The organism is Mycobacterium bourgelatii (assembly GCF_010723575.1).
Taxonomy (GTDB): domain Bacteria; phylum Actinomycetota; class Actinomycetes; order Mycobacteriales; family Mycobacteriaceae; genus Mycobacterium; species Mycobacterium bourgelatii.
Genome location: NZ_BLKZ01000001.1, coordinates 4,601,240 through 4,658,910, shown reverse-complemented (window position 1 = coordinate 4,658,910; position 57,671 = coordinate 4,601,240). Strand labels below are relative to the sequence as shown.

At 64.4% G+C, this 57,671-nt stretch carries 45 protein-coding genes, 1 tRNA gene, 3 rRNA genes and 2 pseudogenes (2 of these 51 running past the window's edge); 31 read left to right on the top strand and 20 right to left on the bottom strand.

Annotated features, from left to right (window positions below):
- The 5 genes in view from atpA to G6N68_RS19980 are tightly spaced (at most 45 nt apart) and all read left to right on the top strand, a layout consistent with a single transcriptional unit that may run on beyond the window.
- Positions 1-124, top strand: the 3' end of a protein-coding gene (atpA, locus tag G6N68_RS20000; RefSeq protein ID WP_163716044.1) for a F0F1 ATP synthase subunit alpha. The gene continues 1,541 nt to the left of window position 1, outside the view; the window shows 124 of its 1,665 coding nt (coding positions 1,542-1,665); its start codon lies beyond the left edge, outside the window; the stop codon is at positions 122-124.
- A gap of 6 nt (positions 125-130) precedes the next feature.
- Positions 131-1,051, top strand: coding sequence for a F0F1 ATP synthase subunit gamma (locus tag G6N68_RS19995; protein ID WP_163716041.1), 921 nt, complete (start codon positions 131-133; stop codon positions 1,049-1,051).
- 24 nt (positions 1,052-1,075) lie between these two features.
- Entirely contained in the window at positions 1,076-2,530 is a 1,455-nt protein-coding gene (gene atpD / locus G6N68_RS19990; RefSeq protein WP_163716039.1) for a F0F1 ATP synthase subunit beta, read from the top strand.
- Between the two features lie 45 nt (positions 2,531-2,575).
- Positions 2,576-2,941, top strand: coding sequence for a F0F1 ATP synthase subunit epsilon (locus G6N68_RS19985; RefSeq protein ID WP_163716036.1), 366 nt, complete (start codon positions 2,576-2,578; stop codon positions 2,939-2,941).
- 7 nt (positions 2,942-2,948) lie between these two features.
- A complete protein-coding gene (locus G6N68_RS19980) occupies positions 2,949-3,392 on the top strand; it encodes a DUF2550 domain-containing protein (RefSeq protein ID WP_163716033.1) in 444 nt (147 codons plus the stop codon).
- A 14-nt stretch (positions 3,393-3,406) separates the two neighbouring features.
- Here the strand turns inward: G6N68_RS19980 and G6N68_RS19975 are convergent, their stop codons facing one another.
- A complete protein-coding gene (locus G6N68_RS19975) occupies positions 3,407-3,988 on the bottom strand; it encodes a cob(I)yrinic acid a,c-diamide adenosyltransferase (protein ID WP_163716030.1) in 582 nt (193 codons plus the stop codon).
- 72 nt (positions 3,989-4,060) lie between these two features.
- Here G6N68_RS19975 and murA point away from each other — a divergent pair, with 72 nt between their 5' ends.
- From murA to rrf, 4 genes are all read left to right on the top strand, one after another.
- A complete protein-coding gene (gene murA / locus G6N68_RS19970) occupies positions 4,061-5,314 on the top strand; it encodes a UDP-N-acetylglucosamine 1-carboxyvinyltransferase (RefSeq protein ID WP_163716027.1) in 1,254 nt (417 codons plus the stop codon).
- Positions 5,315-5,602: 288 nt separating this feature from the next.
- Positions 5,603-7,135, top strand: a 16S ribosomal RNA gene (locus G6N68_RS19965).
- Positions 7,136-7,417: 282 nt separating this feature from the next.
- A 23S ribosomal RNA gene (locus tag G6N68_RS19960) occupies positions 7,418-10,528 on the top strand.
- Positions 10,529-10,625: 97 nt separating this feature from the next.
- Positions 10,626-10,739: ribosomal RNA gene (rrf, locus tag G6N68_RS19955) — 5S ribosomal RNA — on the top strand.
- The 16S, 23S and 5S rRNA genes sit together here, the layout of an rRNA operon.
- A gap of 223 nt (positions 10,740-10,962) precedes the next feature.
- Here rrf and G6N68_RS19950 read toward each other — a convergent pair.
- The 6 genes and pseudogenes from G6N68_RS19950 to G6N68_RS19930 all read right to left on the bottom strand — a co-directional run bounded on the left by G6N68_RS19950 (position 10,963) and on the right by G6N68_RS19930 (position 17,579).
- Positions 10,963-11,985 carry a PE family protein gene (locus tag G6N68_RS19950; RefSeq protein ID WP_163716024.1) on the bottom strand — a complete coding sequence of 341 codons (1,023 nt, stop codon included), beginning with the start codon at positions 11,983-11,985 and terminating at the stop codon, positions 10,963-10,965.
- 334 nt (positions 11,986-12,319) lie between these two features.
- Positions 12,320-12,517 (bottom strand): annotated as a pseudogene (locus G6N68_RS32370) (IS1634 family transposase); the annotation flags it as partial.
- A 112-nt stretch (positions 12,518-12,629) separates the two neighbouring features.
- Complete coding sequence (locus tag G6N68_RS31560; RefSeq protein ID WP_163716021.1) at positions 12,630-13,616, bottom strand: PE family protein; 987 nt, start codon at positions 13,614-13,616, stop codon at positions 12,630-12,632.
- A 189-nt stretch (positions 13,617-13,805) separates the two neighbouring features.
- Positions 13,806-14,303 (bottom strand): methylated-DNA--[protein]-cysteine S-methyltransferase, encoded by a 498-nt coding sequence (locus tag G6N68_RS19940; protein WP_163716018.1) that lies wholly within the window; start codon positions 14,301-14,303, stop codon positions 13,806-13,808.
- Positions 14,300-15,787 carry a DNA-3-methyladenine glycosylase 2 family protein gene (locus G6N68_RS19935; RefSeq protein WP_163716015.1) on the bottom strand — a complete coding sequence of 496 codons (1,488 nt, stop codon included), beginning with the start codon at positions 15,785-15,787 and terminating at the stop codon, positions 14,300-14,302. The genes G6N68_RS19940 and G6N68_RS19935 overlap by 4 nt, the downstream gene beginning before the upstream one ends.
- Before the next feature lie 148 nt (positions 15,788-15,935).
- Positions 15,936-17,579 carry an adenylate/guanylate cyclase domain-containing protein gene (locus G6N68_RS19930; protein ID WP_163716012.1) on the bottom strand — a complete coding sequence of 548 codons (1,644 nt, stop codon included), beginning with the start codon at positions 17,577-17,579 and terminating at the stop codon, positions 15,936-15,938.
- 45 nt (positions 17,580-17,624) lie between these two features.
- Here G6N68_RS19930 and nucS point away from each other — a divergent pair, with 45 nt between their 5' ends.
- Together nucS and G6N68_RS30990 are read left to right on the top strand one after the other, a co-directional pair.
- Positions 17,625-18,296 carry an endonuclease NucS gene (gene nucS, locus G6N68_RS19925; protein WP_163716009.1) on the top strand — a complete coding sequence of 224 codons (672 nt, stop codon included), beginning with the start codon at positions 17,625-17,627 and terminating at the stop codon, positions 18,294-18,296.
- Positions 18,296-18,595, top strand: coding sequence for an Rv1322 family protein (locus G6N68_RS30990; protein ID WP_163716006.1), 300 nt, complete (start codon positions 18,296-18,298; stop codon positions 18,593-18,595). Before nucS ends, G6N68_RS30990 begins: the two co-directional genes overlap by 1 nt.
- A gap of 20 nt (positions 18,596-18,615) precedes the next feature.
- On the opposite strand, the gene mce is transcribed toward G6N68_RS30990, so the two are convergent.
- Positions 18,616-19,071 carry a methylmalonyl-CoA epimerase gene (gene mce, locus G6N68_RS19915; RefSeq protein ID WP_163716001.1) on the bottom strand — a complete coding sequence of 152 codons (456 nt, stop codon included), beginning with the start codon at positions 19,069-19,071 and terminating at the stop codon, positions 18,616-18,618.
- An 83-nt stretch (positions 19,072-19,154) separates the two neighbouring features.
- Between mce and G6N68_RS19910 the strand changes: the two genes are divergently transcribed.
- Both G6N68_RS19910 and G6N68_RS19905 read left to right on the top strand, forming a co-directional pair.
- Positions 19,155-20,336, top strand: a complete 1,182-nt coding sequence (locus tag G6N68_RS19910; RefSeq protein WP_163715998.1) for an acetyl-CoA C-acetyltransferase — start codon at positions 19,155-19,157, stop codon at positions 20,334-20,336.
- A 133-nt stretch (positions 20,337-20,469) separates the two neighbouring features.
- Positions 20,470-21,411, top strand: a complete 942-nt coding sequence (locus G6N68_RS19905) for a tetratricopeptide repeat protein (RefSeq protein ID WP_163715995.1) — start codon at positions 20,470-20,472, stop codon at positions 21,409-21,411.
- A 109-nt stretch (positions 21,412-21,520) separates the two neighbouring features.
- Here the strand turns inward: G6N68_RS19905 and G6N68_RS19895 are convergent.
- From G6N68_RS19895 to G6N68_RS19885, 3 genes and pseudogenes are all read right to left on the bottom strand, one after another.
- Positions 21,521-23,429 (bottom strand): annotated as a pseudogene (locus tag G6N68_RS19895) (PE family protein); the annotation flags it as partial.
- A gap of 109 nt (positions 23,430-23,538) precedes the next feature.
- Positions 23,539-25,746 (bottom strand): 1,4-alpha-glucan branching protein GlgB, encoded by a 2,208-nt coding sequence (gene glgB / locus G6N68_RS19890; protein ID WP_163715986.1) that lies wholly within the window; start codon positions 25,744-25,746, stop codon positions 23,539-23,541.
- 8 nt (positions 25,747-25,754) lie between these two features.
- The gene (locus tag G6N68_RS19885) at positions 25,755-27,839 is read right to left on the bottom strand and encodes an alpha-1,4-glucan--maltose-1-phosphate maltosyltransferase (RefSeq protein ID WP_205351395.1); all 2,085 of its coding nucleotides are present in this window, start codon (positions 27,837-27,839) and stop codon (positions 25,755-25,757) included.
- 234 nt (positions 27,840-28,073) lie between these two features.
- Here G6N68_RS19885 and glgP point away from each other — a divergent pair, with 234 nt between their 5' ends.
- Complete coding sequence (gene glgP, locus G6N68_RS19880) at positions 28,074-30,659, top strand: alpha-glucan family phosphorylase (protein ID WP_163715980.1); 2,586 nt, start codon at positions 28,074-28,076, stop codon at positions 30,657-30,659.
- Here the strand turns inward: glgP and G6N68_RS19875 are convergent.
- Together G6N68_RS19875 and G6N68_RS19870 are read right to left on the bottom strand one after the other, a co-directional pair.
- Entirely contained in the window at positions 30,646-32,646 is a 2,001-nt protein-coding gene (locus tag G6N68_RS19875; RefSeq protein ID WP_163718822.1) for an ATP-dependent DNA helicase, read from the bottom strand. The two genes, glgP and G6N68_RS19875, sit on opposite strands and share 14 nt — an antisense overlap.
- Before the next feature lie 13 nt (positions 32,647-32,659).
- Positions 32,660-34,039: a nicotinate phosphoribosyltransferase gene (locus tag G6N68_RS19870; RefSeq protein ID WP_163715977.1), complete on the bottom strand. Its 1,380-nt coding sequence runs from the start codon at positions 34,037-34,039 to the stop codon at positions 32,660-32,662.
- On the opposite strand from G6N68_RS19870, the gene clpS reads away from it, so the two are divergent.
- From clpS to rph, 7 genes are all read left to right on the top strand, one after another.
- Positions 34,038-34,343 (top strand): ATP-dependent Clp protease adapter ClpS, encoded by a 306-nt coding sequence (gene clpS / locus G6N68_RS19865; RefSeq protein ID WP_069418777.1) that lies wholly within the window; start codon positions 34,038-34,040, stop codon positions 34,341-34,343. The two genes, G6N68_RS19870 and clpS, sit on opposite strands and share 2 nt — an antisense overlap.
- A gap of 24 nt (positions 34,344-34,367) precedes the next feature.
- Positions 34,368-34,955: an oxidative stress transcriptional regulator AosR gene (gene aosR / locus G6N68_RS19860; protein WP_163715974.1), complete on the top strand. Its 588-nt coding sequence runs from the start codon at positions 34,368-34,370 to the stop codon at positions 34,953-34,955.
- Positions 34,952-35,992 carry a P1 family peptidase gene (locus tag G6N68_RS19855; RefSeq protein ID WP_163715971.1) on the top strand — a complete coding sequence of 347 codons (1,041 nt, stop codon included), beginning with the start codon at positions 34,952-34,954 and terminating at the stop codon, positions 35,990-35,992. The genes aosR and G6N68_RS19855 overlap by 4 nt, the downstream gene beginning before the upstream one ends.
- Positions 35,993-36,085: 93 nt before the next feature.
- The gene (locus G6N68_RS19850; protein ID WP_163715969.1) at positions 36,086-36,760 is read left to right on the top strand and encodes a rhomboid family intramembrane serine protease; all 675 of its coding nucleotides are present in this window, start codon (positions 36,086-36,088) and stop codon (positions 36,758-36,760) included.
- A gap of 20 nt (positions 36,761-36,780) precedes the next feature.
- Complete coding sequence (gene murI / locus G6N68_RS19845; protein ID WP_371871709.1) at positions 36,781-37,581, top strand: glutamate racemase; 801 nt, start codon at positions 36,781-36,783, stop codon at positions 37,579-37,581.
- Positions 37,582-37,653: 72 nt separating this feature from the next.
- Positions 37,654-38,430: a cyclic nucleotide-degrading phosphodiesterase gene (locus G6N68_RS19840; protein WP_205351394.1), complete on the top strand. Its 777-nt coding sequence runs from the start codon at positions 37,654-37,656 to the stop codon at positions 38,428-38,430.
- Between the two features lie 32 nt (positions 38,431-38,462).
- Positions 38,463-39,242 (top strand): ribonuclease PH, encoded by a 780-nt coding sequence (gene rph / locus G6N68_RS19835; protein WP_163715959.1) that lies wholly within the window; start codon positions 38,463-38,465, stop codon positions 39,240-39,242.
- A 64-nt stretch (positions 39,243-39,306) separates the two neighbouring features.
- Here rph and G6N68_RS19830 read toward each other — a convergent pair whose 3' ends face one another.
- Together G6N68_RS19830 and G6N68_RS19825 are read right to left on the bottom strand one after the other, a co-directional pair.
- Positions 39,307-39,498 (bottom strand): hypothetical protein, encoded by a 192-nt coding sequence (locus G6N68_RS19830; RefSeq protein WP_163715956.1) that lies wholly within the window; start codon positions 39,496-39,498, stop codon positions 39,307-39,309.
- A 748-nt stretch (positions 39,499-40,246) separates the two neighbouring features.
- Positions 40,247-40,642, bottom strand: a complete 396-nt coding sequence (locus G6N68_RS19825; protein WP_163715953.1) for a DUF2510 domain-containing protein — start codon at positions 40,640-40,642, stop codon at positions 40,247-40,249.
- Positions 40,643-40,805: 163 nt separating this feature from the next.
- On the opposite strand from G6N68_RS19825, the gene rdgB reads away from it, so the two are divergent.
- Complete coding sequence (gene rdgB / locus G6N68_RS19820) at positions 40,806-41,420, top strand: RdgB/HAM1 family non-canonical purine NTP pyrophosphatase (protein WP_163715950.1); 615 nt, start codon at positions 40,806-40,808, stop codon at positions 41,418-41,420.
- A gap of 55 nt (positions 41,421-41,475) precedes the next feature.
- Here the strand turns inward: rdgB and G6N68_RS19815 are convergent, their stop codons facing one another.
- The 3 genes from G6N68_RS19815 to G6N68_RS19800 all read right to left on the bottom strand — a co-directional run bounded on the left by G6N68_RS19815 (position 41,476) and on the right by G6N68_RS19800 (position 43,818).
- A complete protein-coding gene (locus G6N68_RS19815) occupies positions 41,476-41,832 on the bottom strand; it encodes a DUF3817 domain-containing protein (RefSeq protein WP_163715948.1) in 357 nt (118 codons plus the stop codon).
- Positions 41,829-42,206 (bottom strand): hypothetical protein, encoded by a 378-nt coding sequence (locus tag G6N68_RS19810; RefSeq protein ID WP_163715946.1) that lies wholly within the window; start codon positions 42,204-42,206, stop codon positions 41,829-41,831. The genes G6N68_RS19815 and G6N68_RS19810 overlap by 4 nt, the downstream gene beginning before the upstream one ends.
- 256 nt (positions 42,207-42,462) lie before the next feature.
- A complete protein-coding gene (locus tag G6N68_RS19800) occupies positions 42,463-43,818 on the bottom strand; it encodes an IS256 family transposase (protein ID WP_163715944.1) in 1,356 nt (451 codons plus the stop codon).
- Between the two features lie 714 nt (positions 43,819-44,532).
- Between G6N68_RS19800 and G6N68_RS19795 the strand changes: the two genes are divergently transcribed.
- Positions 44,533-44,616 (top strand) — tRNA-Leu (locus tag G6N68_RS19795).
- 40 nt (positions 44,617-44,656) lie between these two features.
- Here G6N68_RS19795 and G6N68_RS19790 read toward each other — a convergent pair.
- Positions 44,657-45,889, bottom strand: a complete 1,233-nt coding sequence (locus G6N68_RS19790; protein ID WP_163715941.1) for a protein kinase domain-containing protein — start codon at positions 45,887-45,889, stop codon at positions 44,657-44,659.
- A 303-nt stretch (positions 45,890-46,192) separates the two neighbouring features.
- Between G6N68_RS19790 and G6N68_RS19785 the strand changes: the two genes are divergently transcribed.
- The 4 genes from G6N68_RS19785 to G6N68_RS19770 are packed head-to-tail and all read left to right on the top strand — an operon-like array spanning position 46,193 to position 52,420.
- Complete coding sequence (locus G6N68_RS19785) at positions 46,193-46,906, top strand: TetR/AcrR family transcriptional regulator (protein WP_163715937.1); 714 nt, start codon at positions 46,193-46,195, stop codon at positions 46,904-46,906.
- Positions 46,906-49,551: an ABC transporter ATP-binding protein/permease gene (locus tag G6N68_RS19780; RefSeq protein ID WP_163715934.1), complete on the top strand. Its 2,646-nt coding sequence runs from the start codon at positions 46,906-46,908 to the stop codon at positions 49,549-49,551. The genes G6N68_RS19785 and G6N68_RS19780 overlap by 1 nt, the downstream gene beginning before the upstream one ends.
- On the top strand, positions 49,548-51,287 hold the full coding sequence (locus G6N68_RS19775) for an ABC transporter ATP-binding protein (RefSeq protein WP_163715931.1): 1,740 nt from the start codon (positions 49,548-49,550) through the stop codon (positions 51,285-51,287). The genes G6N68_RS19780 and G6N68_RS19775 overlap by 4 nt, the downstream gene beginning before the upstream one ends.
- A gap of 56 nt (positions 51,288-51,343) precedes the next feature.
- Positions 51,344-52,420, top strand: a complete 1,077-nt coding sequence (locus G6N68_RS19770; protein ID WP_163715928.1) for a phosphotransferase family protein — start codon at positions 51,344-51,346, stop codon at positions 52,418-52,420.
- Here G6N68_RS19770 and G6N68_RS19765 read toward each other — a convergent pair whose 3' ends face one another.
- Positions 52,421-53,587, bottom strand: coding sequence for an acyl-CoA dehydrogenase family protein (locus G6N68_RS19765; RefSeq protein WP_163715925.1), 1,167 nt, complete (start codon positions 53,585-53,587; stop codon positions 52,421-52,423).
- Positions 53,588-53,682: 95 nt separating this feature from the next.
- Between G6N68_RS19765 and fabG the strand changes: the two genes are divergently transcribed.
- The 4 genes in view from fabG to G6N68_RS19745 are tightly spaced (each overlapping or abutting the next) and all read left to right on the top strand, a layout consistent with a single transcriptional unit that may run on beyond the window.
- Complete coding sequence (fabG, locus tag G6N68_RS19760; protein ID WP_163715922.1) at positions 53,683-54,444, top strand: 3-oxoacyl-ACP reductase FabG; 762 nt, start codon at positions 53,683-53,685, stop codon at positions 54,442-54,444.
- Positions 54,441-55,685: an acetyl-CoA C-acetyltransferase gene (locus G6N68_RS19755; protein WP_163715920.1), complete on the top strand. Its 1,245-nt coding sequence runs from the start codon at positions 54,441-54,443 to the stop codon at positions 55,683-55,685. Before fabG ends, G6N68_RS19755 begins: the two co-directional genes overlap by 4 nt.
- The gene (locus G6N68_RS19750; RefSeq protein WP_163715917.1) at positions 55,682-56,890 is read left to right on the top strand and encodes a CoA transferase; all 1,209 of its coding nucleotides are present in this window, start codon (positions 55,682-55,684) and stop codon (positions 56,888-56,890) included. The genes G6N68_RS19755 and G6N68_RS19750 overlap by 4 nt, the downstream gene beginning before the upstream one ends.
- A protein-coding gene (locus G6N68_RS19745) for an acyl-CoA dehydrogenase family protein (protein ID WP_163715914.1) crosses the window boundary here: on the top strand, positions 56,887-57,671 show its 5' portion. Its footprint extends 409 nt past the window's final position; 785 of the gene's 1,194 nt are visible here — the first part of the coding sequence; its start codon is at positions 56,887-56,889; the stop codon falls past the right edge of the window. Before G6N68_RS19750 ends, G6N68_RS19745 begins: the two co-directional genes overlap by 4 nt.

The following is a 57,671-nucleotide window of genomic DNA, read 5'->3' as shown; positions in this document are numbered from 1 at the left end:
CAGCGGCGAGTCGGTGGTGCGTGACGAGCACGTCGAAGCTCTCGACGAAGAGGAGCTCGAGAAGGAGTCCGTGAAGGTCAAGAAGGAAAAGCCGAAGCCCAAGGACAAGAAGGGCAAGAAGTAGCTAAAAATGGCTGCCACACTTCGTGAACTTCGTGGCCGGATTCGGTCGGCGGGCTCGATCAAGAAGATCACCAAGGCCCAGGAACTGATCGCGACCTCGCGCATCGGCAAAGCTCAGGCTCGGCTGGAAGCCGCACGGCCCTACAACTTCCTGCTCACCTCGACGTTGCTGACCCTGTCCGCAGAGGCGGCGCTGGACCATCCATTGCTCGTCGAACGCGAAAACCCGACGCGGGCGGGCGTTCTGGTGGTGTCCTCGGACCGCGGTCTGTGCGGCGCCTACAACTCCAGCATCTTCCGCCGGTCGGAGGAGTTGTTCTCCCTGCTGCGGGAGGAAGGCAAGGAGCCGGTTCTGTACACGGTCGGCCGCAAGGCCCAGAACTACTTCTCATTCCGGCACTGGGACATCAAGCAGGCTTGGACGGGTTTCTCCGAGCAACCCCAGCCCGAGAACGCGTCGGAAATCGCCGACACTCTGGTCACCACCTTCATGGCGGGCCGAGATGACGACGACGACAACGCCGACGGGGTAGAGGGCGTCGACGAATTGCACATTGTCTACTCGGAATTCAAGTCGATGATGTCGCAGCAAGCCGTGGCGCACCGGATCGCGCCGTTGGTCGTGGAGTACGTCGAGGAAGAAGAAACCGGTCCGCATACCCTGTACTCCTTTGAGCCGGACGCGACGACGTTGTTCGAGGCCTTGTTGCCGCGCTACCTGACGACGCGGGTGTACGCCGCACTGCTGGAATCTGCGGCATCAGAACTGGCCTCGCGCCAACGCGCCATGAAGTCGGCGACCGATAACGCCGACGATTTGATCAAGGACCTGACGCTGCAAGCGAACCGCGAGCGGCAGGCCCAGATCACCCAAGAGATCAGCGAAATCGTCGGTGGCGCAAACGCGCTCGCCGACGCCTCCAAATAGGCCCGACGAGGAAGCGAAAGAACTATGACTGCCACTTCAGAAACGACTGACAAGAAGTCGGGCGGCTCCGACACCAACGGTCGCGTGGTTCGGATCACGGGTCCCGTTGTCGACGTTGAATTTCCGCGCGGCTCCGTACCGGGACTGTTCAACGCGTTGCATGCCGACATCCCTTTCGAGTCGCTGAAGAAGACGCTCACGCTGGAGGTGGCGCAGCACCTGGGCGACAACTTGGTGCGCACCATCTCGATGCAGCCCACCGACGGCTTGGTGCGCGGCGTCGAGGTCACCGACACGGGTCGTTCGATCTCGGTGCCGGTGGGCGAAAAGGTCAAGGGCCACGTCTTCAACGCGTTGGGCCGCTGCCTGGACGAGGAGGGGTACGGCGAGGACTTCGACCACTGGTCGATCCACCGCAAGCCGCCGGCCTTCGAGGACCTGGAGCCCCGCACCGAGATGCTCGAGACGGGCCTGAAGGTCGTCGACCTGCTGACCCCGTACGTGCGTGGCGGCAAGATCGCGCTGTTCGGCGGTGCCGGCGTGGGTAAGACGGTGCTGATTCAGGAGATGATCAACCGTATTGCCCGTAACTTCGGTGGCACTTCGGTTTTCGCCGGCGTGGGGGAGCGGACCCGTGAGGGCAACGACCTCTGGGTCGAGCTGAAGGAAGCCGACGTCCTCAAGGACACCGCGCTGGTGTTCGGTCAGATGGACGAGCCGCCCGGCACCCGTATGCGGGTGGCCCTGTCCGCGCTGACCATGGCGGAATGGTTCCGTGACGAAGCCGGCCAGGACGTGCTGCTGTTCATCGACAACATCTTCCGGTTCACCCAGGCCGGCTCGGAGGTGTCGACGCTGCTCGGTCGTATGCCGTCCGCGGTGGGTTACCAGCCGACGCTGGCGGACGAGATGGGCGAGCTGCAGGAGCGCATCACCTCGACCCGAGGCAAGTCGATTACGTCCATGCAGGCCGTGTATGTGCCCGCCGACGACTACACCGACCCGGCGCCGGCAACCACCTTCGCCCACCTGGACGCCACCACCGAGCTGTCGCGTTCGGTGTTCTCCAAGGGCATCTTCCCCGCGGTGGACCCGCTCGCATCCAGCTCAACGATCCTGGACCCCGGCGTCGTCGGCGAAGAGCACTACCGGGTTGCGCAGGAAGTCATCCGAATCCTGCAGCGCTACAAGGACCTCCAGGACATCATCGCCATTCTGGGTATCGACGAGCTGTCCGAAGAAGACAAGCAGTTGGTCAACCGGGCGCGGCGCATCGAGCGATTCTTGTCGCAGAACATGATGGCCGCCGAGCAGTTCACCGGCCAGCCAGGTTCCACGGTGCCGGTGAAGGAGACCATCGAAGCGTTCGACAAGCTGACCAAGGGCGACTTCGACCACGTACCCGAGCAGGCCTTCTTCCTGATCGGCGGCCTTGAGGACCTGGCTAAGAAGGCCGAGACCTACGACGTCAAGCTGTGATCGGGCACGGCTACCTGACCCGGCGCGCAGCGGAGGTGTTGTGACATGGCCGTATTGAACGTTCAGATCGTCGCGGTCGACCGCCAGATTTGGTCGGGCGAGGCGACGTTCCTGTTCACTCGCACCACCGTTGGTGAGATCGGCATCCTCCCCAACCACATTCCGTTGGTGGCGCAGTTGGTCGACGACGCCATGGTGCGCGTCGAACGGGAAGACGGAGAGGACCTGCGCATCGCGGTCGATGGTGGCTTCTTGACGGTCACCGAAGACGGCATCAGCGTGCTTGCTGAGTCAGCCGAGTTCGAGAAGGACATCGACGAGAGCGCAGCCAGGCAGGATGCCGAGTCCGACGACCCGAAGACGGCCGCTCGGGGGCGCGCGAGATTGCGCGCTCTCGGCGTGATCGACTAACAGTCCGATGAGCGCGCCCATTATCGCTATGGCCGTGCTCGTCATGGTGCTGGGCCTTGCGGTACTGGCGCTCAGCTATCGGTTGTGGAAGCTGCGCCAGGGCGGAACGGCGGGCATCATGCGCGACATCCCCGCCGTCGGCGGTCATGGCTGGCGTCACGGTGTAATCCGTTACCGCGGCGGCGAAGCGGCTTTCTACCGGTTGTCCAGCTTGCGCTTGTGGCCGGATCGCCGGCTCAGCAGGCGTGGGTTGGAGGTCGTGGGCAGGCGCGGGCCACGCGGCGACGAATACGACATCATGACCGACGAGATCGTCGTTCTGGAGCTGCGCGACACCACGCAGGACCGCCGCACGGGGTACGAAATCGCCTTGGACAGAGGGGCGTTGACCGCGTTTCAGTCCTGGCTGGAGTCCCGTCCGTCGCCACGTTCGCGCCGGCGCCGGGTCTGACGGCGGTAGTGCGCCTAGCTTGCGCCGCGACCGCCGCCCGGCTTCCACTTCACGTCACCATCGGGGTTGGCCACGCGCGCGAGGATGAACAGCAGGTCCGACAGTCGGTTGAGGTATTTCGCGGGCAGCACGCTGACGCCCTCGCGATGGGCGTCCACGGCGGCCCACGCCGAGCGCTCGGCTCGGCGCACCACGGTACGCGCGACGTGCAACAGCGCCGACAGCGGTGAACCACCCGGCAACACAAAAGAATTCAGTGCCGGCAGCGGCTCGTTGTAGCTGTCACACCATTTTTCGAGGCGATCGATATAGGCCTGCGTGATACGAAGCGGGGGATGCTCGGGGTTCTCCACCACCGGGGTGGACAAGTCCGCGCCCGCGTCGAACAGATCATTTTGGATCTGCCGGAGCACAGCCGCGATCTGCTCGTCCGGCCCGCCCAGGGCAAGGGCGACGCCGATCGCGGAGTTGGCCTCGTCGCAGTCCGCGTACGCCACCAACCGCTCGTCAGTCTTGGACACCCGCGAGAAATCACTCAATCCGGTGGTCCCGTCGTCGCCGGTCCGGGTATATATGCGGGTCAGGTGGACAGCCATGCCCAAAACCGTACCCGGCGGAACCGAGTCAGCTGACTGACAAGCCGATAGCCCTTCACTAGACTGACCCGGGTGGCGGAGCGATTCGTGGTAACTGGTGGCAACCGGTTGTCAGGCGAAGTCGCCGTCGGAGGTGCCAAGAACAGCGTCCTCAAGCTGATGGCGGCGACATTGCTGGCCGAGGGCACCAGCACTATCACCAACTGCCCCGACATCCTCGACGTGCCGTTGATGGCCGAGGTGCTGCGTGGCCTGGGCGCGACGGTGGAGCTCGACGGTGATGTGGCCCGCATCACCTCACCCGACGAACCCAAGTACGACGCCGACTTCGCGGCGGTGCGGCAGTTCCGCGCGTCGGTGTGTGTCCTGGGCCCGCTGGTCGGGCGCTGCAAGAAGGCCAGGGTCGCACTGCCCGGCGGCGATGCGATCGGGTCGCGCCCGCTAGACATGCACCAAGCGGGCCTGCGGCAGCTCGGTGCGACGTGCAACATCGAGCACGGCTGTGTAGTTGCTTATGCCGATACGTTGCGGGGTGCCGAGATTCAATTGGAGTTCCCCTCGGTGGGAGCTACGGAGAACATCCTGATGGCCGCGGTCCTCGCCGAGGGCGTCACGACCATCCACAACGCGGCGCGCGAGCCCGATGTCGTGGACCTGTGCACGATGTTGAACCAGATGGGCGCGCAGGTCGAGGGTGCCGGCTCGCCGACGATGACGATCACCGGCGTCCCGCGGCTGTACCCGACCGAGCACCGAGTGATCGGGGACCGCATCGTCGCTGCGACGTGGGGTATCGCGGCCGCCATGACGCGCGGCGACATCACAGTGACGGGAATAGATCCGTCGCATCTGCAGTTGGTGCTGCACAAGCTGCACGACGCGGGTGCCACCGTCACCCAAACCGACGACAGTTTCCGCGTCGCCCAATACGAGCGGCCCAAGGCGGTCAACGTCGCGACGCTGCCTTTCCCCGGATTCCCGACGGATTTGCAACCCATGGCGATCGCGCTGGCATCAATTGCCGACGGCACTTCGATGATCACCGAGAACGTGTTCGAAGCCCGGTTCCGGTTCGTCGAGGAGATGATCCGACTGGGTGCCGATGCCCGCACCGACGGACACCACGCGGTGGTGCGCGGACTGCCTCAACTGTCGAGCGCTCCGGTGTGGTGTTCGGACATCCGAGCCGGCGCCGGCCTGGTGCTGGCCGGCCTTGTGGCAGACGGCGATACGGAGGTCCACGACGTCTTCCACATCGACCGCGGCTACCCATTATTCGTCGAGAACCTGCGGATTTTGGGAGCGGAGATCGAGCGGGTACACTAAGCAACGTCAACGCCAATCAGGCGCGGACCTCAAGACAAAGAGGACCGAAACCGGGAGTTGACTTTCCTGCCGGATCTGTATTAAGCTGGCAGGGTTGCCCCAAAGCGGGCGGAACAAGTGTTGTTTGAGAACTCAATAGTGTGTTTGGTGTTTTTGTTTGTTGTTTTTTGACTGCACCTAGCACTCCCCGTGTGTGGGTGTAGTCGTTTTTTCAGATGCCAGTATTGGTGTCTTTTTGTTAGGTCAGATTTCTCTGATTGTGAATTCTCCTCGATACCGAGGCGATTTTGTTTGGAGAGTTTGATCCTGGCTCAGGACGAACGCTGGCGGCGTGCTTAACACATGCAAGTCGAACGGAAAGGCCCCTTCGGGGGTACTCGAGTGGCGAACGGGTGAGTAACACGTGGGTAATCTGCCCTGCACACTGGGATAAGCCTGGGAAACTGGGTCTAATACCGGATAGGACCTCTCGGCGCATGCCTAAGAGGTGGAAAGCTTTTGCGGTGTGGGATGGGCCCGCGGCCTATCAGCTTGTTGGTGGGGTGACGGCCTACCAAGGCGACGACGGGTAGCCGGCCTGAGAGGGTGTCCGGCCACACTGGGACTGAGATACGGCCCAGACTCCTACGGGAGGCAGCAGTGGGGAATATTGCACAATGGGCGCAAGCCTGATGCAGCGACGCCGCGTGGGGGATGACGGCCTTCGGGTTGTAAACCTCTTTCACCATCGACGAAGGTCTGGGGTTCCTCAGGCTGACGGTAGGTGGAGAAGAAGCACCGGCCAACTACGTGCCAGCAGCCGCGGTAATACGTAGGGTGCGAGCGTTGTCCGGAATTACTGGGCGTAAAGAGCTCGTAGGTGGTTTGTCGCGTTGTTCGTGAAATCTCACGGCTTAACTGTGAGCGTGCGGGCGATACGGGCAGACTAGAGTACTGCAGGGGAGACTGGAATTCCTGGTGTAGCGGTGGAATGCGCAGATATCAGGAGGAACACCGGTGGCGAAGGCGGGTCTCTGGGCAGTAACTGACGCTGAGGAGCGAAAGCGTGGGGAGCGAACAGGATTAGATACCCTGGTAGTCCACGCCGTAAACGGTGGGTACTAGGTGTGGGTTTCCTTCCTTGGGATCCGTGCCGTAGCTAACGCATTAAGTACCCCGCCTGGGGAGTACGGCCGCAAGGCTAAAACTCAAAGGAATTGACGGGGGCCCGCACAAGCGGCGGAGCATGTGGATTAATTCGATGCAACGCGAAGAACCTTACCTGGGTTTGACATGCACAGGACGCGTCTAGAGATAGGCGTTCCCTTGTGGCCTGTGTGCAGGTGGTGCATGGCTGTCGTCAGCTCGTGTCGTGAGATGTTGGGTTAAGTCCCGCAACGAGCGCAACCCTTGTCTCATGTTGCCAGCGGGTAATGCCGGGGACTCGTGAGAGACTGCCGGGGTCAACTCGGAGGAAGGTGGGGATGACGTCAAGTCATCATGCCCCTTATGTCCAGGGCTTCACACATGCTACAATGGCCGGTACAAAGGGCTGCGATGCCGCGAGGTTAAGCGAATCCTTTTAAAGCCGGTCTCAGTTCGGATCGGGGTCTGCAACTCGACCCCGTGAAGTCGGAGTCGCTAGTAATCGCAGATCAGCAACGCTGCGGTGAATACGTTCCCGGGCCTTGTACACACCGCCCGTCACGTCATGAAAGTCGGTAACACCCGAAGCCAGTGGCCTAACCCTTTGGGAGGGAGCTGTCGAAGGTGGGATCGGCGATTGGGACGAAGTCGTAACAAGGTAGCCGTACCGGAAGGTGCGGCTGGATCACCTCCTTTCTAAGGAGCACCACGAAAGGCACCCCAACAAGTGGGGTGCGAGCCGTGAGGGGTTCTCGTCTGTAGTGGACGAGGGCCGGGTGCAAGCAACAAGCAAAAGCCAGACACACTATTGGGTCCTGAGGCAACACTCGGACGCTGTTTCGAGGGTTGTCCCACCATCTTGGTGGTGGGGTGTGGTGTTTGAGAATTGGATAGTGGTTGCGAGCATCAAAATGTATGCGTTGCCGTTCGCGGTGACGTGTTGTTTTGTGCAATTTTATTCTTTGGTTTTTGTAGTGTTTGTAAGTGTCTAAGGGCGCATGGTGGATGCCTTGGCATCGAGAGCCGATGAAGGACGTGGGAGGCTGCGATATGCCTCGGGGAGCTGCCAACCGAGCGTGGATCCGAGGATGTCCGAATGGGGAAACCCAGCACGAGTCATGTCGTGTTACCCGTACCTGAATATATAGGGTGCGGGAGGGAACGCGGGGAAGTGAAACATCTCAGTACCCGTAGGAAGAGAAAACAATTGTGATTCCGCTAGTAGTGGCGAGCGAACGCGGAAAATGGCTAAACCGCACGCATGCGATACCGGGTAGGGGTTGTGTGTGCGGGGTTGTGGGACTATTACTTCTCAGCTCTACCTGGCTGAGGGGCAGTCAAAAAGTGTTGTGGTTAGCGGAAGTGGCCTGGGATGGTCCGCCGTAGACGGTGAGAGCCCGGTACGTTAAAACCCGACACCTGCCTTGTTTTAGCTCCCGAGTAGCAGCGAGCCCGTGGAATTTGCTGTGAATCTGCCGGGACCACCCGGTAAGCCTAAATACTTCTCGATGACCGATAGCGGATTAGTACCGTGAGGGAATGGTGAAAAGTACCCCGGGAGGGGAGTGAAAGAGTACCTGAAACCGTGCGCCTACAATCCGTCAGAGCCTCCTCGTGGGGTGATGGCGTGCCTTTTGAAGAATGAGCCTGCGAGTCAGGGACATGTCGCGAGGTTAACCCGTGTGGGGTAGCCGCAGCGAAAGCGAGTCTGAATAGGGCGTATCCCCGTAAGGGGTGTAGTGGCATGTTCTGGACCCGAAGCGGAGTGATCTACCCATGGCCAGGGTGAAGCGCGGGTAAGACCGCGTGGAGGCCCGAACCCACTTAGGTTGAAGACTGAGGGGATGAGCTGTGGGTAGGGGTGAAAGGCCAATCAAACTCCGTGATAGCTGGTTCTCCCCGAAATGCATTTAGGTGCAGCGTTGCGTGGTTCACCACGGAGGTAGAGCTACTGGATGGCCAATGGGCCCTATCAGGTTACTGACGTCAGCCAAACTCCGAATGCCGTGGTGTCAAGCGTGGCAGTGAGACGGCGGGGGATAAGCTCCGTACGTCGAAAGGGAAACAGCCCAGATCGCCGGCTAAGGCCCCCAAGCGTGTGCTAAGTGGAAAAGGATGTGCAGTCGCAAAGACAACCAGGAGGTTGGCTTAGAAGCAGCCACCCTTGAAAGAGTGCGTAATAGCTCACTGGTCAAGTGATTGTGCGCCGATAATGTAGCGGGGCTCAAGCACACCGCCGAAGCCGCGGCACATCTACGTATGTAGGTGTGGGTAGGGGAGCGTCCCTCATTCAGCGAAGCCGTCGGGTGACCGACGGTGGAGGGTGGGGGAGTGAGAATGCAGGCATGAGTAGCGAATAGGCAAGTGAGAACCTTGCCCGCCGAAAGACCAAGGGTTCCTGGGCCAGGCCAGTCCGCCCAGGGTGAGTCGGGACCTAAGGCGAGGCCGACAGGCGTAGTCGATGGACAACGGGTTGATATTCCCGTACCCGTGTGTGCGCGCCCGTGATGAATCAATTGTGCTAACCACCCAAATGGTCGCTGATCAATCCCTTCGGGGTGCGACGGTGACCGGCTGCGTGGGACCCCAGTTGGTAGTAGTCAAGCGAAGGGGTGACGCAGGAAGGTAGCCGTACCAGTCAGTGGTAATACTGGGGCAAGCCCGTAGGGAGAGCGATAGGCAAATCCGTCGCTCATTAATCCTGAGAGGTGATGCATAGCCGATTGAGGCGAATTCGGTGATCCTCTGCTGCCAAGAAAAGCCTCTAGCGAGTTCACACACGGCCCGTACCCCAAACCAACACAGGTGGTCAGGTAGAGAATACCAAGGCGTACGAGATAACTATGGTTAAGGAACTCGGCAAAATGCCCCCGTAACTTCGGGAGAAGGGGGACCGGCATGCCGTGAACACCCTTGCGGTGGGAGCGGAAACCGGTCGCAGAAACCAGTGAGAAGCGACTGTTTACTAAAAACACAGGTCCGTGCGAAGTCGCAAGACGATGTATACGGACTGACGCCTGCCCGGTGCTGGAAGGTTAAGAGGACCCGTTAACTCGTAAGGGTGAAGCGGAGAATTTAAGCCCCAGTAAACGGCGGTGGTAACTATAACCATCCTAAGGTAGCGAAATTCCTTGTCGGGTAAGTTCCGACCTGCACGAATGGCGTAACGACTTCTCAACTGTCTCAACCATAGACTCGGCGAAATTGCACTACGAGTAAAGATGCTCGTTACGCGCGGCAGGACGAAAAGACCCCGGGACCTTCACTATAGCTTGGTATTGGTGTTCGGTACGGTTTGTGTAGGATAGGTGGGAGACTGTGAAGCCTCGACGCCAGTTGAGGTGGAGTCGTTGTTGAAATACCACTCTGATCGTATTGGACACCTAACGTCGAACCGTATATCCGGTTCACGGACAGTGCCTGGTGGGTAGTTTAACTGGGGCGGTTGCCTCCTAAAATGTAACGGAGGCGCCCAAAGGTTCCCTCAACCTGGACGGCAATCAGGTGTTGAGTGTAAATGCACAAGGGAGCTTGACTGCGAGACCTACAAGTCAAGCAGGGACGAAAGTCGGGATTAGTGATCCGGCACCCCCGAGTGGAAGGGGTGTCGCTCAACGGATAAAAGGTACCCCGGGGATAACAGGCTGATCTTCCCCAAGAGTCCATATCGACGGGATGGTTTGGCACCTCGATGTCGGCTCGTCGCATCCTGGGGCTGGAGCAGGTCCCAAGGGTTGGGCTGTTCGCCCATTAAAGCGGCACGCGAGCTGGGTTTAGAACGTCGTGAGACAGTTCGGTCTCTATCCGCCGCGCGCGTCAGAAACTTGAGGAAACCTGTCCCTAGTACGAGAGGACCGGGACGGACGAACCTCTAGTGCACCAGTTGTCCCACCAGGGGCACCGCTGGATAGCTACGTTCGGACAGGATAACCGCTGAAAGCATCTAAGCGGGAAACCTTCTCCAAGATCAGGTTTCTCACCCTCTAGGAGGGATAAGGCCCCCCGCAGAACACGGGTTCGATAGGCCAGACCTGGAAGCTCAGTAATGGGTGAAGGGGACTGGCACTAACCGGCCGAAAACTTACCAACACAAACCAATCGCAACCACTATCCGTCTCCGGCATTTATGCCGTTAGACACTGCACCCCGCCACCAAACAAACTTGAATGTATAAAATAAATAGAGTTACGGCGGCCACAGCGACAGGGAAACGCCCGGTCCCATTCCGAACCCGGAAGCTAAGCCTGTCAGCGCCGATGATACTGCGCTTTTCGCGTGGAAAAGTAGGACACCGCCGAACACACAAAAACACCCCCAGCAATGGGGGTGTTTTTGCATGCGCCGGCCCGCCGAGACCGGCTGCTGCGCGGCGCTGAGCGCCTCACTGCCCAGCAATGAGCCACGTTGCTCGCTAAGCTGCCGGCGGCCGATGCCAACCAAGACCTTGCATTCGGATTCCGCGACGCCGACGGCCAATGTCGCCGAGTACGGTGGTCTGCTGGTGAGGAGTGGCGGGGCTCTCGCTAAATGGCGCCGATTGCCTGGAGGAGTGCGAGCCCGCCGGTCGCCCGGGCGATTTCATAACCTAGGCCGCCCAATTGGGTGCCCTGATACGAATAGGTTGAACCCACAAACGTCCCCGGCTGGTCATAATAGGTTACCGAAATGGGCTGAGCACCAGCCATGAGCCCGCCAAAGGGAATCTTGAGCGTGAAGGCATCCTGCCCGCCAACGCCACCAGTGTTCAGAATTGCTGGCAACTGGGATGACCCAATCTCGACCGTGTGATGGCCAAACAGTATGGAATTGGTGAATTCGAAAGGCGCGGATACGAATGCACTGGTAGCGCCCACGAAGTCACCATTAGCAATGGCAGCGAAGAATGCGTTGTTGCTGTTCGCGAGCGAGGCTTGCCCGGTGACATAGGGGCCGGCCATGGCCGCTAGCAGCGGAAGCGCCGGGGGCAGGGTTATTGTTCCCCCGGTCATTTGGGAGGAGGGGGGGGACAACAAACCGCTGTTGGACCACACCACGGTCCCAACTGCAGTCTCAAGGGTTAGCGTCATCGTCATTGCTCCAGGGAGTACGTCGGCGTAGTCCACGGTCGTCCATGCTTTTATCGGGCCGAATGGTGTCTCCCACAAGACTGGGCCGGATGTCCCTGAGGCGGCGGGGTTTGGCAGGGTTGAGGCGCTTCCGATCGCGAGTTGGCCCAAAAGGTTCTGAATGGGCGCATTCAGCGTGTTGGCCAGGGTTTGTTGAGCATTGGTCAGCTCCGTGCTGAGGTACTGGGCCGCGCTGTTATTCAACAATTTCACGAATCCGTCGTGAAAATTCAAGGCCTGGTTGGCGAGGGATTGGAATTGCTGGGCGTTGGTACTGAACAATGCCGCGATCGCCGTGGACACCTCATCGGCGGCAGCAGCCAGTACCTGCGTCGTAGGTGCTGCGGCCGACGCATTTGCCGAGCCGATCGCCGCTCCTATCTCGGCCAACTCCGAAGCGGCCCCAGCCACGATCTCCGGCGCGATGAATGTCGATGGCATCAAGAAACCTCCAACTTGGATACTGGCAACGACGGTTCGCCTTCGGGACTGGTCTTTCAGGAGTGCGCTTAGTGGCTTTCGCGCCAGCAACCGCCTCGTCGAGATGTCCTCGCGGCATCCAAGACCGTATTGTCGGTGTGGCCGCGTCGATAGAGGGATTTCCCTGGAGTTGGCCGCGTCGTTCGCGCCGAGAGTGTGGACTGTGGCCCGAAACCGACCTAGGGCCGGGTGCTCCCCTCACGTTCGGCGAGGCCGACATCCCCGCGACGGGGCAGGCCAACCGCGACAACGGCAAGGTGCCGGTTCGCCAGTCGGCAATGCCGTCGATGGACTACTGGGTCCGCGCGGGCACCTCGATATCCAAAACGCCGTGGTCCTGCGCGGCGATTCGACGGGCCTGCCCCGCCAGAATCCCGGGCTGGGCATCGGTGTGCGCCGACGCCACGTGCGTCAGGATCGTGCGCTGCCCCTCGATGTTTGCGGACCACCTGCACAGTCACCGGGCCCCAGGGCGCGTGCGCACCTTCCGCATGTACGCCACGGCCCGAAGCTACCGGCTTGGTGCCCCAGACGAGCCGCTAAGCCGAGCGAAAGCGCAGGTCAGCGAACTGGAAATGCAGAACTCACCCAACGGGTGTCCGAAGTCAGCGCAGAAAAGTGCTTACGATCGTGTTCAGCAGGACCGGGAAGAATCCGCCGAACTGCGTTCCGCTGTAGGCGATGTCATGTGCCAGGCTTACGGCCTCCACCCCCGGGGGGTTCCATATGGGATTGTCAATCGTGTAGGTGGGCGATGTGACCCGGATGGGTTGGGCGGGCGCGAAAAGTCCGCCAAAGGGAATGTGGAACGTCCGCGGGTACGCGCCGATTTCCTCCCCAAGCGGGATCGAGATCGTTTCATGCCCGAAGAGCACGGCGCCGGTGAAATTGAACGGGGCCCCCAACCATGCGACCGCGGCCCCCAACGGGTTCCCGGTCTGTACGGCATTGAAGAACGCGTTGGTGCTGTTGCTCAGCGATGCCCCACCTGTGATGTAAGGGCCGGCTAACGCGGCGAGGAATGGGACCGCCGGTGGCGTGATCAATGTCCCCCCGGTTGTTGTGATCACCTTTCCGGTCTCCGACATGATCCCATTCGTCTCCCAAACGAGTGAGCCGAGCGGAGTGGTTACTCTCAGACTCGACGAGAGAGGCCCGTTCAAGCCGTCCGGGTAAACCTCGCTGTAGTTCAACGCGAATTCGCCGAACGGCGTGGGAAAACTGAGAGGGGGTAGGACGGTCTGCGTTTCGGCCGCAGACACGGCGCTCTGGCCAGCTCCGATCGCGTTCGCCAGCGTTTGCTGGGCATTTGCGAGCTCAGTGCTCACATACTGGGCGGCGCCACCGCTCAACAGCTTCACGAACTCGCCGTGAATGGTCGCCGCTTGGGCGGAAAGAGCTTGGAACTGCTGGCCGCTTGTACTGAACAGCGCCGCGATCGCCGTGGACACTTCATCGCTGGCGGCCGCGATGACCTGCGTCGTGGGGACGGCTGCCGCGGCGTTGGCCGAGTTGACGGTCGATCCGATCTCGGCCAGCTCCGCGGCCGCAGCGGTGACTGCCTCGGGGCTGACGAACGTAAACGACGACATCGGTAGCCTCCAGACTCCGTTGCGAGACCGACTCCAAAGGACTTCTGGGCTGCGGCCTCGGACCCGTGATTTTGCTGGCCAACGATATAAGTCGCTTTCCTGCTTCGATAGAGGGTTTTCCCTGGAGTTTGGCGCCATCGCACGCCCATGATCGGCAGGGCGGTCTGCGGGAAACCCTCGACCACGGGTTCAGTCGAACAGGGTCAATTCCGCCGGTGTCCGGCGCTTCTCCAATCCGAGCAGGGTCTGCTTGCGGTCCAGGCCGCCACCGTAGCCCGTCAGTTTTCCGCTGGCACCGATCACGCGGTGGCACGGAACGATGATCGCAATCGGATTGTGGCCGTTGGCCAATCCGACGGCGCGGGCCGCGCCGGGGGCCCCGATCTGCTCGGCGATCTCGCCATAAGACCGCGTCTCCCCATACGGAATTGTCAACAGCGCCTTCCAGACTCGCAGCTGGAATTCAGTGCCACGCAGGTCGAGTTCGAGATCGAAGTCGGTGAGCTCGCCGGCGAAATACGCCTCTAATTGGGCGACGGCGTCGCCGAACGCCCCGTCGTCTTCCGTCCAGCCGGTACGGCTCGGTTCGTAGGTCTGGTCGACCATGCGCAAATTCGTCAGCGCCGAACCGCGGCCGGCCAGCGTCAGCGGCCCTATCGGACTGTCGATGGTGCGGTAGTGAATCATGCGATCTCCCGTACGGGCCATTGGTTTACCGGATGTTCCAGGGTGGTCCACAGATGCTGGGTGGCATAGGAGCGCCACGGCCGCCAACGGGCGCTGTGCTCCAGCAGTCCCCGCTCCTGGACGGGTAGGCCAAGTTGCTTGGCGGCCAGCTTCAATCCCAGATCGCTGACCGGAAAGGCGTCAGGGTCTCCAAGTCCGCGCATGGCGATCACTTCCGCGGTCCAGGGCCCGATGCCGGGCAGTTCCAGCAACTGTCGACGCGCGCGCTCCCAGTCGCATCCGGCGTCCAGGGTCACGCTACCGTCGGCAAGCCCGGCGATCAGCGCGGTCACGGTCCGCTGGCGTGCCTTGGGAACGGACAGATGCGCAGGGTCGATCTCAGCCAGTAGCTCGGTGGACGGGAAGGTGTGCGTCAGTCGGCCGTGCGGGTCGGTCACTGTCTGCCCGTACGCGGCGACCAGTCTGCCGGCGTGGGTGCGTGCCGCCTTCGTGGACACCTGCTGGCCTAGCACGGCCCGCACGGCTAGCTCGGCTTCGTCCACTGTTCGCGGAATCCGTTGTCCGGGAGCTTTGTTCACTACCGCGCGCAACTGGTGGTCACCGCTGAGCGCTTCCACCACGGCCTCCGGATCGGCGTCCAGATCCAGCAGCCGTCGGCACCGGGCGGTGGCGGCCGCGAGATCGCGGAAGTCGTCGAGGACCAGCACGCACCGCACGTGGTCGGGTGCGGGGGTCAGCGACACCAGGCCATTGCCCCACGCCAGCCGCAGCGTCCGCCGGTACGCACCGTCGCGAACCTCCTCGCAACCCGGCACCGCGCTGGCGGCCAGATGACCGAAGACCCCCTCGTAGGCGAACGGTGTTCGGACCGGCAGGCGCAGCGATACCGCGCCCGCCGATGCCGTGTTGGACCCGAATCGGGCGGCCGCGCGCTTGCGCAGCTGTGTCGGTGTGCTGTCGCACACCAACCGCACGGTCTCGTTGAATTGGCGGATGCTGGAAAAGCCTGCGGCGAAAGCGACGTCGCCGAAGGGCAGATCCGTGGTCTCGATCAGGATCCGGGCGGTCTGCATGCGCTGCGCGCGGGCCAGCGCGAGTGGCCCCGCCCCGACTTCGGCCTGCAGCAGTCGTTCCAGTTGACGAGTGGTGTAACCCAGGTGTGCGGCGAGGCCGGTGACGCCGTCTCGATCCACCGCGCCGTCGGCGATCAACCGCATGGCCCGGGCGACGACGTCACCGCGCACATTCCACTCCGGAGACCCCGGCGACGCGTCAGGACGGCACCTCTTGCAGGCCCGGAAGCCCTCCCGCTGCGCGGCCGCGGCAGTCGGCAGGAAACGCACGTTACCGGCGAACGGTGGACGCACAGGGCAACTGGGGCGGCAGTAGATCCGGGTGGTCAGGACCGCGATGACGAACCAGCCGTCGAACCGGGCGTCCTTGGATTGGACGGCTCGGTAGCAGCGGTCGAAATCTTCATGCACCCTTCGACAATTACACCCACCGGCCGACAAGACTGGCGGAAAAGCGACATCAATGTGGATCGCAGGTCGGGGCAAGCAAGGATTGCCGGCGGTTGTCCGCGCTTCGATGGAGACGTGCCGCACGCCTGTGCGCGCCCGCGGCGGTCATCTACTTAGCGGGTTTCGCCGGCTCGACCGGCGATGCCGTCCGAATGCGCTGGTCGTAACCGCGCAGCTTCACGTAGCGCCCCAAAGACCAATGGGCGCGCTCACTTTCGCTCGCGCCCTCCACAACTTGCTCCGAAGCCAACAGCTTGCCGGGCTTGGACTTTGCGAGCTCGCACAGTCGCGCCGCCTCGTTCACCGGCTCGCCTATGACGGTGTACTCAAAGCGTTCTTTGGAGCCCACGTTGCCGGCGACCACCTCGCCCGCGGCAACGCCGATACCGGCCGGGCATTCCGGGACCTCCTCCACCAGTCGTTTGGCGATGGCGCGCGCAGCTGCCAGGGCGTGGTCTTCGGGGTTCTCGAGGCTATTAGGGGCCCCGAAAATGGCGAGCGACGCGTCACCCTCGAATTTGTTGACGAGTCCGCGCTGGCGGTCCACCTCCTCGACGACGACCGCGAAGAATCGGTTCAGCACCTCGACGACCTCGGCCGGGGGGCGCTTGGTCACCATTTTCGTCGAACCTTCGATGTCGATGAAAACCACAGCGACGTGGCGTTCTTCGCCGCCCAGTTTGGGCTTCTCCTTTTCGGCCGCCAGCGCGACTTCACGGCCGACATGACGGCCGAAAAGGTCGCGCAGCCGCTCCCGTTCGCGTAGGCCGTCAACCATCGCGTTGAACCCGCGTTGCAGCTCGCCGAGTTCGGTTCCGTCGAACGCCACCAGGTCGCCGCGCAGGTCGCCCTGCTCGACGCGTTTCAGCGCCGCACGCACCACCCGCACCGGCGTCGCCGTCAGCCACGCCAGGATCAGCATCAGGATGAAACCGAAGATCAAGGTAACCGTTGAGATGATGAGCACCCCGACCGCGAACTGGGTCTGGGTCAGATTGCGCAGCACGATCTCGAAGAAGGCCAGCAGCGCGATGCCCACCACCGGAACACCCGAGCCCATCAGCCACACCATCATGGTTCGCCCCATGATTCCGGGTGCCAACCGTCTCGGCGGTGGCCCTGCTTCGAGCGCCTGCGCCGCGACCGGACGCAGCGCGAACTCGGCCAGCAGATAACTGCCGGTGGCGACCAACAGGCCGCAGAAGCTCACGGACAGCAGGAATCGGGGGATGAACAGGTGATTGACCATCCCGAACAGGGTCGTCGTCAGCACGGCGCCGACCCCCCACAAAATCAGGTCGACTACCGCGACGCGCCACGGAGCCAGGAACGTGTTCCGTGAGTCGTTGCGGTCCGGCTTGCGTTCCTCGATTGCCCAGCGCAGCGACAGCACCGTCTGCCGGGTGATCCAGTAGGCGCCGAACGCCACCGCAAGAACGATGTAGATCGGCACGGCTACGGTCGAGATCCATAACGGGGCGTCCTCGAACACGCTTGGCTCCGGAATGGCCACGGTGACCAGCAGGATCGCCACCCCGATCCCGATCAGGTTCGCCACCACGATCAGCGTGGTCAGGATGACCTGGATGCGTACCCGTCGACGGTGTTGGCTCTCGTTGACCCGCCCCAGCAACCACGACCCGTACGCGGGCGTATCCGGCCGCCCGCTCTGGTGGGTGACCCTCTCGAGCACCCGGCCCACGCGTTGCGCTGTGGTCCGGCTGGTCTTCCCGGGCGACCCTTTAGTCGGCATGGTGGCGTCAGCCTAATTCGTCAAACAGGCTCTAAGGTGATTCGGGTGCGTCTCGTCATCGCTCAATGCACCGTCAACTACATCGGTCGGCTCACCGCACATCTGCCCTCCGCCCGCAGGCTGCTGCTGTTCAAGGCCGACGGGTCAGTCAGCGTTCACGCCGACGACCGGGCCTACAAGCCGTTGAACTGGATGAGTCCGCCGTGCTGGTTGACCGAAGAGGTCGACGGGGAATCGCCCGTCTGGGTGGTCGAGAACAAGGCCGGCGAACAACTGCGGATCACGGTAGAGGAGATCGAGCACGACTCCAGCCACGACTTGGGCGTCGACCCGGGTTTGGTCAAGGACGGCGTCGAAGCGCATCTGCAGGCGTTGCTCGCCGAGCACGTCCAGTTGCTCGGTGAGGGGTACACGCTGGTTCGTCGCGAGTACATGACGGCAATCGGGCCCGTCGACCTGCTGTGTCGCGATGAGCGGGGCGGTGCAGTTGCGGTGGAAGTCAAGCGCCGCGGCGAAATCGACGGCGTCGAGCAACTCACCCGCTATCTCGAATTGCTCAACCGTGACAGCGTTCTCGCGCCGGTCAAGGGGGTGTTCGCCGCCCAACAGATCAAGCCCCAGGCCCGGACTCTGGCCATTGATCGCGGAATCCGTTGTCTGACATTGGATTACGATCAGATGCGGGGGATGGACAGCGACGAGTACCGGCTCTTCTGATGTCTCGGCGCGGGCGGGGTAAGCCGCTACGGCGCCGCGAGCCGGGGAAGTTCGTGCCGCTGGTGGGGCGCGTCGAAATCGGGCCCGATGGTTACGAATACGAAGTGCGTCCGGTCGCTGCGGCCCGCGCGGTCAAGGTTTATCGGTGCCCCGGATGTGACCACCATATCCAGCCTGGCACACCGCATGTGGTCGTTTGGCCGAATGATCTACCGCAAGCGGTCGAGGAACGGCGGCACTGGCACACCCCGTGCTGGACAAATCGCGCTACCCGCGGCCCGACTCGAAAGTGGTCTTGAGTAGCCGGATTCAGGCGGAACTAGGAAGCGGGCTCGACCAGCTCGATCAAAACGCCGCCGGCGTCCTTGGGGTGGATGAAGTTGATCCGGGAGTTTGCCGTGCCGCGGCGGGCCCGCTCGTACACGAGGCGGACGCCCTGGCTGCGCAGCCGTTCACAGATCGCGTCGAGATCGCGAACACGGCAGGCCAGCTGTTGGATGCCCGGGCCGCGCTTGTCCAAGAACTTCGCGATGACCGATGACTCGTCTAGCGGGGCCATCAGCTGGATCTGTGCTGTGGAACCCGGCACGGTCAGCATTGCCTCGCGGATGCCCTGGTCCTCGTTGACCTCCTCGTGCACCAGGATCATGCCAAGGTGGTCGTTGTACCACTCGATTGCGGCGTCGAGGTCTGGGACCGCGATGCCGACGTGATCGAGCCCGGTAACCAGCGAGGTACCCAGAACCTGACGGGCGTCAACTTGATCGGTCGTCACCCCTTAACGGTAACCTCGTTATAAAGAATCTGTCTCTACCGGGTTCTCCGGACAGGCTGTTCCCGTGCGCTTAGGAGGAAGTTGTGACGACGTCGGTGATAGTTGCTGGAGCACGGACGCCTATCGGGAAATTGATGGGTTCGCTGAAGGATTTCAGTGCCAGCGACCTGGGTGGCATCGCCATCAAAGCCGCCCTGGAAAAGGCCAATGTGCCCGCTTCGTTGGTCGAGTACGTGATCATGGGCCAGGTGCTGACCGCGGGGGCCGGTCAGATGCCCGCTCGCCAGTCTGCCGTTGCCGCAGGCATCTCCTGGGATGTGCCGGCGCTGACCATCAACAAGATGTGTTTGTCCGGCATTGACGCGATCGCACTGGCTGATCAGCTAATTCGCGCCGGTGAGTTCGACGTGGTGATCGCCGGGGGACAGGAATCCATGACAAAGGCCCCCCACCTGCTGATCGACAGCAGGGCGGGCTACAAGTACGGCGACGTCAAGGTTTTGGACCACATGGCTTATGACGGGCTGCACGACGCGTTCACCAACCAGCCAATGGGTGCGCTCACCGAGCAGCGCAACGACATCGACCAGTTCACCCGTCAGGAGCAGGACGAGTACGCTGCCTCGTCGCACCAAAAGGCCGCTGCCGCTTGGAAAGACGGCGTTTTCGCCGACGAGGTTGTCCCGGTGAGCATTCCGCAGCGCAAAGGTGATCCCTTGCAGTTCAGCGAGGACGAAGGCATTCGCGCGAACACCACCGCTGAGTCCCTTGCCGGTCTCAAGCCGGCGTTTCGCAAGGACGGCACCATCACCGCCGGGTCCGCCTCGCAGATTTCCGACGGAGCGGCCGCGGTTGTCGTGATGAACAAAGAAAAGGCCCAGGAGCTGGGGTTGAGTTGGCTGGCCGAGATCGGTGCGCACGGTGTGGTCGCCGGACCGGATTCGACGCTGCAATCGCAGCCGGCCAACGCGATCAGGAAAGCCCTTGGCCGCGAAGGCATCTCGGTGGACCAACTCGATGTCGTGGAGATCAACGAGGCATTCGCCGCAGTGGCTTTGGCCTCAACGAAGGAACTTGGCGTGAACCCCGAGATCGTCAACATCAATGGTGGCGCAATCGCGGTGGGGCATCCGATCGGCATGTCTGGGGCGCGAATCACGCTGCATGTGGCGCTCGAGTTGGCACGCCGTGGATCGGGCTACGGAGTGGCCGCGTTGTGCGGCGGCGGCGGCCAGGGCGACGCACTGATCCTGCGCGCTGGTTAACTCGTCAGTAGCTTTGCTAACAATCCGCGGACACGGTGTCCGCGATGGCCGTTGTGATATTGGTCATACGGTGGAAAAACAGGCCCTGCCCCGGGTGGATAACTGATACGCGGTGCGTGTCAGACTTGATGATGTGACACGTCCGCGACCCCCAATCGGACCCGCCCTGGCTGGTGCGGTCGACTTGTCCGGTCTCAAGCAACGAGCTCAACAGAAGGCCGCGGCGAGCGCGGCAGGCCCTGCGTCATCGGCAGATGGTGGCTCGAGCGGTCCAGGCGACCCCGGCACCTCGACGATCACGCAGATCACCGAAGCCAATTTCGAAGACGACGCGATCCTGCGGTCCGACGAAGTCCCCGTGGTGGTGTTGTTGTGGTCACCGCGCAGCGACGTGTGCGTCGACCTGCTCGAAACGCTGTCCGGTTTGGCGGTTGAAGACCAGGGAACGTGGTCGTTGGCGACGGTCAACGTCGACGCCGCGCCCGCGGTCGCCAGGGCGTTCGGCATCCAAGCGGTGCCGACCGTGGTGGCTTTGGCTGCGAGACAGCCGATCTCGAGCTTCGAGGGGAGCCAGCCGCCCGACCAACTGCGGCGGTGGGTGGACTCCTTGGTTTCCGCCACAGCCGGGAAACTCAAGGGCCCGCGGACTTCTCAGCAGGCCGAGGTCGACCCGGCCGTGGCACAGGCGCGTCAAGAACTCGACGATGGGGACTTCGACGCGGCCCAACGGTCATATCAGGCGATTCTGGACGCAGATCCGAACAACGCCGAAGCGAAAGGCGCCCTTCGGCAGATCGAGTTCCTTACCCGCGCTACTTCTCAGCGACCGGACGCCGTAGCCGTGGCCGACGCGGCACCAGACGACATCGATGCCGCCTTCGCCGCGGCCGACGTGCAGATCCTCAACCAGGACGTCACTGCGGCGTTCGATCGTCTTATCGCCTTGGTACGGCGCACATCTGGTGACGACCGCAATAAGGTGCGCACTCGGCTGATCGAGCTCTTCGAACTGTTCGATCCCACCGACCCTGAGGTCGTCGCGGGCAGGCGTAACCTCGCCAACGCGCTGTACTGAGCGAACAGGCTGGAAAAAAAGGCCCTTTGGCGTCTGCTCGCGTCCCGCCACGCGGTTCCTATGGCCCGGTGAGGCCGTCGATCCCGGGCAGGCCGAAGATGCCGCCGTTGCCGGCCGCGCCGCCAGGACCGCCCGCACCGGGTGTTGCGCCGCTGCCGCCATTGCCGCCATTGCCGCCGTTGCCAATCGTCTGAGCGTTACCGCCCGCGCCGCCGGCCCCGCCGGACTTCGTCCCGTCTACTGCGTTCCCGCCTGCGCCGCCGTTACCGCCGTTGCCGATGAATCCGGCGTTGCCGCCGCGGCCACCCGTCCCGCCATTGCTGTTGATGGCCAATCCGCCGACGCCACCAGCGCCGCCGTCGCCGTAAATCAGGCCCGCATTGCCACCGTTACCGCCGGCGCCGGCTGTGGCACCCAGTCCGCCGGCTCCGCCGGCTCCACCCCAGCCGACAAGCTGGCCCGCGTTGCCTCCGGCCCCGCCGGCCCCGCCAACCGAGCCGCCATCCAGACCGGAGCCCCCGGTGCCTCCCGAGCCGCCGGAGCCGAACCATCCGCCATTGCCGCCGGCACCTCCCGCTCCGGCCACTAGACGGCTATAACCGCCAGCACCGCCCGAGCCGCCGGAGCTGAACACCCCCGCCGTTACCGCCGGCGCCGCCCGCGCCGCCCTTCCCGGCTGTTGTGGAACTATCGGCCCGGTTGCCGCCGCCACCGCCGTCGCCGCCGCTGCCGCCGGGGCCGAATAGGCCCCCCGTGCCGCCATTGCCGCCACTGCCGCCGTTGCCGGCGAAGGAGTCCTTTCCGGCGGCGGTGCCCCCGCTGCCGCCGATGCCGCCTGGGCCTCCGGAACCGAATAGTCCACCGGCACCGCCAACACCGCCGGCCCCGCCGGCCCCGGCGATCCCATTGTCATCGAAGCTGACCCCGCCGTCTCCGCCGGCGCCACCGGCACCACCCGAGCCGAACAATCCGCCGTTGCCGCCCGCGCCGCCTGCGCCGCCGGCGGTGCCATTCGGGCCGCTAGCGCCGATGCCACCGGCGCCGCCCGCGCCGCCGTGACCGAACAAGATTCCGCCGGCGCCGCCGGTCCCACCGGCCCCGCCGGCACCCTCGTCAGCTCCCCACCCGCCGGCGCCGCCCGCGCCGCCATTGTTGAACAGGCCACCAGCCCCGCCGGCCCCACCGGTGCCGCCGGTTCCGGAATCGGTTGTGAACCCGCCCTGGCCGCCCGCGCCGCCAGTGCCGAACAACTCAAAGAATCCACTGCGGCCGCCTGCCCCGCCGACGCCGCCTCCGTCCAGCCCAACCCCTCCGGCACCGCCCGTACCGCCGGAGCCGAACAGGATGCCAGCGCCGCCGGCGCCTCCGGCCCCGCCCAGACCGCCGATGCCAACGCCCCCGGCGCCGCCAGCGCCACCCACTCCGAACAGAATTCCGCCGGCCCCGCCCGCACCGCCCGCGCCACCGTTGCCCGTCGTGCTGTCGCCGCCGATCCCGCCTGCTCCACCGTTGCCGAACAACCCGGCCGCTCCGCCGGCCCCACCGGGCAGGCCGGGCGCGCCAGACCCGCCATTGCCGCCATTGCCGTACAAGATCCCGCCGGCGCCGCCGTTTTGTCCGGTGCTGGGCGCGCCGTTGGCCCCGTTACCGATCAGCGGGCGCCCCAGCAACAGCTGGGTGGGGGTATTGATCAGATTCAGAAAGCCGTCCAACGGCCCAGCGGCGGCGGCTTGGGCGGCGGCGGCCTCCGCGGTGGCGTAAGAACTGGCCCCGGCGCTCAAAGCCTGCACGAACTGGCTGTGAAAGCCTGCGGCCTGGGCGCTGATTGCCTGATAGGCCTGGCCGTGTTGCCCGAAAAGTGCAGCTACTGCCAGCGATATCTCGTCGGCCCCAGCGGCTAGTAGTTCGGTCGTCGAGGCGGCGGCTAGAGAGTTTGCCTGGCCGATGGCCGTTCCGATTCCGGACAAATTGGTTGCCGCCGCGGCGACGGCTTCGGGCGCGGTGATCAAGAACGACATGGACGGTACCTCCCAGGTTAGCCAGCCGGGACCGTATTTAACCACCACGTAAACGAAAATCGGCGGTTTTTTGAACACAAATTGGCTAATTCATCCGAAAAGGCAGAAATCAGTGTTGCGCCGGCGTCGGCTCCAGCCAGATCGCCGACAGCGGCGGCAGCACCAGCACCGCCGACGCGGGACGGCCGTGCCATGGGTCGTCGGTGGCTTCGACACCGCCGAGGTTGCCCGCACCGGCACCGTTGTAGACGGTGGCGTCGGTGTTGAGGACCTCACGCCAGCGACCGGTGGCCGGCAGCCCAACTCGGTATCCGCTGTGTTCGGCGCCCGAGAAGTTGAATACGCAGGCCATCACGGACCCATCGCTTCCGTACCGCAGGAAGCTCAGGACGTTGTTGCCGGAGTCGTTTGCGTCGATCCAGGAGTAGCCATCGGGCGTGCTGTCTTGACTCCATAACGCTGGGTGGCTGGTGTAAATGCGGTTGATGTCCCCGACGAGGCGCAGGATTCCGTTCGAAAAGCCTTGCTCGTCCAGCTGGAACCAATCCAGCCCATTTTGTTCGGACCATTCGGCGCGCTGGCCGAATTCCTGGCCCATGAACAACAGCTGCTTTCCAGGGTGAGCCCATTGATATGCGAGCAGGCTGCGCAGCCCAGCGGCTTTGTTGTGATTTGAGCCGGGCATCCGACTCCAGAGTGTGCCCTTGCCGTGCACCACCTCGTCATGGCTGAGCGGCAGCACGTAGTTCTCGCTGAACGCATACAGCATCGAGAACGTGATCTCGTGGTGGTGGTAGCTGCGGTGTACCGGATCGTGCTGCAGATAGCCGAGCGTGTCATGCATCCAGCCCATATTCCACTTCATGGAAAAGCCAAGTCCGCCAAGGCTTGTCGGCCTCGTCACGCCCGGCCACGAGGTGGATTCCTCGGCGATGGTGACGATGCCCGGCGCCTTCTTGTGCGCGGTGGCGTTCATTTCCTGCAGGAACTGCACAGCTTCCAGGTTCTCGCGCCCGCCATAGATGTTCGGGGTCCAGCCGCCCTCTGGACGCGAGTAGTCCAGGTAGAGCATCGAGGCCACCGCGTCCACCCGTAGGCCGTCGATGTGGTATTCCTCCAACCAATACAAGGCGTTGGCGACCAGAAAATTACGCACCTCTGGACGTCCGAAGTCGAATACGTATGTGCCCCAATCCAGTTGCTCACCGCGCTTGGGGTCTGAGTGCTCATACAACGGTGTTCCGTCGAACCGGCCCAGCGCCCACGCGTCTTTCGGAAAGTGTGCCGGTACCCAGTCCACGATGACGCCGATGCCCGCCGCGTGGAGCGCGTCAACGAGCGCACGAAAATCGTCGGGTGTGCCGAATCGTGAGGTGGGGGCGTAGTAGGAAGTGACCTGATATCCCCAGGACCCGGCGAACGGGTGCTCGGCGACGGGAAGCAGCTCGACGTGGGTAAAGCCGTGTTCGGCAACGTATTCCGTCAACTCCTTGGCCAGCTGGCGGTAACTCAGGCCGGGTCGCCACGAACCGAGATGGACCTCGAGGGTGCTCATCGGCTCGAACACCGGATTGCGCTGGGCACGTTGCGTCATCCAGTCGTCGTCCGCCCAGGTGTAGTTGCTCACCGTCACCCGCGACGCCGTCTGCGGTGGCACCTCGGTGGCGAACGCGAACGGGTCGGCCCGCTCGGTGACCACGTCATCGGCGCCGTGGACCCGGAACTTGTACAGGCCGTCGGTGGGGAAGCCCGGCCAGAACAGTTCCCACACTCCGGAGGAACCCAGCACCCGCATGGGCGCCTCGTTGCCGCTCCAGCCGTTGAACTCGCCAATCAGGCTGACGCCCTTGGCATTGGGTGCCCAGACGGCAAAGGACACCCCGGTCACCGTGCCGTCGGCTGTGGTGAACGCACGTGGATGCGCGCCGAGCACCTCCCACAGCCGTTCGTGGCGGCCTTCGGCGAACAGGTGGAGGTCGACCTCGCCGAGCGTGGGCAGGAATCGGTAAGCGTCGGCGATGGTGTACGGCTCGGCACCTTCATAGCTGATTTGCAGCCGGTAGTCGATGAGATCGGTGAACGGTACAGCTACCGCCCACAACCCGGAATCGAGGTGTTTGAGCGGGAATTGGTCGCCACCGACGAGGGCGACGACGCTGGCCGCGTGCGGACGCAGTGCCCGAATCACCGTATGGTCGCCGTATTCGTGCGCGCCCAAGATGCTGTGCGGATTGTGGTGTGCGCCGGCCACGAGGCGAGCCACCTCGGCCGGATCAGGTGCCAGGTGTGTCCCGGCGAGTTGGTCGGCGCGGCTCATGGGGCCACTCACCTCCTGCGCAATAGCGTGCTTCGAGCTTCGGGTGGGATGAGCGGCATGTTGATGATGTGGGCGACCGCCTTACCCGGGTCGAGGCGGATGTAGTTGGCCTGCCCCCATTGGTATTCCTCGCCGGATATCTCATCTCGCACCCAAAACCGGTCGTATGTCTCCATACCCAATGCCGCCATGTCTAACCACAGCGTCGACTCCTCAGGCCCGAAAGCGTTGAGCGTCACCACCACCAGCACGCAGTCGCCAGTGGTCGGGTCGAACTTGCTGTAGGCCATCAAGGCGTCGTTCTCCAGGTGGTGGAAATGGATGTTGCGTATCTGTTGCAGCGCCGGGTGCAGACGCCGAATTTCGTTGAGCCGGGTGATGAAAGGCTCCAGGGACCTACCTTCGGCGAGGGCACCGGCGAAGTCGCGTGGCCGCAATTCGTACTTCTCGGAATCCAAGTACTCTTCGCTGCCTTCCCGCACCGCACGGTGCTCGAACAGCTCGTAACCGGAGTACATCCCCCATGCCGGACTCATCGTGGCGGCCAGCACCGCCCGGATCGCGAACATGCCCGGTCCGTTGTGCTGCAGTATCGCGTGCAGGATGTCCGGGGTGTTGACGAACAAGTTAGGCGTGCGGAAGTCGGCCAGTGCCGCTATGTCATTACCGAATTCGGTGAGCTCCCATTTGGCGGTGCGCCAGGTGAAGTAGCTGTAGGACTGGGTGAAACCGAGCTTGGCAAGGCCATACTGTCGGGCGGGCGGAGTGAACGCCTCGGACAGGAACAGCACGTCGGGGTCGACGGACTTCACCTGATCGATCAGCCAGGCCCAGAAGTTCGGCGGTTTGGTGTGCGGGTTGTCGACCCGAAAGAACTTGACGCCGTGGTCAACCCAGTGCAGCACCACGCGCAGCACTTCGTCATAGAGGCCGGCCGGATCATTGTCGAAGTTGAGCGGGTAGATGTCTTGATACTTCTTCGGTGGGTTTTCCGCGTAGGCGATTGTGCCGTCGGGCAATTCGGTGAACCACTCCCGGTGCTCGCGGGCCCACGGATGGTCCGGCGCGCATTGCAGCGCCAGGTCCAGGGCCACCTCCATGCCGAGCTCACGGGTCGCGGCGACGAAGTCGTCGAAGTCGTCGATGGTGCCCAGTTGCGGGTGAATGGCGTCGTGCCCACCTTCGTCGCTGCCGATCGCCCACGGCGATCCGACGTCTCCCGGGGCGGCGGTGGGGTTGTTGTTGCGGCCCTTGCGATGCACCTTGCCGATCGGGTGAATCGGGGGCAGGTAGACCACGTCGAATCCCATGTTGGCGATGCGGGGCAGCTGCTCTTTGGCCGTCGCGAAGGTGCCGTGCACCGGGTTTCCGTCGCTGTCCCAGCCCCCGGTGGAGCGCGGAAACATCTCGTACCACGAACCGAAGCGGGCCAGCGGCCGATCTACCCAGACGCCGAACTGTTGGCCTCGGGTCACCAGATCCCGCAGCGGATACTGGGCCAGGATTTCCTCGATGTCGGGCGCGAGCGCCCGCGCGGAGCGCGTCACCGGGTCGCCGGGCGTCCGTAATGCCGCGGCAGCCTCCATCAGCGGCCAGCGCTGCGCCCGCGGCACTCCCGTCGCGGCCCTTTCCAACAGCGCAGCGCCAACCAGCAAATCGTTGGAGAGTTCCTTCTCGCCCTGACCGGCGTCGAGTTTGGCCACCAGACCGTGTCGCCACGTGTGAATCGGGTCCCCCCAGCCGTCCACCCGAAAGGTCCATAAACCGACCTTGTCGGGGGTGAACTGGCCGTGGAAAACGAATGGCTCCAGGCCCATCGTCATCGGCAACAGCTGCGGTTTGACCCGTGCCTCGACCGGGCCGGTCTCATGCCTCGTTTCAGGCGCCTGGACCGCCTTGGCGTGTCGCACGTCGGTGACGTGTGGGTAGCGAGGGCCCAGGTAACGCACCACCAGCGTCGCCGCGACTGCCTCGTGCCCTTCCCGCCATACCGCGGCCCGGACCGGAATTACCTCGCCGACGACCGCTTTGGCCGGGTATGCGCCGCACGAGACGACGGGTTGGACGTCATCGATCTCGACACGACCGGGCACCCAATCACTCCTTTGATTCTCCTGCTCCTCCTTGGCCCGCAACGCGGGTTGCATCGTCGCCGGAGGATTGCCTGTAGTTCGTTAGGCCGGACGGCTGCCTCTTTGCGTCTTACGCGCCCCTATTGCGCCCATACCCACCCTAGTGTCCGACCACACCCGCGAGGCCCCAAGCTGTGCCTCACAGTTCGGGCGCAAAGGGTGCGCGTGTCGGCTGCCTCAGTAAGGTAAAGACGCGTGAAGGCCCTTCGTCGGTTTACCGTCCGTGCCCACCTACCCGACCGTCTCGCCGCCCTGGATCAGTTGTCGACCAACCTGCGGTGGTCGTGGGAGAAACCGACCCAAGACCTGTTCGCGAGCATCGACCCGGCGCTGTGGGGACGGTGCGGCAACGATCCGGTAGCGCTGCTGGGCGCGGTGACGCCCGCGCGCCTGGACGAGTTGGCCCTGGATGAGGAATTTCTGCGGCGCCTCGACGAACTGGCTGCCGACTTGAACGACTACCTGACCCGTCCGTTGTGGTATCAGCAGCAGGCGGAATCCGGTGCCGCACTGCCCACCGGGATCGCCTACTTCTCCATGGAGTTCGGCGTCGCCGAGGTGCTGCCGAATTACTCCGGCGGCCTGGGCATCCTCGCCGGGGACCACCTCAAGGCGGCGTCTGACCTGGGCCTGCCGCTGATCGCCGTTGGTCTCTACTACCGCTCCGGCTACTTCCGGCAGTCCCTTTCCGCCGAGGGGTGGCAGCTGGAGAACTACCCGTCCCTGGACCCGCAGGGTCTGCCGCTGCGGCTGCTCACCGATGCCGACGGAAACCCCGCGTTGGTCGAGTTGGCGTTGCCGGACTCCGCACAGCTGAGGGCGCGTATCTGGGTGGCGCAGGTGGGCCGCGTGCCGCTGCTGTTGCTCGACTCCGACGTTCCAGAAAACGAACACGATCTGCGCAGTGTCACCGACCGCCTGTATGGCGGCGACCAAGAGCATCGCATCAAGCAGGAAATCTTGGCCGGAATCGGCGGGGTTCGCGCGATCCGCGCCTACACCTCGATCGAAGGGCTGCCCGCGCCCGAGGTCTATCACATGAACGAGGGGCACGCGGGATTCCTCGGCATCGAACGCATTCGAGAGCTGATGACCGACTCGGGGCTCGACTTCGATACCGCGCTGACCGTCGTGCGGTCCAGCACGGTGTTCACCACCCACACCCCAGTTCCCGCCGGCATAGACCGGTTCCCGGTGGAGATGGTCGAACGTTACTTCGCCGATGCCGCGCCTTCGCTGCTACCGGGCGTGCCCACCGAGCGGGTCCTTGCACTCGGGGCCGAGACCGACCCGACCAAGTTCAACATGGCTCACATGGGTCTGCGCCTGGCGCAACGGTCCAATGGCGTCTCGCTGCTGCACGGCCGGGTGAGCCGAGCCATGTTCAACGAGCTGTGGCCGGGTTTCGACGGCGGCGAAGTACCGATCGGGTCGATCACCAACGGCGTGCACGCCCGCAGCTGGGCCGCGCCGCAGTGGCTGCAGCTGGGCCGCGAACTGGCCGGGTCCGACTCGTTCAGCGAACCCGCCTTATGGCTGCGACTGCAACAAGTCGATCCCGGGCACCTCTGGTCGATACGGTCGCAACTGCGTGCACTGCTAGTCGAGGAAGTCCGGCGGCGGCTGCGCCAGTCCTGGCTGGAGCGCGGGGCATCCGAAGCCGAACTAGGTTGGATCTCTTCGGCTTTCGACCCTGACGTGTTGACGGTCGGTTTCGCCCGCCGGGTTCCGACTTACAAGCGGTTGACACTCATGCTGCGCGATCCGGCTCGGCTCGAGCGACGGCTGCTCGACCCGGAACGGCCCATTCAACTGATCGTCGCCGGGAAGTCGCACCCCGCAGACGACGGGGGCAAGGCGCTTATTCAGCAGGTGGTTCGCTTCGCCGACCGGCCAGAGGTGCGGCATCGAATTGCCTTTCTGCCCAACTACGACATGTCGATGGCCCGGATGCTGTACTGGGGCTGTGACGTCTGGCTGAACAACCCGTTGCGGCCGTTAGAGGCTTGCGGCACTTCAGGAATGAAGAGCGCGCTCAACGGCGGGTTGAACCTGTCGGTCCGCGACGGCTGGTGGGACGAGTGGTACGACGGGGAAAACGGTTGGGAGATACCGTCTGCCGACGGTGTGGCCGACGAGAGCCGGCGCGATGACTTGGAATCCAATGCGTTGTACAGCCTGCTCGAAGAAGCGGTAGCGCCGAAATTCTATGAGCGTGACGAACGCGGTTTGCCGCCAAGGTGGTTGGAGATGGTGCGGCACACCCTGCAGACGCTCGGCCCCAAGGTGCTGGCATCCCGCATGGTGCGCGACTACGTCGATAACTACTACGCGCCCGCGGCGCAGTCAGGACGCCGGACCATCGCGGCCCCTGAGGGCGGCAACGAATTCGACGCTGCCCGTGAGCTCGCCGCCTACCGACGCCGAATCGAAGAGGCCTGGCCCAAGGTCAAGATCACCGACGTCGACAGCACCGGTCTGCCGGATACTCCACTGCTCGGCTCGAAGCTGACCCTGACCGCGACCGTTCAACTGGCCGGCTTGGCGGCCGATGAGGTGACGGTGCAGGCGGTGCTGGGCCGGGTGGATTCCAACGATGTGCTGCAGGAGCCGGTCACCATCGAGATGACCTACACCGGCAGCGCCGAGGGCGGCAGTCAGGTCTTCTCGACGACGACGCCACTGCCGTTGGCCGGCTCCATCGGCTATACGGTGCGGGTGCTTCCGCGGCACCCGATGCTGGCAAGTGCCGCCGAGTTCGGCTTGGTCACCCTGGCTTGATAGCCGCGTCCGCTCGCGCCAACCGGGTGAGCGCCGCGCGGACCTGCTTGGGATCGGTGGTCGGCCAGAACGGGGGCAACGAGGCCCGCAGGTAGCCGCCGTAGCGGGCGGTGGCCATCCGCGAATCCAGCACCGCCACCACGCCGCGGTCGGTGACCCGACGCAGCAGCCGTCCCGCCCCTTGTGCCAGCAGCAGCGCGGCGTGGCTCGCGGCGACGTCCATGAAGCCGTTGCCGCCGCGGGCGGCCACCGCGCGTTGACGGGCACTCAGCAGCGGGTCGTCGGGTCGCGGGAAAGGGATGCGATCGATCAGGACAAGCGACAGCGACGGCCCCGGTACATCGACGCCCTGCCACAGCGACAGCGTGCCGAACAGCGAGGTTTCCGGGTCGGCGGCGAACTGCTCGACGAGCGCGGAGGTACTGTCGTCGCCCTGACACAATACCGGCGTGTCCAGCCGTTCGCGCATGGCTTCGGCGGCCGCCCGCGCGGCTCGCATCGACGAGAACAGCCCCAGCGTGCGCCCTCCGGCGGCCGCAACGAGTTCGGCGATTTCGGTCAGCTGCTCCGCCGACCCGGTTCCGTCGCGGCCCGGTGGTGGCAGGTGCGCGGCCACATAGAGAATTCCCGACTTGGCGTGCTGGAAGGGCGATCCCACGTCCAGCCCCCGCCAGGGCGGGGCCTCGTCCTCCCGCCCCGTCAGGCCCCACGCCGCGGCCATCGCATCGAACGAGCCGCCCACGGTCAGCGTCGCAGAGGTCAACACCGTCGTGGAACGGGTAAAGACCTGTGTGGCAAGCAATCCGGCCACCGACAACGGCGCCACCCGCAGCACGGCGCGCGGGGAGCCGCGGTTGTCCTCGTGGTCGAGCCAGACGATGTCGGTGCGGTCCGGAATGGCGGGTGTGAATGACGTGAGAATGCGTGACGCGGTGTCGGAGATCTCGGTCAGTGCTGCCGCGGCTTCCGCGCGCGCCGCGGCCGCCTTGGCGTCGCTGGTGCTGTCGATCGCCGAGCGGGCCGCGCTGGCGGCGTCCCGCAGCGCGGCCAGGTACGTCGCCAATTCCTGATCCAGATAGTCGATACGGCCCGGTGTCGCATCGTGGATCGCCGAGGCGAAGGTGGTCGACGCCGCCTCCAGTCGCTCGGTCAGTTCCGAGCTCACCAGCCGGGTGATCCGTCGCGTGGCGACACTGAGCGCGGCCGACGTCAGTTCGGCGGTGGCCACCGAGGTCACCCGGTCGGTCAGTTCGTGGGCCTCGTCGACGATCAGCAGTGAATGTTCCGGTAGCACAGCGCTTTCTGAGACGGCGTCGATGGCCAGCAACGCGTGATTGGTGACGACGACGTCGGCGTGGCCCGCGGCGTTGCGCGCGCGTTCGGAGAAGCACTCCGCGCCGTACGGGCAACGCGCCACCCCGATGCATTCGCGGGCCGACACGCTGACCTGCGACCAGGACCGGTCCGGCACGCCCGGTTTCAGGTCGTCCCGGTCGCCGGTGTCGGTCGTCGACGCCCATTCGGTGAGCCGTTGCACGTCGCGGCCCAGGGCGCTGACCGCCATCGGATTGAACAGTTCCTCCTGCGGCGGTTCTGCTTCCTCGCCGGAACCGCCGCCATTAATTTTGTTCAAGCACAGATAATTTCGACGGCCCTTGAGCAACGCGAACTCCGGCCGGCGGGGCAGCGCGTCGGCCAGTGCATCGGCCAGTCGAGGCAGGTCTCGATCGACGAGTTGACGCTGCAGCGCGATCGTCGCCGTCGACACGACAACCGGAGCGTTGTCGGTGACCGCGCGGACGATCGCGGGGACCAGGTACGCCAGCGACTTGCCGGTTCCGGTGCCAGCCTGCACCACGAGATGTTCGCCGGTTTCGAAGGCATGGGCGACCGCATTGGCCATCTCCACCTGACCGCTGCGTTCACTGCCGCCGAGGGCCGCCACGGCGATGGCGAGCAGTTCGGACACGGACTCGGACACGGGGATTGCTCGATTGCGTTCAGCCGTTGATGATCTGCGTCGGGATTACCGGGTCCCCGGCAGCCAATTTCGTTCCCTCCCATGGCAAGCTGATCAGTCCGGCGGCCACCCGCTCTCGTGCTGCGGCCAGGTCCGTGGCATCGGCCACCGGCTGGCCCTCGCGGACGAGCGGGATGGTCAGGACTCGGTGCGGCTCAGCGAATGATGGTGGTCGGCCCGCCGGGTAGACGACTTCGTCGGTGATGGTGCCCGTGGGGCGCGACAACCTCAGCGCCCCTTTGCGTCCGCCGCGAGATGCCTTGCGGTCGCTGCGTTTCTGCACCGGGACACCGTCAACCTCGACGAGCTTGTACACCATGCTCGCGGTCGGTGCGCCGGAGCCGGTGACCACCGAGGTGCCGACACCGTATATGTCCACCGGGTCCGACCGCAGGGCCGCGATGGAGAACTCGTCGAGGTCACCCGAGACGACGATGCGTGTCTTGGTGGCGCCCAGTTGGTCGAGTTGCTCGCGCACCTGGCGGGCCAACACGCCGAGTTCACCAGAATCGATGCGGACCGCGCCGAGTGTGGCACCCCCGGCGGCCACCGCGTTGGCCACGCCCGTCTTGACGTCATAGGTGTCCACCAGCAGCGTGGTGCCGGTGCCCAGCGCCTCGACCTGGGCTCGGAATGCGGCCAGCTCGTCCGGGCCTTCGTGGTCGGTGTAGAGCATGGTGAACGCGTGCGCCGCGGTGCCTTCCGCGGGGACGCCGTACCGGCGCTGTGCTTCCAGGTTTGATGAAGCGGCGAAACCCGCGATGTATGCGGCCCGGGCCGCCGCGACCGCGGCCTGTTCATGGGTTCTGCGTGAGCCCATCTCGATCAGCGGTCGTCCCGCGGCGGCGCTCACCATCCGTGCCGCGGCCGACGCGATTGCGCTGTCGTGATTGAGAATCGACAACACCAGCGTTTCGAGCACCACGCATTCGGCGAAGCTGCCGTGCACCGACAGCACCGGGGAATTCGGGAAGTACAACTCGCCTTCCGCATATCCGTCGATGTCACCGGTGAACCGGAAGTCCCGCAGGTAGCGCACCGCGTCGGCGTCGAGGAAACGCGCGAGCAACTCGCACGCTTCGGCGTCGAAGGTGAACTGAGGCAAGGTCTCGAGCAGCCGGCCCGTGCCGGCCACCACACCATAGCGACGACCGGCGGGAAGCCGGCGCGCGAAGAGTTCGAAGGTGGTCCGGCGGTGGGCGGTGCCGTCGCGGAGAGCCGCCGCAAGCATGGTCAACTCGTACTTGTCGGTAAGCAGCGCAGCGATGACTCGCTTGCTGGGCTCGTTCACACGGCAACGGTATCGGTTCGAATTGTCCGCTCGGTATCCACAGCGGTGGCTCGCTATCCTAGGAACCATGGTTGTTGCGTCAGCGCCCGCCAAACCGGGCTCCACTGGGCAACGCGAGTCCTCGCCCGTCGACACCACGGCGACGCCGTGGGTCACCATCGTGTGGGACGACCCGGTTAACTTGATGACCTACGTCACCTATGTGTTCCAGAAGCTGTTTGGGTACAGCGAGCCGCATGCCACCAAGCTGATGCTGCAGGTGCACAACGAAGGCAAGGCAGTGGTGTCGTCCGGCAGTCGGGAGGCCATGGAAACCGACGTGTCCAAGCTGCACGCCGCAGGTTTGTGGGCGACGATGCAGCAGGACCGGTGAGCTTCGAGGGCAACCGGATTCGCTGTGCGCAAATGGAAGCGCGTCGAGACTCGCAACGGTCCCCGTTTTCGGTCGTCGTTGGCCCCGCATGAAGCGGCTCTGCTGCAAAACCTCGTTGGTGCGATGATCGGTCTGCTCGACGAGCGCGCGAAGACCGCGCCGTCAGACGAACTCGAGGAGATCACCGGCATCGAGACCGGGCATTCGCAACGCCCGGGCGACCCGACGCTGGGCAGGCTGCTCCCGGACTTCTACAAGCGCGACGAAGAGGACGAGGTGTCCCTCGAAGCTGCCGAGAGCCTGAATGCCGCCCTGCGCAGTCTGCACGAACCGGAGATCATCGATGCCAAACGCAGTGCGGCACAAAAACTCCTGGATACGGTTCCTGCGAACGGTGGCCGCTTCGAGCTGACCGAAGAAGCCGCCAACGCATGGATCGCGGCGGTCAACGACCTTCGGCTGACATTGGGCGTCATGCTGGAGATCGGCCCGGAAGGACCGGAACGTCTGCCGACGGATCATCCGCTTGCCGCCCACTTCGACGTGTACCAGTGGCTGACCGTGCTGCAGGAGTATTTGGTGCTGGTCTTGATGGGCAAGCCGACCGGATGAAGTCCATCACCGATGTCGGGGGCATCCGCGTTGGCCACTACCACCGAATAGATTCCGACGCGTCGCTGGGGGAGGGCTGGGCGTGCGGCACCACCGTGGTGCTGCCGCCGCCGGGGACCGTCGGCGCGGTCGACTGCCGCGGTGGTGCGCCCGGAACCCGGGAGACCGATCTCCTCGACCCGGCCAACAGCGTGCGCTTCGTGGACGCAGTGCTGCTTGGCGGCGGTAGCGCCTACGGCCTCGCCGCCGCCGATGGCGTGATGTTGTGGCTGGAAGAGCAGCAGCGTGGTGTGGCGATGGGCGACGGCGTAGTACCGATCGTGCCGGGCGCGGTGGTCTTCGATCTCCCCGTTGGCGGCTGGGGTTGCCGGCCGACGGCCGAATTCGGCCGCGCCGCCTGCGAGGCTGCCGGAACGGAGGTAGCGGTCGGAACGGTCGGCGGCGGCGTCGGCGCCCGCGCCGGATCGCTCAAGGGCGGTGTCGGGACGTCGTCCGTCGTGCTGAGGTCCGGCGTCACCGTCGGTGCGCTGGTGGTGGTCAATGCCGCCGGCAGCGTCATCGATCCGGCCACCGGCCTGCCGTGGATGGCCGACCTGGTCGAAGAATTCGGCCTGCAACCACCACCCCCGGAGCAAGTCGCGGCATTTGCCGAACTTCCGTCGCCGCTGAGCGCGCTGAACACCACCATCGCCGTGGTTGCTACCGACGCGGCCCTAGGGCCCGCCGCGTGCCGGCGCCTAGCGATCGCGGCCCACGACGGGTTGGCTCGCGCCATCCGTCCCGCGCACACCCCGCTGGACGGCGACACCGTATTCGCCTTGGCGACCGGAGCGGTGGAAGTTCCGCCCAGCCCTGACATGCCGGCCGGGTTGTCGCCGGACACGCTGCTGGTCACCGAGGTGGGTGCGGCCGCGGCCGACTGCCTGGCCCGCGCGGTGCTGGCGGGGGTGATTGCCGCGGAATCGGTAGCCGGGATACCGACCTACCGAGAAGTGTTGCCGGGCGCATTCGCGAACGCGAGCGGACAAGGCGCCTGACTTAGTAGACGCGCGGTGCAAGTATCTGTTCACGGCGCTCGCGCCGGTAGCCTTGAGGTTGCTGAAACGCGTTTTAGAAGGGCAGTCATACGCATGAGCCGAAATGCGCCCGCGACCCAGTCGAAGAAACGGCCGCAGTGGGTCGTCGGTGGGGTCACGATCCTCACCTTTGTCGCGCTGCTCTGGCTCATCGAGCTGTGGGACAGCCTGACCAATCACCGCCTCGACAACAACGGCATCCGACCGCTGGAGACCGACGGGCTGTGGGGCATCCTCTTCGCGCCGCTACTCCACTCGAACTGGGACCACCTGATCGCCAACACCGTTCCGGCGCTCGTGCTCGGCTTCCTGATGACGCTCGCAGGCATGTCGCGGTTCGTCCTAGCCACGGTCATCATCTGGATTCTCGGGGGCTTCGGCACCTGGTTGATCGGCACAATCGGCATGCACTGCCCAGTCACCGGCCCCAACGTGCACTGCCATTTCAACCACATCGGCGCGTCGGGCCTCATCTTCGGCTGGCTGGCGTTCCTCATCGTGTTCGGGTTCTTCACCCGCAAAATATGGGAGATCGTCGTCGGCGTCGTCGTGTTGTTCATCTACGGTGGCGTCCTGCTCGGAGTGCTGCCCGGTACACCAGGGGTCTCGTGGCAGGGCCATCTCTGCGGGGCGATCGCCGGCGTCCTGGCCGCGTACGTGTTGGCTGCGCCTGAGCGCAAAGCCCGTGAACGAAAGAAAGCCCTCCGTTCACCGCACTTACATTCATGAATTCGGCCTATCCCGGATCCATGGCGCCCATCGGGGTTTTCGACTCCGGCGTCGGCGGATTAACGGTCGCGCGGGCGATCATCGACCAATTGCCGGACGAGGACATCATTTACGTCGGGGACACGGGCAACGGCCCGTACGGTCCGCTGCCCATTCCGGAGATCCGCGCGCACGCGTTGGCCATCGGCGACGACCTGGTGAGCCGCGGCGTGAAGGCACTGGTGATCGCGTGCAACTCGGCGTCGGCCGCATGCCTGCGCGACGCGCGTGAGCGCTACGACGTTCCCGTCGTCGAGGTGATCCTGCCGGCCGTGCGCCGTGCGGTGGCCGCGACGCGCAACGGCCGCATCGGCGTCATCGGGACTCGGGCGACCATCACTTCACACGCCTACCAAGACGCGTTCGCCGCCGCCCGCGACACCGAAATCACCGCTGTCGCTTGCCCGCGTTTCGTCGACTTCGTCGAGCGCGGAGTCACCAGTGGCCGTCAGGTGCTCGGGCTGGCCGAGGGCTACTTGGAGCCGCTGCAGCTGGCGGCGGTCGACACGCTGGTACTCGGCTGCACCCACTACCCGCTGTTGTCCGGCTTGATCCAACTCGTGATGGGGGAGGACGTCACGCTGGTGTCCAGCGCGGAGGAGACGGCCAAACAAGTGCTCCGGGTGCTCACCGAAATGGATCTGTTGCGTCCGCACGATGCTCCGCCCGCGACCCGACTCTTCGAGGCCACGGGCGACCCCGAGGCGTTCACGAAACTTGCCACGCGATTCCTCGGACCCGCCGTAACTGGCGTTGAACCTATCCGTCACACGACCGTTTAGTAGGTATGCCTATGAATCCTCCCCCCAATGCGGCGATGTTTTCTCCATCGTGGTAGCAGGCATGGCACAGTAGTGTCCGTGCGCATAACCGTGCTCGGGTGTTCGGGCAGCGTCGTGGGTCCCGATTCCCCCGCGTCGGGCTATCTGTTGCGGGCCCCCGACACGCCCCCAATCGTCATCGACTTCGGCGGCGGTGTGCTGGGCGCGCTGCAACGGCATATGGATCCCGGTGCGGTGCACGTATTTCTGTCGCATCTGCACGCCGATCACTGTCTGGATCTGCCGGGCCTGTTCGTCTGGCGTCGGTACCACCCGTCCAAGCCCACCGGCAAGGCGTTGCTGTACGGACCGAGCGACACGTGGTCGCGGTTGGGCGCGGCGTCGTCTCCCTATGGCGGAGAAATCGACGACTGTTCGGACATCTTCGATGTCCGCCACTGGGTCGACGGCCAGCCGGTGCAAGTGGGCGCGCTCACGGTGGTGCCGCGAGTCGTCGCCCACCCGACCGAGTCGTACGGCTTGCGCTTCACCGATCCCAGCGGAGCGACGCTGGTGTTCAGCGGTGACACCGGTGCCTGCGACCAACTCGTTGAACTGGCCGAGGGCGCCGACGTCTTCCTGTGCGAGGCCTCCTGGACACACTCGCCGGACCGCCCGCCCGATCTTCATCTGTCCGGCACCGAGGCCGGTCAGGCCGCGGCCCGGGCCGGAGTGCGCGAATTGTTGTTGACGCATATCCCGCCGTGGACCTCGCGGGAGGACGTGATCAGCGAGGCCAAGGCCGAGTTCGACGGTCCCGTGCACGCCGTAGTACCCGGCGAAACGTTCGAAGTACGGCGGGCCGGCTAATCGGGGTTGGCTCTCCAACTAGGGTGGGCGTCGTGTCCAAACGAGAAGACGGCCGCCTCGACGATGAGATTCGTCCGGTAGTCATCACCCGCGGCTTCACCCAAAATCCCGCGGGTTCGGTGCTGATCGAATTCGGTCAGACAAAAGTCCTGTGTACCGCCAGCGTCACCGAGGGGGTGCCGCGGTGGCGGAAGGGTACCGGGCTGGGCTGGCTCACCGCCGAATACGCAATGTTGCCCTCGGCCACACACACTCGCTCCGACCGAGAATCGGTGCGAGGCCGCGTCGGTGGGCGCACCCACGAAATCAGTCGGTTGATCGGCCGGTCACTGCGGGCCTGCATCGACCTCGCGGCGCTGGGCGAGAACACCATCGCGGTCGACTGCGACGTGCTGCAGGCCGACGGTGGCACACGTACCGCGGCGATCACCGGCGCCTACGTCGCGCTGGCCGACGCGGTGACCTATTTGTCCGCGGCGGGGAAGCTGTCGGACCCCAGGCCGTTGTCCTGTGCCATCGCCGCGATCAGCGTGGGTGTCGTTGACGGCAGGGTTCGCGCAGACCTGCCGTATGAAGAAGACTCGCGCGCCGAGGTCGACATGAATGTGGTGGCCACCGACACCGGCACCCTGGTCGAGGTGCAGGGCACCGGCGAGGGCGCGACCTTCCCTCGTTCTACGTTGGACAAGCTGCTCGATATGGCCCTGAGCGCCTGTGACAAGTTGTTCGCCGCGCAGCGGGATGCCTTGGCGTTGCCGTACCCAGGCGAGCTGCCCGAGGGCCCACCCCGGCCGAAAGCGTTCGGAAGCTGACCCGGGTTCTGGTGGCCAGCCTTCCCAAACACTGATGCTGTCCCTGACGTCCGGGCGGCAGGGACTAACCCAACTTCCTTAGCCGATCGGTGATCGCTCGGAGATTCTCAGCTGCCCGAGGGTCGTCGGAACGCTCCCAGTACTCCTGCTCTTCACGCAGTTCCTGCAACTCTCGCTCACGCATGATCTCCAACATCATCTCCCGAGGAATGCCACACGGCTTAGGACAGTCATAGGGGTCAGTGGGCTGAGTCACAGGCTCATCATCACAGGTCAGCCCGACAGTCACAACGGCGTATTTGCTATCGCAAACGGTCGCAAAGCGTAAATGCATTTAGGAAGCTTTCTAAGCGATCGCGTCAGATTAGCTGCTGGGTCTCGCAGTCGGGCGAGCAGCACCTGCATAGCCCGGCCAGAGTGGTACCGAGAAGTATTCGAGGTGCGCTGCAGGGCACTGCGCAGCCCGCAACACACAGGGCTTTCGGGTGGCAGGGCAGCACAACAGGGCACCCGCCTCGTCACAGGGTCGCAGCGCACCCGCGGCGTATCGCAGTGGGCAGCTCACTCGCTGTGACGCCGGCCAACCGCTGACTTGGCCGGCTCAGCTCGCCAGCTAGTCATCCACCCACTGATCGACGAGATCCGAAAGTCACAGGCCGACAAGGCATCCCTGCGGTCGCTACAGCTCCCCGAACCGGATGAAGACGACAAGTAGCTACAGCGATGTCCCGCAGCGAGAAGGACACGCCATGCAGCCAACTCACCCGGGAGGCACAAAAGCGACTCACATACGCGGCGGAGTCTGCAAGACCGACGATCCTGCGGCGGTGGCTTCCCTTCTCCCGCAAAACTTCGGTCGTTTTGATAGGCGTGCTACCCCAACGGTTTTGGGCGAGAACACGCGGGTATTAAGTCAATTCGTCGGAAACCAACAACGAGTTACGCCTGCGATGAACGCAGTAGGGTACCTGCAGCGGATTGGTACAGCCGATGCCGACGGGGTTCTAGCGATCGAAAATGTGTGTCAACTCTTCGCGTTTCTTGTTCATCTGATCTTCGATGTAAAAGCCGTTTGCAAGAGCAAGCACCAAGACCAGTGCAGCTAGGACGCGGACCCAGGTCGCGGCCCGCAAGAAGAATGCAACGGCCGTGCCTGCTGCTACGACGGCGACTCCCGTCCACACAGGACCCGAACCGGTCATGAGGCTGACGGATTGCATCGACATGACGAGACCCACAACGACGAGCACGCAAACACCAATCGCAACCGCAGTTTTCTTGCGGTTGTCGGGGTTGTCTGCTTGAGCGGGTCCGCTCCACGCATTGCCGTCCCAATAAATGCGCTTCTTTGGGTCCGAGGGGTCGGGGTACCAGCCGGGCGCGGGTTGCGGTGCGGTCATTTCAGCTCCTCTTGTGACACACTCAGCAACTTACAACTCAACGCTGACAATCGGCCCCGTAGGCGAACGTAGATGCCCATTGCGATAATCGCTCCCATGGCATCGGAAGGGCTTCGGCCCGTTAGCAACGACGGTGATCGATTCTGAGTGTGTTTTGGAATAAATGGTGACCCGGGTTCTGGTGGCCAGCCGGAACCGCAAGAAGCTGGCCGAACTTCGCCGTGTGCTGGATGCCGCCGGATTGTCGGAGTTGACGTTGGTGTCGCTTGACGATGTGGCGGCTTTTGACGAGGCCCCGGAAACGGGCGCGACGTTCGAAGAAAACGCACTGGCCAAGGCGCGCGACGCCTTTGCCGCGACCGGCCTGGCCAGCGTCGCCGACGACTCCGGGTTGGAGGTCTCCGCGCTCAACGGCATGCCCGGCGTGCTGTCGGCGCGGTGGTCCGGCAGGCACGGCGACGATGCCGCCAATAACGCCTTGCTGTTAGCGCAATTGCGCGATGTTCCCGACGAGCGCCGCGGCGCCGCATTCGTCTCCGCCTGCGCCTTGGTGTCGGAGACCGGCGAGGTCGTCGTGCGCGGTGAATGGCCCGGCAGGATCGCCCACGAGCCACGCGGTGACGGCGGGTTCGGCTACGACCCCATCTTCATTCCGGAGGAGTCCGAACGGTCTGCGGCACAACTGAGCCCGGCCGAAAAGGACGCGGTGTCGCATCGCGGCCGGGCGCTGGCGTTGTTGGTGCCTGCCTTACGCGCGTTGGCGGCCGGCCGAGCGTGAAGCTGGCGTGACGCTCGACATCGACCGTCACGCCAGTGCGCCGTCGGGCGTGACGCTAAATGCCGAAGCGTGCCTTGATGTCCCTGGTCTGGAAGTGCTCGATGATGATCCCGAGCAGCGGCACCGTGCCGGACACCAAAATGCCGAATGTCTTGACGATCGGCCAACGCACCTTGACCGACAAGTTCAGGGTCGCCAACAAATAGAGGAAATACACCCAGCCGTGTACCACGCCGATCCACGTCGGCGGGTTGTCCACCTTGACGACGTAGCGGACCACGATCTCGTAACACAGCGCGATCAGCCAGAGACCGGTCGCCCACGCCATGAATCGGTACGCGGCCAGTGCGGTGCGGATCTTTTCGACGGGAAACCCGGACGCGGTCTGCTGCGGTGTCTCGGGGGCGGTCATGCGGTTGTCCTATTCTGCTTTTCAGCGTCGTTCTTGGCCAGTTCGGCCAGGTAGGCGTTGTATTCGCGCAGGGCGGGGTCGTCCGGGGGTGGCGGTGCCGGCCGCGGACGTTCGGGTAGTAGGCCCTCGGGTATCTCGGTGGGAGCGGTCTCCTTCGGCTCCGGCGGTGCCTCCTCGTACCGAACGAAGGTGCGATAGGCGTAGATGCAGAACCCGGCGAACAGCGGCCACTGCAGCGCATAGCCGAGGTTCTGGAAGGAGCCGGACACCGATTGGTACCTCGTCCACTGCCACCAGGCCAAAGCCAGGCAGCCGCCTGCCGCGATGATCACCAATGCGATCAGCGCGGGCCTGCGACGACGTGTAGTGGACACCCCTTGACGGTACCGCGCGTGGATTCAGGACTTGGGGCCGACGAATTCATCGAGCCGTGCCACTGCCGCTTTTCGGTATATGGCGATGACATAGCGACTTGACCGAGTCCACGGGATTTCAAGCGCGTCAAGCGCTTTGCAGAATAGCCCCAGGATGTCTTCGGATCGGTTCGAGAAGTGATAGCGCACGCTGCGGACAGAGCGTGTCAAGTTTTCTGTGTAAGTCGCCTGTTTGGTTTTCTTGTTAGTCGTCGAGTTATAGGTACCGCTCGATGCGGTCTGGGTAGACCAGCGAGAGTTGTTCGAGTGCCTTCTTCCAGTTGGTGACCACCTGTCCTTCCACGAGACGTCCGGGCGCTGTTCGGCAACGTTTCTGGGCGTATTTTTTGGCCCGTTCGGCGGCGCGTTTGTCCTCGATGTTGCAGATGGCCAGCCAGAGGAGTTTGACCACGGCGGCATCGTTGGGGAACTGGCCTCGGGTCTTGATGACCTTGCGCAACTGGTAGTTCAGCGATTCGATCGCGTTCGTCGTGTAAATGACCCGGCGCAACTCGGGCGCAAACGCCAGGAAGGGGGTGAACTGCTCCCACGAACGATCGAAAACCCTGGTCACCGTCGGATTTTTCTTGCCTAACTCCGACGTGGTGAACGCATCGAGTTCGGCACGGGCAGCCTCAGCATCCGCCGCGGTGTAGACCGGTTTGAGGGCTGCGGCCACGGCTTTGCGGTCGCTGTAGGACACGAACCGCAGCGCGTTGCGCAGCAGATGCACCACACAGGTCTGCACGGCGGCCTGCGACCAGGTGGCCGCGATCGCCTCGGGAAAGCCGGTCAGCCCGTCGCAGCACACGATCAGCACGTCGCGAACGCCGCGATTGGCCAGATCGGCACACACTGAGGCCCAAAACGCCGCTCCTTCGTTCTGCTGGACCCAGATGCCCAGCACGTGCTTGATCCCGGCCATATCGACGCCTACGGCGATATGAGCGGCCTTGTTGCGGGTGTGGCCGCCGTCTTTGACCTTGACCACGATCGCGTCGAGGTAGACCACCGGGTAAATCGGGTCCAGCGGCCGACGCTGCCAGGCCAGGACCTCCTCGGAGATCTCATCGACGATCTTGGAGATCGTCTCGTGCGAAACATCGGTTCCGATCGTCGAGGCAAGATGAAATTGAATGTCGCGCAACGTCATTCCACCGGCGTACAGCGAGATGATCATGTCATCGAGCCCGCCGAGACGACGGGCGCCCTTGGGCACCAGCCGTGGAGTGAACGAGCCGTCGCGATCGCGCGGCACCTCCAACGGGACGGGGCCGGCCTCGGTCTGCACCGTCTTCGGAAAGGTGCCATTGCGGGCATTGGGCAGCGCACGCCCCGCCGGGTCGCCCTTCTCATAACCCAGATGATCAGTCAGCTCAGCAGCCAGCCCACGCTCCAAGGCGAGCTTGATCAACCCTGGCAACAAACCACCCTCACCGGTCAACGCAACCTCGCCGGAATCGACCTGAGCCAGCAAATCGTCCACCACGCCCGACGCCCGAAGCGCCTCGGCCATCTCCACCGTGGACTCCACCTCACCTAGCGCCAAATCTTCGTCCTTGCCCGTCGCCATGTCCTGAGATCCTTCCGTCAGGACTTACACAGACGATCTGACACCCCCTGCGGACACCGCGGTCGTTGGCGATGACGCGGCAGCCATCGCTGTCGATCAGGCCGCGAACAAATTCTTGCCTTGCCTGTTCGACTAGCACCTGCTGCCAAGGCTCAAGACGGATGGGACGTAGATGCTTCTTGCCGGGCCCGTGTTGAGGCAAGAGGCACGGCCAATGTCTTGAGTAGTGCGAAACGTCGACGCATCCATAGGTGCGCGGAGAAGTCGATGCTCGCTGTCCGGCGAACAGGGCGTCAATGGCTACGCGACAGCGATCGATTATTTCGGGGTACTTCTTGTCGAGGGTGATTCTGAGGTGCCACACCCGCCGACTCCGCGAGAGGCAACCGTCGCCCAGATAAAGGCCCAGTAGGTAGCAATATGGCCCAGGCGGGAGCCTCGCGAAGTCATGTTCCATTCGGCAGGGTGCCGATCCCGCCAGCACTCGCGCCCGCACCTGCAAGCCGCAATAGCGCCAATCCCAAATCGTTCTGCGGGGTATGCCTGTCTGCCTCGCGATTTCTCGGTCGTTCATGCCGGATGCAATCAAACCTTGGACGGTCTCGAACTCCTCCGCTGATCGCACGTGCGCCCCTCTCACGTTGGTGCCGACACCAACTTAGGAGGGGCCGCCGACAGTTACCTTGGTAAACAGAGCGGTACGATCGGCAACGCGCGGGCGTGATGAAATTGGCAGACATGCCGGCTTTAGGTGCCGGTGCTCGAAAGAGCGTGTGGGTTCGAGTCCCTCCGCCCGCACAACGGTTTCCCCGGCCCTGCAGGCGCAAGGGACATTCACCTAGCCGATGGCGCCACCGCCCGCCAACACCACCGCGATCACATAGCCGAGAAGGGTGATGGCACCGGTTGTGACGCCAGCGATCGCCATACCGCGACGGCTTTGTGACGTCCGTCCGATCTGTCTTAGCGCGATAGCGCCGAGCACGACGCCGGCGAGCGCACCCACGAGCGAAGCCAGGAATAACGGCGTCGGCAGCCGGAAAAGAACCACGAAGATTGGGAGAGCAGCGCTCACCAACGAGGCGATCAGGGAGGCCGGCGCCAACCGGTTTTTCCGGAAAGCGGGCGGCTGCTCGATGGGATAGCCCGGATGCCCCAGTGGCGCTTTATGAGCCACCGACTGTGCAAGCGGCCTGGACCGCGCTGGCACTGTTGGTTCGATCGCGTAGCGGGGGCCGACCGTAGGCTCGGCCGTAGGAACGGTCGGGGCCAGCTGTGCGGCGGCGGCCAGTTCGGGGGCGGTTTGGTAACGCCGATCAGGTTCCTTTGCCATGCCCTTGGCGATCACCGCATCCAAGGTCGGCGGCACACCCGCTCGAGTGGCCGATGGCCGAGGCGGCGGCGTATGTAGGTGGGCCATCATGAGACGCGGCATCGTTTCAGCGGTAAACGGTGGCTCGCCGGTCAGGCATTCGTACAGCACACATGCCAGCGAATAGATGTCGACGCGCGCATCCTCGTCGCCCGGCCCGTCCAGCCGCTCGGGGGCGATGTAGGCGAATGTCCCGATTGTGTTGCCTGTCTTGGTCATTCGGGTGTCGTCGGCAACACGGGCGATCCCAAAATCGATTAGGTACGCGAAATCGCGATCATCGAGAAGGATGTTGGAGGGTTTGATGTCGCGGTGGATCAGTCCGATCTCGTGGGCAGCGTGTAACGCCTCGGCGACCTGTCCGATGATGCGCACTGCGCGCGGAACTTCCAGCGGTCCGTCGGCAAGCACCGCGGCGAGGTCGCGGCCGTTGACCAATCGCATACACACAAACAGACGACCATCGATTTCGCCGTAGTCGTAGATCGGGACTACATGCGGGGTTTCCAATCGCGCTGCGGCGTGGGCTTCTCGGCGAAAACGCCGCTGAAACTCAGCGTCCTTCGACAGACGGGCCGATAAGACTTTGATCGCCACGACCCGGTCGGTGACGGTGTCGTGGGCGCGCCAGACCTCGCCCATGCCACCCTCGCCAAGCAGCGACAACAGTCGATACCGTCCGAACTCGACCTCATCCATTCGGCGGCCTCCAGCCCAGTCCCCGGGTGGAATGCTACTCACGAACCCCCACCACTGTTGGTTATTCAGCAACCCCCGCTCGCATGGTCGTAACGCGGTACGCTCCGCCCGGGCAAGTTTGCTGTAGTCAACTGAGCAAATCGCGGTGTCGCTCGACGTACTCTCGCACGGTCTGCGGTCGGTGACCCGTGATCTCCTCGAAAGCGCTGGATTGCCAAGCCGCCGCGCAAGCCGGGGTTTGACCGTCGGGTAAGGTGACCCTTAGTTTGTGGGGGTAACTTACTAGGGCCAGGTGTGCTGTCGATGAAAACCGTCGTGTCTCGTCCGGGTGGTGGACGTCCGCCGCTCATCGCGGTGGACGACATCGTTCGAGTGGGCCGCGAACTGGGAATGCGTCGACTGAGCATCAACGCCGTCGCCGCCAAACTCGGGGTGTCTGCGACCGCCCTCTACCGGCACGTCGAAAACCGTTGGGAATTGGAGCGTTTGGTCGGGGAAAGTCTGCTCGCCGAACTTGAGCTCCGTGAGGACCCCGACGAAGACCTGCAGAACCACCTCCTTTCGTTCGCGCTGCAGATGTGGGACTTCGTGGTCGACCACCCTGGGCTGGCGGCGTACCTCCAGGTCTTGTTCCCGCGCGGCGACGCGGGCACGCGATTGCTGGTCACCGAGGTGGAAGCGCTGAGCCGGCGCGGATACTCCGTGGATGCGGCGATGGTGGTGAGCAGCGCGGTGGCCACGCTGGCGATCAGTCTCGCGGCACGTGAGGAGAGCAACGCCAGCATCACCGGCGGCGACCAGGCCAATGGGTTCGCGCGGGAGCGCGAGGCGGTCGTGGATCAGCTCACCTCCAATGAACGCCTGGGCGCTGCCCACGTCGCCCTGCCGAAGTTGTCGAGTGCGCAGTATGTGCGGCTGTTGTTGGCCGCGTCGATCCGCGGGCTGGTCGGGGAGATCCCGCCGGGCCGCCCGATAAACGAAGTCGTGGCGCGGCATGCCGCGGGAGAGGACGTTTGATGGCACGGGGGATACAGGCTGCGATATTGCGCGGCTTCGGCGGGCGGGATCACACGGCGACGGTGCTCGAAAGAGTCTACATCGCACCGCATTTCGTCCGGATACGGATGGTGTCGCCGACACTGTTAGAAGACGCCGAGACCGAGCCCGCCGCCTGGCTGCGGTTTTGGTTCCCCGACCCGAAGGGTTCCGACACCGAGTTTCAGCGTGCCTACACGCTTTCCGAGGCCGACCCGGAGACCGGCCACTTCGCGGTCGACATCGTGCTGCATGATCCCGCGGGCCCGGCGTCGACGTGGGCGCGAACGGTCCAGCCCGGCGCGACCATCGATGTCATGGCGCTCATGGGTAAGTCCCGATTCGTTGCGCCCGAAGAGCAGCCGGCGGGATATCTACTCATCGGCGATTCGGCGTCCATCCCCGGGATGAACGGAATCATCGGCACTATCCCAGACGATGTCCCGATCGAGATGTATCTCGAGCAGCACGACCCCAACGACACGCTGATTCCCATCGCGCAACATCCCAGGCTGCGTGTGCATTGGGTGAGCAGATGTGACGAGTGCACCCTGGCGAATGCGATCGAGAGCCGGGACTGGTCCAACTGGTATGCCTGGGCCACTCCCGAGGCGACCACCCTCAAGAACGTCCGGAAGCGGCTGCGCGAAACGTTCGGCTTCCCCAAGTCCGAGATCCACGCGCAGGCATATTGGAGCGCCGGCAAGGAGATGGGCACCAGCCGCGGCGGTCAGTCGGAAGCCCCGTGCGCCCCAGCCGCCGATGAGCCAGCCGCGTGCGCACCGCCCGCGGACCAACCGGAAGTGGCGGCGCAGCCGCAGCCCTGCGAACCCGCTTCGCCACTGGCGGCATCCTCACCTGCACGCGGCAGCTGGAGTGCTCAGGCGGCCGGCAAGTTGCTTGCACCGCTGCGTAAATCGCTGATCCTTTCCGGGATCTTGCAGGCGGTGGTCACGGTGGTGCAGTTGGCGCCGTTCGTGCTGCTGGTGGAGTTGGCCCGACTGCTGCTAGCGGGAGCCGACGAGTCCCGACTCTGGAACATCGGCATCGCGGCGGTGGTGTTGCTGGGTCTGGGCACGCTTCTCGGCGCGGCCCTCACCCTTTGGCTGCACGTCGTGGACGCGCGATTCGAACGCGGTTTGCGCGCAAGGCTGCTCGCCAAGTTGGCTCGGTTGCCACTGGGCTGGTTCACCGCCCGCGGGTCGGGCTCGGTCAAGCAACTGGTGCAGGACGACACGCTGTCGCTGCATTACCTTGTCACACACGCTATTTCGGATGCAGTGAGCGCCGTGATCACCCCGGTGTCGGTGTTGATCTATCTGTTCATCATCGACTGGCGGGTGGCGCTGGTGATGTTCGCGCCGGTGTTGGTCTACGTGGTGATGATGTCCACGTTGGCGGTGCAGTCTGCCCCACGCATCGTTCAATCGCAGCGTTGGGCCGAAAAAATGAACGGCGAGGCCGGCGCCTATCTCGAAGGGCAGCCGGTGATCCGCGTTTTCGGCGGCGCGGCGGCCTCCACCTTCCGGCGTCGCTTGGACGAATACATCGGCTTTCTTGTCGACTGGCAACGCCCCCTGGCCGGCAAGAAGACCGCGATGGATCTGGTGACCCGCCCCTCGACCTTCCTGTGGCTGATCACGAGCATCGGTACCCTGCTCGTCGTCACGCACCGGATGGATCCGGTCAATCTGCTGCCGTTCCTGTTGCTGGGCACGACATTCGGGGCCCGCCTGCTCGGCATCGCCTACGGGCTCGGCGGCATCCGTGCGGGCATGCTGGCCGCGCGGCGACTGCAAACCACGCTCGACGAACCCGATCTCGACGTGCAGGAGCGACCGCAGCAAGCGTCGGCCAACGATTCGACGGCAACGGTGGTATTCGACCAAGTCACTTTCAGCTATCGGCCGGGCGTGCCGGTCATCCAGGACGTGTCGCTGCGGCTGCGACCGGGCACGGTCACCGCGCTTGTCGGCCCCTCCGGGTCCGGGAAGTCGACGCTGGCCGCCCTGCTGGCGCGTTTCCACGATGTCGAGCAGGGTTCCATAAGTGTTGGTGGACGGGACATTCGAGCACTGACCGCGGACGAGCTGTACACGCGGGTCGGGTTCGTCCTGCAAGAAACCCAACTGGTGCACGGCACCGTCGCCGAGAACATCGCCCTTGCCGTTCCCGATGCGACGGCCGAGCAAATCCAAGACGCCGCCCGCCAGGCGCAGATTCACGAGCGAATACTGCGCCTTCCCGACGGGTACGACACCGTGCTGGGCGCCAGCGCCGCGCTGTCCGGCGGTGAGCGGCAACGCCTCACCATCGCCCGCGCCATCCTGGCCGACACACCCGTCCTGATTCTCGACGAGGCGACCGCGTTCGCTGACCCGGAGTCGGAATACCTTGTGCAGCAGGCTCTCAACCGACTGACCCGCGACCGCACGGTGCTGGTGATCGCCCACCGGCTACACACCATCACCCGGGCCGACCAGATCGTCGTGCTCGATCACGGCCGGATCGTCGAACGCGGCACCCACGAGCAATTGCTGGCCGCCGACGGGCGTTATCGCCGCCTCTGGGAGACCGGCCAGGGCACCGCGGTGGCCGTCTCAGCAGCACAGGAGGTGGCACGATGATCCGTACCTGGATAAGCCTGGTTCCGGCTGATCGGCGCGGCAAGATCGTTGCCTATGCCGTGCTCGGTTTCATCTCGGTGGTCGCGCGTGCAGCGGCCACCGTGTTGCTCGTCCCGCTGATCGGGGCGCTGTTCAGCGACACACCGCAGCGTGCGTTGGTGTGGCTGGGTTGGCTCACGGCCGCGACGGTGGCCGGCTGGGTGATCGACACCATCACCGCGCGCATCGGTTTCGACCTGGGCTTCGCCGTGCTCGACGGCTCCCAGCACGATGTGGCCGACCGGCTTCCCAGTGTGCGGCTGGATTGGTTTACCGCCGACAACACTGCGACGTCGCGACAAGCGATTGCCGCAACCGGGCCGGAATTGGTCGGTCTGGTGGTAAACCTTGGGACGCCGTTGTTTTCAGCGATTCTGCTGCCCGCCGTCATCGCACTGGCGCTGCTGCCCATCTCGTGGCCACTCGGGTTGGCCGCGCTGGCCGGTGTCCCGATGTTGTTGGGAGCGTTGTGGGCATCGGCGCGCTTCAGCCGCCGCGCCGACAAGGTGGCCGGCGAAGCCAATATCAGGCTGACCGAGCGGATCATCGAATTCGCCCGAACCCAACAGGCATTGCGCGCCGCGCGGCGGGTGGAGCCGGCACGCAGTCTGGTCGGCTCCGCGCTGGCCGCTCAGCACGGCGCCACCATGCGGTTGCTGGGCATGCAGATTCCGGGCCAGTTGTTGTTCAGCGTCGCCAGCCAACTGGCGCTCATCATGTTCGCCGGTGTCACGACGGCATTGACGGTGGGGGGCACACTGTCGGTGCCGGAGGCGATCGCCCTGATCGTCGTGCTGGCCCGCTACCTCGAGCCGTTCACCACGGTGAGTGAACTCGGACCCGCGTTGGAAAGCGTCCGCGGCGTCCTCGAACGCATCCGATCGGTGCTGACCGCGCCGGTCATGGTCGCCGGTGCGGGGACCTTGCGCGACGGCGCCGGAGCCCCGCGGATCGAATTCGCCGACGTTGCCTTCAGCTACGACAGCGCCGGCGGGCCGGTTCTGGACGGGGTCAGCTTCTCCCTGCAGCCAGGCACCACGACCGCGATCGTCGGCCCGTCGGGCTCTGGAAAGAGCACCATCCTGGCGTTGATCGCGGGCCTGCACCATCCCACCGGCGGTCGGGTCCTCATCGACGGCACCGATGCGGCGACGCTGAACGCCGAAGCCCAACGCGACGTCAGCAGCGTTGTGTTCCAACACCCTTACCTGTTCCATGGCACGATCCGCGAGAACGTGTTCGCCGGTAACCCCAATGCCGGCGAGGATCAATACGCGCAGGCGGTCCGCCTCGCCCGGGTCGACGAACTGATCGGGCGCTTGCCCGACGGCGACGACACCGTTGTCGGCGAGGCAGGTTCGACGCTCTCCGGTGGCGAACGGCAACGGGTGAGCATCGCACGCGCTCTGCTGAAGCCCGCGCCGGTCCTGCTGGTCGACGAGGCCACCAGCGCGCTGGACACCGAGAACGAGGTAGCGGTGGTCGACGCGCTGACCGCGGATCCCCAATCGCGCACCCGGGTGATCGTCGCGCATCGCCTGGCGAGCATCAGGCACGCCGACCGCGTTCTGTTCGTCGACAACGGCCAGGTGGTGGAAGACGGAACGATTGACGAATTGCTAGCCGCGGGTGGGCGATTCAGCGAGTTCTGGAGTCAGCAGCACGAGGCCGCGGAATGGCGGATTCACACCGATTAGGCGCCGATTAGGTCCGGCCCACCGAAGCTCATGCCGTATCGCTTACAGTTGCTCGTGTGACTGCCTCTGTTGCGATTCCCCGGCACCCCGGCGACGTCACGCCCGAGTGGCTGGCGACGGTGCTCAGCGCGCGCGGCACGCCGGTTGAGGTCTCCGCCGTTGACGTTGTCCCCATCGGCACCGGACAGACCGGGGCCACGTACCGGGTGGCGGTGACCTACGGAAGTGACCCCGGAGAGTTGCCGCCGACCTTCGTCATCAAGATGCCGGCCCAGGACGACACCGTTCGCGACCGGGTCGCAATCGGCTATCGCAGCGAATGCGCGTTCTACACGTACATGGTTGACCGTGTCGACGTGCCGACACCCCAGTGTTTCCACGTCGGAATCACGGAGGATGCAACGGATTTCGCGCTACTGCTGGCCGACCAAGCGCCCGCCGTGCAAGGCGACCAGATCGCGGGGTGCGGCGAACAGGCGGCACGGCTAGCGGTCACGGCGTTAGCCGGGCTGCACGGGCCCGGCTGGTGTGACACCTTCTGGTTGGACCTCCCCGAAATCGCGTTTCAGCGCCCTGACGAGGCCTCCGCGGCAGGACTCGGCGAGGTCGCGAAGATGAGCGCCGGCATCACCTTGGACAAAATCGGTGACCGGATGACTGCTGAGGATCGTGAGACATTCAGGGCAACAATGGATCTGGTAGCACCGTGGTTACTCGCCGAACGCGACAGATTCGCCCTGCTGCACGGGGACTACCGGCTCGACAACTTGTTGTTCGATCCCGAATACCGCCGAGTCAGCGTGGTCGATTGGCAAACGGTCAGCGTCGGCCTTCCGGCGCGGGATCTGGCCTACTTCACCGCCACCAGCCTCAACTCCGAGTTGCGCGCCGCCATCGAAGAGGACCTCGTCGGCGAATACCACCAAGCCTTACAGGGTTACGGCGTCAGCGACTACGACCGCGAAACCTGCTGGCGTGACTACCGACTCGGAATGCCACACACCGTGTTGATCTCGGCACTTGGCTTCGCGTTCGCCACCGCCACCGAACGCGGCGACGACATGGTGCTGACCATGCTGCGGCGCGGTTGTCAGGCCATCCGCGACTTGGGGACGCTCGAACTCATCGGCTGATCACTGGCGCTGCGCCGCCTTGACCAAGTTGGATCCGATGATCAGCTGCTGAATCTCACTGGTGCCCTCGTAAAGCCGCAGCAGCCGTACGTCGCGGTAGATGCGTTCGACCGGAACACCGCGCATATAGCCGCTGCCGCCGTGGATCTGAACCGCGAGATCGGCTACCTTGCCGGCCATTTCGGTGCAGAAGAGCTTCGCCGCTGAGGGTGCGATGCGTCGGTCCTGGTTCGTTACCCACAGTCGGGCGGCGTCGCGGACCAGTGCGCGGCCGGCGAGCACGGCGGTTTGTTGATCGGCCAGCATTGCTTGCACCAACTGGAAGTTGCCGATCGGCGTTCCGCCCTGCGTCGCCGTGGCGGCATACGCCACGGATTCGTCCAGGGCGCGCTGGGCGGCGCCCACCGCGATGGCGGCGATGTGGACCCGGCCGCGCGCCAACGAGGTCATCGCCGCGCGGTACCCGATGTCCTCGCTCCCGCCGACCAACGCCGAATCGTCGACCCGGACGTCGGTGAAGTTGACGTCGGCGGTCCAGGCGCCTTCCTGGCCCATCTTCGCGTCCTTTGCACCCACCTCGACACCGGGCGCGTCGCCGGGAACCAGGAAGACCGCGATGCCGGGGCCCCGCTCGTCGGCGGGACGGGTGCGCGCGAAGACTACAAACAGATTGGCCACCGGTGCGTTGGTGATGAACCGCTTCTGGCCGTTGATCACCCAATCCCCGCCATCCCGAACGGCTTTCGTCTTCAGGCCGGCCGGATTCGACCCGGCGCCGGGTTCGGTCAGAGCGAAGGAGGCGACGACGTCACCCGAGGCGATCGGTTCCAGCCAGCGGGCCTTCTGCTCGTCGGTGCCGAAGCCCACCAGGACCTGTCCGGCGATGCCGTTATTCGTGCCGAACATCGACCGCACGGCCAGCGAGGTATAGCCCAACTCCATGGCGAGTTCGACGTCCTGCTCCAAATTCAGGCCCAGGCCACCCCATTCCTGCGGGATCGCGTACCCGAATAGGCCCATCTTTTTGGCGTGGTCGCGCAAATCGTCGGGGACCCGGTCGTCGTCCAGGATCTCCTGCTCGCGCGGGATCACCGCGGTACGGACGAAGTGGCGAGTTTGCCTCAGGATTTCCTGAAAGTCCTCGTCAGAGACGTCAGGGGCGGTCATTTGCCGATGCTCCTTCTGGCGTGCGGCTGGGCACCGCCGTCCGGGGCAGATCCTATATGAAATATGATATTGGCCCGACGGGGCCCGCTCGGGCCATGAACGGGAGGCGTATTCAGGTGTCGTTGTTAAGCGGTCAGAGCGCGGTCATTACCGGAGGCGCGCAAGGTCTGGGATTCGCCATCGCGGAGCGGTTCATTGCCGAGGGGGCACGGGTGGTGCTCGGCGACGTGAACCTCGAAGCGACCCAGGTGGCGGCAAAGCAACTCGGCGGCGACGACGTCGCGTTGGCGGTGCGCTGCGATGTGACGCAGGCCGACGACGTTCAGACCCTCATTCAGACCGCAATCGATCGGTTCGGTGCCCTGGACATCATGGTCAACAACGCGGGCATCACCCGCGATGCGACCATGCGCAAGATGACCGAAGAGCAGTTCGACCAGGTCATCAACGTGCACCTCAAGGGCACGTGGAACGGCACGAGGTTGGCCGCCGCGGTCATGCGCGAGCAAAAGCGCGGCGTAATCATCAACATGTCGTCCATCTCGGGCAAGGTCGGCATGATCGGACAGACCAACTACTCGGCAGCCAAGGCCGGCATCGTCGGAATGACCAAGGCCGCCGCCAAAGAGCTTGCGTACCTGGGTGTCCGAGTGAATGCGATTGCTCCCGGATTGATCCGCTCCGCCATGACCGAAGCCATGCCGCAACGCATCTGGGATTCCAAGGTGGCCGAGGTTCCGATGGGCCGCGCCGGTGAACCCAGCGAGGTGGCAAGCGTCGCGCTGTTCCTGGCCTCGGACATGTCCTCGTACATGACCGGCACCGTCCTGGAAATCACCGGCGGACGACACCTATGACCAGCAGCGCTCGTACGTCTGCCCGGCGGGAAGCTGTCATCTGCGAGCCGGTGCGGACGCCGATTGGCCGCTACGGCGGAATGTTCAAGTCGCTCAGTGCCGTCGACCTCGGCGTCACTGCACTCAAGGGACTGCTGGAGCGCACCGGGCTGGCGCCGGACGCGGTGCAGGATGTGATCCTGGGTCACTGCTATCCGAACAGCGATGCGCCGGCGATCGGCCGGGTGGTTGCGTTGGATGCCGGTCTGCCGGTGACCGTCCCCGGCATGCAGGTCGACCGGCGCTGCGGCTCTGGCCTGCAGGCTGTCATTCAGGCGTCCCTGCAGGTCGCATCCGGCGACAACGATCTCGTGATCGCCGGCGGCTGCGAAAGCATGAGCAACGTCGCCTTTTACTCCACCGACATGCGTTGGGGTGGAGCACGTTCGGGTGTGCAGGTGCACGACGGCCTGGCGCGCGGTCGCACCACCGCCGGGGGTCGCCACTACCCGGTACCCGGCGGCATGCTGGAAACCGCCGAAAACCTACGCCGTCAGTACGGCATTTCCCGTCAGGAGCAGGACGAGCTCGCGGTGCGCTCCCACCAGCGCGCGGTGGCGGCGCAAAAAGACGGCCTCTTAGCCGACGAGATCATCCCGGTGACGGTGCGCACCCGCCACGGCGAAGAACTCATCGACACCGACGAACACCCACGCGCCGACACCACGCTCGAATCGCTGCGCAAGCTCAAACCCGTTCTGGTGAAGCAAGATCCCGAGGCCACCGTCACCGCCGGCAACGCGAGCGGACAGAACGACGCGGCATCCATGTGCGTGGTGACCACCCCGGAGAAGGCCGCCGAGTACGGTCTGACGCCGTTGGTCCGGCTGGTGTCGTGGGGCCAGGCCGGCGTCGCTCCCAACATCATGGGAATCGGGCCGGTGCCGGCGACCGAGGTTGCGTTGGCCAAGGCCGGTCTGCAACTCAGCGACATCGACCTCATCGAGCTCAACGAAGCCTTCGCCGCGCAAGCCTTGGCCGTGATGCGGGAGTGGAATTTCGGTGCCGCCGATCATGATCGAACCAACGTGCTCGGCTCGGGAATCTCGCTGGGCCACCCGGTGGGAGCGACCGGGGGCAGGATGCTGGCCACGCTGGCGCGTGAACTGAACCGCCGCCAGGCACGCTACGGGCTGGAGACCATGTGCATCGGCGGCGGGCAAGGTTTGGCAGCAGTGTTCGAGCGGGTCGGGTCGGCGTGACGGGTTCCGCGCTGCCGCTGAGCGGAATCACGGTCGTCGAGCTGTCCAGCTTCGTCGCCGCCCCGCTGTGCGGCATGACGCTGAATCAATTGGGAGCGCAGGTGATTCGGGTCGACCCGATCGGCGGCGCGGCGGACACGCAGCGGTGGCCGCTGTCTGATGACGGCACTTCGATCTATTGGACCGGCCTGAACAAGGGAAAGCGCTCGGCGACAATCGATCTGCGCTCGACCGAAGGCCAGGAGCTGATCCAGCGGCTGGTGGTGGAGGGCGACGGCATCGTCGTCACCAATGCGGTGCTGCCGTGGCTGAGTCACGAACTCCTGGCTGTCAAGCGGCCCGACGTCATTCACGTCCAGTTGCTGGGCAAGGGTGACGGGTCCACCGGGGTGGACTACACCGTGAACGCGGGGCTCGGCTATCCGCTCGTCACCGGGCCGGCGGACCATGCCGGTCCGATCAACCACGTCTTGCCCGCCTGGGACGTCAGCTGCGGTCTCTATGCGGCACTCGCCGTCCTCGCCGCGGTCCACCGCCGGGACAAGTCCGGTGTCGGAGCGCAGGTCAGCATCGCACTGGAGGACGTCGCATTGGCGACCGCGGGCAACCTGGGCCTGTTGACAGAACCCCAGGTGACCGGGACGCAACGCGAGCGTCTGGGCAACGCCATCTACGGCCAGTACGGCCAGGACTTCGTCAGCAAGGACGGGGCGCGGTTCATGGTCGTCCTGTTGACCAAGCGCCACCTGCGCGATCTGGTCGACGTAACGGGCACTGGTCCGGCCGTGACGGCACTGGCCGAGGCGCTGGGCGCCGACTTCACTTCGGAGGGTGACCGTTACCGCTACCGCGACGTCCTGTCGGGTCTGTTCGGCACCTGGTTCGCCGACCACACCGCCGACGAGATCGCCGCGAGCCTGTCGGGCAGCACGGTGTTGTGGGAGCGGTACCGAACCTTCGCCGAGGTGGCCGAAGGCCCGAAAGTCATTGACAATCCGCTATTTTCCCAACTGCACCAGCCGGGTGTCGGTGACTACCTGGCCCCCGCCCTGCCGGCGACGTTCGACGGCGTGCGCTACGGCAGTACGGCCGCGCCGGCGCTCGGGGCGGACACCGCCGCCGTGCTCACCGAGAACCTGAACCTGACGACCGCCGATATCGAGCGCCTGACCAGCGCGAAGACGATAGGGGGAGGCACCCCATGACCAGACTCGCCCAGACGCTCGGCCTCACCGATGTCCAGGCCGAAATCGTCTCGACGGTACGGCAATTCGTCGACAAGGAAATCATTCCCAACGCGCCGGAATTGGAGCGCACCGACACCTATCCGCAGGCGATCGTCGATGGGCTGCGGGACATGGGACTGTTCGGCCTGATGATCCCCGAGGAATACGGCGGGCTAGGCGAGTCGCTGCTCACCTACGCACTGTGCGTCGAGGAATTGGCGCGCGGGTGGATGAGCGTGTCGGGTGTGCTCAACACCCATTTCATCGTGGCTTACATGCTGCGTCAGCACGGCACGGACGAGCAGAAGCGACGCTTCCTGCCGCGAATGGCCACCGGCGAGACCCGCGGCGCATTCTCGATGTCCGAACCCGAACTGGGCTCCGACGTTGCCGCGATCCGCACCAGAGCCACCCGCAACCCCGACGGCACCTACACCATCGACGGCCAGAAGATGTGGCTCACCAACGGCGGCAGTTCGACATTGGTGGCGGTTTTGGTGCGAACCGACGAGGGGGCGGACAAGCCACACCGCAATCTCACCGCATTCCTGGTCGAAAAGCCCACCGGCTTCGGCGAAGTGGTGCCGGGCCTGATCATCCCCGGGAAAATCGACAAGCTGGGTTACAAGGGCATCGACACCACCGAACTCATCTTCGACGGCTACGGGGCCAGCGCCGACGACATCCTCGGCGGCAAACCCGGCCAGGGGTTCTTCCAGATGATGGACGGTATCGAGGTCGGCCGGGTCAACGTGTCCGC

What these genes read in the sequence shown, in the direction of transcription:
- G6N68_RS19995 (WP_163716041.1), top strand. Translation starts at nt 131, where the DNA reads ATGGCTGCCACACTTCGTGAACTTCGTGGCCGGATTCGGTCGGCGGGC.
- atpD (WP_163716039.1), top strand. Translation starts at nt 1,076, where the DNA reads ATGACTGCCACTTCAGAAACGACTGACAAGAAGTCGGGCGGCTCCGAC.
- G6N68_RS19985 (WP_163716036.1), top strand. Translation starts at nt 2,576, where the DNA reads ATGGCCGTATTGAACGTTCAGATCGTCGCGGTCGACCGCCAGATTTGG.
- G6N68_RS19980 (WP_163716033.1), top strand. Translation starts at nt 2,949, where the DNA reads ATGAGCGCGCCCATTATCGCTATGGCCGTGCTCGTCATGGTGCTGGGC.
- G6N68_RS19975 (WP_163716030.1), bottom strand. Translation starts at nt 3,988, where the DNA reads ATGGCTGTCCACCTGACCCGCATATATACCCGGACCGGCGACGACGGG.
- G6N68_RS19950 (WP_163716024.1), bottom strand. Translation starts at nt 11,985, where the DNA reads ATGCCATCGACATTCATCGCGCCGGAGATCGTGGCTGGGGCCGCTTCG.
- G6N68_RS31560 (WP_163716021.1), bottom strand. Translation starts at nt 13,616, where the DNA reads ATGTCGTCGTTTACGTTCGTCAGCCCCGAGGCAGTCACCGCTGCGGCC.
- G6N68_RS19940 (WP_163716018.1), bottom strand. Translation starts at nt 14,303, where the DNA reads ATGATTCACTACCGCACCATCGACAGTCCGATAGGGCCGCTGACGCTG.
- G6N68_RS19930 (WP_163716012.1), bottom strand. Translation starts at nt 17,579, where the DNA reads ATGCCGACTAAAGGGTCGCCCGGGAAGACCAGCCGGACCACAGCGCAA.
- G6N68_RS30990 (WP_163716006.1), top strand. Translation starts at nt 18,296, where the DNA reads ATGTCTCGGCGCGGGCGGGGTAAGCCGCTACGGCGCCGCGAGCCGGGG.
- glgB (WP_163715986.1), bottom strand. Translation starts at nt 25,746, where the DNA reads ATGAGCCGCGCCGACCAACTCGCCGGGACACACCTGGCACCTGATCCG.
- clpS (WP_069418777.1), top strand. Translation starts at nt 34,038, where the DNA reads ATGGTTGTTGCGTCAGCGCCCGCCAAACCGGGCTCCACTGGGCAACGC.
- G6N68_RS19870 (WP_163715977.1), bottom strand. Translation starts at nt 34,039, where the DNA reads ATGGTTCCTAGGATAGCGAGCCACCGCTGTGGATACCGAGCGGACAAT.
- G6N68_RS19855 (WP_163715971.1), top strand. Translation starts at nt 34,952, where the DNA reads ATGAAGTCCATCACCGATGTCGGGGGCATCCGCGTTGGCCACTACCAC.
- G6N68_RS19850 (WP_163715969.1), top strand. Translation starts at nt 36,086, where the DNA reads ATGAGCCGAAATGCGCCCGCGACCCAGTCGAAGAAACGGCCGCAGTGG.
- murI (WP_371871709.1), top strand. Translation starts at nt 36,781, where the DNA reads ATGGCGCCCATCGGGGTTTTCGACTCCGGCGTCGGCGGATTAACGGTC.
- G6N68_RS19825 (WP_163715953.1), bottom strand. Translation starts at nt 40,642, where the DNA reads ATGACCGCACCGCAACCCGCGCCCGGCTGGTACCCCGACCCCTCGGAC.
- rdgB (WP_163715950.1), top strand. Translation starts at nt 40,806, where the DNA reads ATGGTGACCCGGGTTCTGGTGGCCAGCCGGAACCGCAAGAAGCTGGCC.
- G6N68_RS19815 (WP_163715948.1), bottom strand. Translation starts at nt 41,832, where the DNA reads ATGACCGCCCCCGAGACACCGCAGCAGACCGCGTCCGGGTTTCCCGTC.
- G6N68_RS19800 (WP_163715944.1), bottom strand. Translation starts at nt 43,818, where the DNA reads ATGGCGACGGGCAAGGACGAAGATTTGGCGCTAGGTGAGGTGGAGTCC.
- G6N68_RS19790 (WP_163715941.1), bottom strand. Translation starts at nt 45,889, where the DNA reads ATGGATGAGGTCGAGTTCGGACGGTATCGACTGTTGTCGCTGCTTGGC.
- G6N68_RS19785 (WP_163715937.1), top strand. Translation starts at nt 46,193, where the DNA reads ATGAAAACCGTCGTGTCTCGTCCGGGTGGTGGACGTCCGCCGCTCATC.
- G6N68_RS19780 (WP_163715934.1), top strand. Translation starts at nt 46,906, where the DNA reads ATGGCACGGGGGATACAGGCTGCGATATTGCGCGGCTTCGGCGGGCGG.
- G6N68_RS19775 (WP_163715931.1), top strand. Translation starts at nt 49,548, where the DNA reads ATGATCCGTACCTGGATAAGCCTGGTTCCGGCTGATCGGCGCGGCAAG.
- G6N68_RS19765 (WP_163715925.1), bottom strand. Translation starts at nt 53,587, where the DNA reads ATGACCGCCCCTGACGTCTCTGACGAGGACTTTCAGGAAATCCTGAGG.
- fabG (WP_163715922.1), top strand. Translation starts at nt 53,683, where the DNA reads ATGAACGGGAGGCGTATTCAGGTGTCGTTGTTAAGCGGTCAGAGCGCG.
- G6N68_RS19755 (WP_163715920.1), top strand. Translation starts at nt 54,441, where the DNA reads ATGACCAGCAGCGCTCGTACGTCTGCCCGGCGGGAAGCTGTCATCTGC.